The sequence below is a fragment of the Salegentibacter sp. UBA1130 genome, from assembly GCF_002311535.1.
In the GTDB taxonomy this organism is placed as follows: domain Bacteria; phylum Bacteroidota; class Bacteroidia; order Flavobacteriales; family Flavobacteriaceae; genus Salegentibacter; species Salegentibacter agarivorans.
On record NZ_DCAP01000026.1, the window covers coordinates 1 to 42,544 of the forward strand.

Here is a 42,544-nt window from a genome sequence, read left to right on the forward strand (position 1 = left end):
CCATGCACGGCACACAATAAAAAAGGCTTCACATTTCTGTGAAGCCTTGTCTTTGCTAGTAGCGGGAACTGGACTCGAACCAGTGACCTTCGGGTTATGAGTTTTCAACCCTCACCCTTCAAAAGCGCCTAAAACACCTGTTTTTCAATGATTTATGATTGGTGTAATTTTTTTTAATATTAAAAAATAAGGCTTGAAACTAATAAATGTTGTACCTATGTTGTACCCATAATTTACTATATTTATAATTCAATGTATTTATTATGGCAACCATTAGAGCAGTTTTACGTAAAAAAAAGAACTCAGAAAATAAATTTCCGATAGCAATTAGGATCACAAAAGACAGAAAAAGTACGTTTCTGGGTACCGGTCAATATATTGAAGAAAAATACTGGGATAAAACAAATAGGTGTGTGAGGAAAAAACATCCTAATGCCAATTACATCAACAATTTTATTATATCGAAAATTGCCGAAGCAAATAAGAAAGTTCTCGAAGCTGAAAGCAGTGAAGAATACCAAAACGTTAGATCCATAAAAAGGAAAATCACACAGAATAAAAAAGTCGATTTTTTTGAAATTGCAGATAAGCATCTGGAAAATTTAAAAAACAGGAATCGACATCATCAATATGATACTGAGGTAGGTCGCTTAAAAAAGCTAAAAAAATTTATAGAGAAAAACGAATTAGGTTTTAATGAGATAACTGTTTCACTTCTTAAAAAATTTGAAGCCTATTTACTTCATAATAAAAAGCGTTCACCGCGTACGGTAGTGAACTATCTGATTTTAATACGAACTATTTACAATCTTGCCATATCTGAATCTTTAGTTGACAGAGGTATGTATCCCTTCGGAAAAGGAAAAATTCAGATCAAAATTCCAGAAACCCAGAAAATTGGTTTAAACCTTAAAGAGATACAACGCCTGGAAAATGCCGCCGATCTGACAGAACCTCAGCAAAAAGCCGTGCATGTATGGCTTATCAGTTTTTATTTTGCCGGGATCAGGGTAGGTGATGTATTAAAATTAAAATGGTCAGATTTTAATGATGGAAGGTTAATGTACCGAATGAACAAAAACAGTAAATTGGTAACCCTTAAAACACCAGAAAAGGCTGAGGCTATATTCAAACAGTATCGAAAGAAAGATTCCCTACAGGATTTAATTTTTGATTATCTCAAAGACACAGACCTATCAGATACCCATAGAGTTTCTATTAGAACCCAAAGTGTAAACAGAAACCTAAACCGGCTCCTAAAAAGGGTGGCATCAAAACTAAAGATCAAGAAAAAAATGAGCATGCACATTGCGCGGCACAGCTTTGGGAATATTTCTGGGGATAAAATCCCAATTCAAATGCTGCAAAAGCTTTACCGTCATTCATCGGTGACTACCACCATAAATTATCAAGCGAATTTTATTCATAAGGAAGCTGATGATGCATTGGATAGTGTAATCAATTTTTAAATTTAGGTGATGGCAATTACCTAAATTTTTTGAAAGGTGCCGGTGACCTCAGTAGTATCTTTCCATTTCCAAGAATATCTTCTGCAAATACAGATGCGGGAGAGATTAATTTCAGGGTTATTAAAGATATATTCAGTAATGGATTAACAGAAAATCTGCTAATTATGTCCGTCAATTTTTTTAAATATTTCTGGCATTGACTCTTCATCAATTGCTTTCATATCTATTAATTTCAGAGATTTTACCATTCTCTGGGTATTGGTTTTATAATATTGAAAATGCGGTGCTTCCAAATGAGACTCGTATGCTTTTTTATCAGCATAAATTTCTAAAATCCTTATTTGGTTAGGGTTTTCCGTTTGATACATGGGGAAAATTGAAACGACCCCGGGCTCCACCCTAACAGAGGCCTCAGCTTCTTCTTTCAAAATTTCCTTATATTCCTCTATGTACTCAGGATAAATTTCTAATTCTGCTATTCTGATGAGCATTTCCTTAGAGCTGAAGGCATCTTTACTTACATTATTTTCTTTGCAAGATGAAAAACATAGTATGATTGTTAAGAAAGCAAGCTGGATTTTTAATGACTTCATAACTCCCATTTTTATTTATTATATCTCCCTTAGATTTCTATATTCTCACTGGTTAAAAACCAATTTAGAAAAAATTAAGTTTCCCAGCTTGTAATATACAGTTATTTAAAAGTCCTTTATATTTGAATTCAAGTTGAAGATAGCGGTTAAGGAGTGGCCAACACCTTGCAGATGATGGGGGCGACTTGCGGCTGATAAAGACGGCGTTATCTAATATTAATCTGCAAATAAGTCCCGTATGAGGCGGGGCTTATTTTATCCAGCGCTGAGGCGAGAGTTTCTAGCATATTATATATCTTACCAAGGTACATAAGTGAACCACCCGGAAAAGGAAATTCAGTAATTAAAACTTTACACGATTCTTTATGGTTTTTCAAGTGTTAGGCAAGATTTTATTGCTCTGGTTCTCTCGGCCTTTTTAGTGAAGACTATAATGTATATCTCCCTTCATAATTTTTGGTATGTTTGTGACCTCTGAGCTGCTATAAATAATTGATACTAAAAATTTGCATATACATTCGTCCGTACCACCAACAGGAAGGCTTACTTCCTAGTATCATTCTTTTTCATTCGCAAGTCAGTTATTTTCCACAATTGATAGTCCATTTTATACATAGATTTAAATGCTAAACATATTTCCGAAATCATTTTACTGAAATCCTCGTCAGGCTTCCATTTAACTTTGAAGTTTCCAATATCTATGTCATTATGTTTTTCTGTATGCGATAAAAAGAATTTTCTAAACATTAAGAACAATGTATCTTTGTAAGTATGAAATAATTCAGGATATTTTCTTTGCACATCGATTGAGAAAAATGAATTTTCCTCATACTCAAATCCACTGAATTTTTTTAGCTTAAAAAGTTCTAGCCAAAAAGAATCGCTCATATTTTTCAGGTTATCAGCATGAAGAAATGATGTTGTTAAGTAAATCCCTTCTAAATCAGTTGCTAAATAATAAGTGCCGCCAGTCTTTTTTGATTCAATTATTAATGATGGTCCATATAAATTCACGTACATTTTACTTGTATCAAAGTCATCTTTAAAATTTCCATATTCTATAGCCAAATCAGCAATTTCCCCAAGTATGCCAGAAGTTTCGTAAGTCAAATTTGTTAACTCTTCCTCACTTTGGTTCTCCATATCAAATAAAGAGTTCCTTTGCCGGTTCAAAACTTCAATCCAGCGGTCGAAATTCTTAAAATCACCTTTAATTATATTATTTAATCGATTATTCATTGAATATTAAATTGGTTAGGAGTAATTAATATTAGTGCGTTAATAAACTTAACATCCTGTCATTTACTGACTCAAGTTGGTTGGATTGAATGCGAATACCAAATATGCTCCGTTTACCGTTATTATAATTCCTAATAATATGGGACATTAAGTTCATCTTTTAGAGAAAGAATTTCATCTTCTATTTCTCGAATTTCTTTTCTAAGAATATTGATATTTTCCTTACGTTTATCGCATTCTTCTTCTAAGGTTGCAATTTTTTCAAGTTTAGAATTGTGATTATCAATTAAAAATTTATTCCTCTCAATTTCCTCAAATAAATATTGCTGATAACCCTCTACATAGCTACCATATTCATCCTCGGACAAATATTCCCACTTTTTACTTTTTTTTGAAATAAGATATTTCTTCAATGTCTCAAATGAAAAATTGAAATAAAAATTATCAAGGAAATCTACGAGGTCTATAGACAAAGTAGGCTTTTTGATTCGTGATAATTTTTTCTTCTTATCATCATCTATAGAGTTCGAAAAGAATGGTTCAATAAAATACTCTTTATCACCAACGGTCGCTACAATGTCAATTCTAACCTTCCCCAGCTCGGTATTATACTCCTTTTCGGTTTCTATTCCTTCTATTGCTAAATTTTTACTATCAGTTAGATTTGCTGTATCCGTCCGAGCCAGTGTTTTTAGAAGTTATGGATTCTGGTCATTTCTAGTAGAGATATATTCCCCATCATTCCCTTCCTTATCTATCCCTGCCATCTATAAAACTCTACTGGGTTTCAAAGCTCTGAATAAAGCTAAGAATACCTAAAAGGATTATTCCTTTGTTCTCCCGATCCATATTGATTAGTACTGGTCTGTTATTATATCTGAAGAGCACAGCTGTCCACAAGGATTTAGATTGGAGATTCTGCAATGTATCTGTATAAATCTTTTCTCTGGATTCTTCGGGTTCTCCTTCACTATAATCAAGCATATGCTTATTACCCCTTTGAAGCTTTTCGAACTGGGCCTGGGTCACTTTCCTTTTGGGAAGATTTTCGTTTGATCCAAAATACTCCCATATTAAAAAATAAATTTTCATTATTTCTTCCAACTCCTGCGGGGAAACATCTGCTCTGTAACCTAGAAGAACGGTTAGGAAGAAAGGTTGATGTTTAAATATTTCCTCACAAATCCTATTTACATACTGCGCATCTAAAGTGTCTATTTTTCTGATCAGACCGGCTAATTCAGAAGTTTCACTATTGTCCTTTTCATTATAAGTCACTTTCTTCATAATTATATTTTAGTATAGGATTCTTGTGGTATCTCTCAAGGGAAGCTTGCTAAGCTTTTTGATAGCCGGGCAATAACTCCTCCAGTTTTTGGATGCTATGATTAGGTATTCTTTGCAGAGTATCCTCTAACCACTGTTGGGGATTCACACCCTGCATTTTACAACTCCCAAAGAAGGAATATAACATAGCCGCATTTTGCGCAGCCTTGTGAGAGCCTGCAAACAAGAAATTTTTTCGGCCGAGAGCCAATGGACGAATAGCATTCTCAATAAGGTTGTTATCCAATTCGATCCTGCCATCTTCAAAGATCACCTCGAACTTAGGATATTGATTTATAAAATACGTCATGGCTTTCCCCATCGCACTTTTAGGTAACACCTTAAACTGTTCTTCCTGGATCCAGGTTTTGATCTGTTGCAGTAGCGGCAGCACCTTTTGTAATCTTAGTTCCTTTCGCATCTCTGCATCCCCGGCTGCTGCTTCTTTGATCGCTCGTTCCTCCCTATAAATTTCACTAAATATCGCTAGTGCTTTTTCTGCCCTTGCTTGATCCTGGTCCCGGGCATCCACAAATTTTCGCCTGGCATGCACCAGGCAACCGGCCATAGTAATATCCGGATCTAACCCGATTTTATCATATACCGTGTAACCATCGCATTGGACATACCCCTTATATCCATCAAGGAGTTCCTTGGGACCATGTTGCCCGCGTCCTTTGCGGTAATTAAAGAGCACCAGTTTTTGCAAGGGGTCGTGATAGACCCATTGATAGCCTTGATGTGTGCTGCCTTTTTTATCACTATCCAGCACCTTTATCGGGTCGAGTAGACAAGGGGAATTTCACCCCAAGTCTCTCACAGCACCGTACGTGATAGTCTCCCATCATACGGCGCTTCCAGATTAACGGTACAATTAGTAAGGTTTTATATCTAAGACAGGTTTCCAATGCTCAAACAATTGTGGGTTAGTCTTGTACACATTTTTTAGCCATTTTCGAGCTTGCACTCTACTGCGCTTTCTGTACCTCCTAATCCATCTAACTATTTTCCTGTTTAACCAATACCATAGTCCACGGGTTGTCCATTTCGAATACTTGCAAAAATATTGATACCAGCCCCTTATCATAGGGTTGATTATCTGTGCCAGTTCTTGGATGGATCCCCGAAACTTTCTATTGACAACCTTCTTAAGTCTTCGCCTTGCTTCTTTCTTTGAGGCGTGGCTCATTACTGGAAAGTAAGTCAGTTTCCAACCATTTTTGGTTGGTCGTCTGAGGGGGCGGAACGTGTAACCGAGAAAATCAAAACTTGTATTCTTGTGACTTTCGCTGTGCACGTGATTCTTGCAATACACAATGTGAGTTTTCTCACTATTGAGTTCCAACTTACAAGCTTTCATCCGTTTAGAAACAGCCTCTCTAATGAAATATGCTTGTTTCTCTGATGTGCAATGTATGATGGCATCGTCGCAATATCGTTCGAAAGGCATATTGGAGTGATGGATTTGCATCCATTTATCGAATGCAAAGTGAAGAAATATATTGGCAAGTAGCGGACTAATGACGCCGCCTTGAGGAGTACCTTTTATTCTATCGGTGATTTCACCTTCTCTGGATACTCCTGTTTTCAACCACCTTCCAATATACATCAACACCCATTTCTCTTTTGTATACCTTTCTACTGCCTTCATCAGTAGGGTATGGTCAATGTTATCAAAGAATCCACGAATATCAAGGTCTACCACCCAACTGTAATAACCACATCTGGACACTGTTTTCTCCAGTGCCTGATGCGCACTTTTCCTGGGTCTGTATCCATAACTATTCTGATGAAAACTGCTTTCCACCTTGGGTTCTAAGTAACTTTTAATCACCTGTTGCGCAATGCGATCCGATACCGTAGGAATTCCGAGACTGCGAAAGCCTCCTGTTTTCTTGGTTATACGAACTTCCTTTACAACAGGCGGAAAATAACTGCCTGAGGTCATACGGTTCCAGATTTTATACAAATTTCCAGAGAGGTTCTCCCTAAAATTCTGTAAACTCTGTCCATCGACTCCGGCACTGCCCTTTTTGGACTTTACTTTCTTGTACGCATCCAATACCATTTTCTTGGTTATTGGATGTTGTTTTGTTTCATAATAATCAATCATCCTTCTTTCAAAGTTGTGTCTTACATAAAACTAATCTGGCTAAGCCCTTCCCTCCATCTCCATTACAGAGACTTCTGCAGTACTACGGCTTAGTCCGCCTCTGTACAGTTCATTGGTTTTCTGCCTCACGGGGTTTCCGCTTGTGCATTTCCCTTACCATCCCTGTACAAATTCCCTTGTTCCGTTAGATCGCCTATTTCAGTGTCCTGCCACCTCTGTACCGCCTGTCACTTAGTCAACTTCAGGTTACTGCCACTAAGTTTTATTCTCGGAGAAGAAACACAATTCTCCGATTTCGACAGAATCTGGCGATATCGGTACTTTAACTTAACCAGTGATTCACTTTCGTTCAGCTCACTGAAATTCACCTGACGAGTATTCTCTCGCCTTTTCCTTGTCGCTCAGCACCTCATTCTTTCGAAATAAAGCACCACAAGGTGGTTTGTAGGGTCTGTCTGTCAACCCCTACGGTGGGTCTACCACCATCAATCTAACAGCCTGCGGCATTACTTTAGGCCGCTTCAAGGCACACACTTTCATCCGCCTGGATGTACCCGTCTTCAAGGATTTTTTGCTTCAAGGTATTATAAAGAGGTTCCAACAGCTGGCAACAACTCGCCATCCAGTCACTTAAAGTACTGGAGGCCGGTTCCCACCCAAACTCTCGTTTAAAGCGCTGGATCTGACGATAGAATGGCAGGTGATCAATATATTTACTCACCAGGATATAGGCCAGTAAGCAGGCCTCGGCAATAGATTTTTCGATAGGACGCGTGGGTAGTGGTGCGATTAGTACCCCTTGCTGGTCTTTCCTGGCATATTTAGGACGAATGGTACGTCTTTTAACCAGGCTGGCCGGGGTATATTCCAGGGTTTCACTAACTTCCTCGCCAATTTTTTTCAGCGTGCTTACATCTTCTTCTGGTTCAAGAATGACTTCCCGCACCGGAAGGTGTTCCGGCAAACTACCACGTCCCGGGTGTTTTTGTTTTTCCCGGGTATAGGTGATCGTTTCTTTAGGTGCAGCTATTTGCCCCGGTTCATCTTGTTTTTCAGAAAAAAGCGATAGTTGCTGTTCCAGGATTTCTGGGATAAAACGTTCCGATTTAAAACCCTGGATCAGTTTATAGAGCTGCCCGAGTTGCACTTCCAAAGCGGAAATTTTCTCCTTAAAGAATTCATTGGACTCTCGAAGTTGCTCGTTTTCTTTTTGTAGCTCCTGGTAGGTCATCGGGTAGCTAAAATACAACCCTTGTTAAAAATATACCAGCATTTATTGGGCTTTTTTATAGCGTTTTCTCCGGGTAATATTAGTGATGGCTACCCCGTCTATGAGCATTACCAGTTGGGTGTAATCCAGCTGGAGTCCTCCCACGGATGCATCGTAATCGGGCAACTCAAAAGTACCACGCTCCAGGCGTTTATAATATAACACAAAGCCCCCGGACTGCCAGTGCAGCAACTTGACTTTATTGCGCGCTTTATTGATAAAGATATAGACCGAACCATCCTGGGGACTATGACCTAATTCTCCAAGCACCAAACCACATAGCCCGTCAAAACTCTTACGCATATCGGTACCAGGAAGATATAACTGGTAATTCAGGGAACTGCTTAAGGCAAACATTACAGGGGAATTTCAATTTCTACGCCATTACCTAAACGGATGTGCATACTCCTGGAGGATGTCGGTGTGGTAGAAGGGTCGGCCGATAAGGAAACAAAATTGCTTTTAGCGGGTTTTGTAACTTGCTCCCTGGGAAATTTCTGGATCCAATAGGATAGCTTGCCTTTGCTGATTCCATGGGCACGGGCAAAAGCGGATTGATTTTGATCTGATTCATAAAAGCTGGTGACCAGCTTACGCATTTCTGAGGTAGAAGATCGAGTCATTTTTAAGTATATTTAGACTGCTAAATTATAACCTACACGGTTCTCAGAAAAGATGCACTTAGACGGACGCATACGATTTGCTTTTAATCCTTTTTTAAATTCTCCCTGAAATGAGTAAGGTATATTTGTATCTAGTATCGCATTAAAATCGAGTTGAAATTTTTGCCTATGTTTTTCGGGAAGGTCATCAATTAAGAGTTCAGGTATATCCAATTCTCCAATTTGTTTAAAAACCTCTTTTGTTAACCAGTGTATATAAGACTCTAAATTGCCGGAGCACTCAGTATTGGGTTTATGTCTGAAATGTGGATTTCGGTGATTAATAATAGCTATAAAATTATCCTTACACACAGGACAAATTAATTTCAACCTATTATCCTTCGTAACCTTCTCTATTGGAACATTTTTTTTGTTGGCTTGGTTAAATGCAACGGGATATTTTATGCTGTATTTATACAAGTAGTACTTTTATTCTTAGAACTTATTTATTTTTCTTATAAACGGCAAGGACTACTTTTCCTAAAGGGGTGGTATAATATTTTTGTAGCTTGCTTGTTGGCTTGTCCTTAATTGTTCTTCCTAGAAGTTTATTTTCAAACAATGATTCAATATGGGTTTTAAAATTTTTTGTTTGGTTTGAAATATTCAAATTATCCTCCAAAATTTCTTCAGTTGGGTTTACATTTTCCGGAAAAAAGCCCTCCAAATTATGTTTGTTAATTAATTCCACCAATTTATTATAATCTACATCTTGGTTACCATCATAGTTACTGTCTTGGTTACCTGCAAAAACATTAAAACACGGCAAATTCAAACTTAACTAACTATTAAATATTCGAGGGGTATACATACTCCTGAATAAATTTTTTAGCAACCTATATTTATAAATTCAAAAAATACTTATCTACCCAAAGCGGCACTTCTTCAGTTTGAAAAGTAACTTTCTTGCCCTGATAAACATCGAGTATTAATTTCGAGGTATTTTCACTATTATCAAAAATAAATGACCGGTAAGAATTTTCTATTGCTTCCGGCAGTAGCTCAAGACTTCTGTAATATCGTTGTTCTGTTTTCTCGGGAGGCACATTATGACCACCGCTCTTCACACGCTCTTCAACCCTCGCTTTATTAATTTCTACATTCTCTGTACATATAAAATATAAGTAGTTCTTATAACCTAATTCCTTGGCTTTCTTAAGTGTTTCTATTTTAGAAGGATGTGACATTACCGTTTCAAATGTAATTTTTTGACCAGCCTGAATTAATTCGGTTCTTAAAAAATCCGTAAGAATTGAAGCCTCATAAGAATGTGTGGCATTATTAGGGTTAGATATTATACCATTTTGGCAATTAAGGTCTATGTTATAACCCTGGGAAGAAGCTTTCTGGAAAAGAGAATGATTTTGAAGAAATTTATTAAATTTTAGTCCGTGGGATTCACTAAGATTAAATGCCTTTAAGGACAACTGGTTCCGGTTGCGCAAGAGATACTCAATCTCATCGGCATTAAGATAAATACCCAGACTAAATTGCGAACGTATTTTATTAAAAATGGTACTTTTTCCGGAGCCATTAGGGCCTGCAAACATTCGCAATCTTTTGCTGGCCATAATAAATTAAGGTATGGTAATTGTCTTTCCTTTTTGTACTGACTTTCGAGGTGCTAAGGTTTGAATAACTTCAAAACTTCCATCCTTTTGTTTGCGAATCACTTTACCATCTTCTACTTCGATAATACTCTCTGAAATCGCTACAGCCTTATGATAAGCCTCATTTGTAGCACTAGCAGCAATCGCTCCTATAAAGGAAAGATCTCTATCATCTTCCAACACTTTAAATCTCCTATTTTTTACGCCAGGTTTTAAAGCTGCCTTTCTTAATTTGTATTTTCTATTATTTTCCATTTGCACTAAGAAACTAAGTTATAAACTTACTATTTTTCGGGGATTTATGCAAACAAACTACTTTTGTAAGCTAAAAATTCTAGTGATTTAGATTAGAAGGGATTTACTAGCTTAAGCACTTTTTCTCTGGTTTCTAAAAATTACACTTTTTACACAATACCCGTTTTTTCCGATGAACCGACTTAAGTTGGCAGTAGTTTTTTATCTCATAATTGATGGTGTGTAATCAACCTTTTCAAGGTCAAATTCCCAGTATTTTCCAAAATTTTCTTTTTTTTCGGTCAAATTTCTTAGTAAATCTCTAAATAACTTTTTTTCTTCTTTATTTCTTTCTAATTCACTTGGTAAATCCGTCATTACGAATTGTTGATATCCCTTTTTAGTGATTTTTATTTCATCTAAATGAAATGTATTTAGCATAGCTTATAAGAATCTATATCTTCCATTTCGAGTATCATAGTCATCTGAACTTACTATTACTTGTCCATTCTGTTTTCGAAAAAAGTTAAGTTTCATCGGTTTCCCATATGATAATCTAGAATTCCAAATGTTGAAGGTTTTTCTGAAGAATGATTAAATTCGCTTAATAAATAATCACATTCTTGATCCGATATTCCATCAACGATTTCTCGATGAGATTTTCGAGTATTATATTCTGCCTTCCCCAATCCAATTGGTTCAGAGTGTGCTAATAATGTCCTTATAAGTAGTTTTTTATCAATATCTGTTATGTCAAATTCCATATATTTTTTGCTATTTATTTTCTTGTGAAAAATATAATCCAGATTCTACAATTTTATTAATATCTGATGATGAATTAGCATTATTTACTTCTATGGATAAATCACTTAACGCTTTCTCGTTAATCTTATCCAAATGATTATTTTTTATAATTAATTCAATAGCTTTTATTAATCTACCTTTTATCTCAGATAATTGTTTCTCTCTATTTGGTAGGAATGTATGTTTGATTCCATTTTCACAATTTATCAAATTAATCAATTCACTCTTACTTGCTCTACTTACTCTTCTATTGAATCGAAAACCTCTCTTGAGAAAATTTTCGTATTTCATAGCATTAACTTCATTCTGAGGTCTGCCAATTTTTCCCATTAATTATTTGATTTTAAAATTCAACTATTTAATAATAAAGAATGACAAAAATTACCGCCAATGGTCTCGGTTATCGCATGTTGGCGGAGTAACTGATTTGTCGGCTTAGTATAGGTTTGTTTGTCAAGTTAATTATTTTCTTTCTAACGGTACCGGATATTTGCGATGAACCGCTCTGTTGTAAGTATTTATTGTAGTAAAATAATTGTTCCGGGCATCAAAGCATTTAATTTTTCTGCATTTTCTAGAGTTACATTTGTTCCCTTAGCAGCAACCTCTTGTAAATTATGGTTTTCTTTTAATGGTAATAGATCGTTAATCGAAGTATTATTAATATTAATTTTTACAAGGCTCTTTAATTCGGCTAACTTATTTAAATCCCTAATATTAGTTGAATACGCGTAAATAGTACGAAGATTTTCAAGTTTTCTTATTGCATCTAAATTTTTAATTTCAGTCCGAAATATTGATAGATATTTTAGATTTTTAAGATTTTCTAATCCATTTAGTGAATCAATATCAGTATTACTTGCATTTAAAAAATTCAATTTTTTAAGTTCTTCAATTCCGTTTAAATTAGATATATGTGTATTATGAATATCCAGATGTTCCAAATTTTTGAATTTTGAAATATTTAAAAGAGAATTTAACGCTGAGTTTTTAGCATCTAAAAACTTTACACTTTCTAAAGTTGGCATAGTTTCTAAATTACAGCACCTCATACCATTTAAAAATAACCTTTCAATTCTCAAAAAGTTTTCCAATGGTTTAAAATCAGTTATCAAAAGGCTCGTATCAAAATTAAAAAAACAATCTTTGATTTCTTTTAGTTCATCAATGAACTTTTTTAGTTCAAATTTGTTGTATTGTTTAATTTCATCTAGTACTGAATTGAAGTCTTTTATTCTCCCACTGGTAAAAAACCTATATTCATAATTGTGATTATAAAGCATAATAATTTTCCAATCGTAGCTTAGTTTTTTCCACCATATTATGTCTGAATCTAGATTCAATAATTCTTCGAAATTAAAATCAAGTCCATTTTGGCTAAATATCTCATTTATTTCCTTCCGGGAATAAGATTTTTCTTCTTTCATCTAAAATGAATTCTTTATGGAAATTTAAATATAAAATTTTTTATTGAAGGATAATCTGCTCGTTTTTAATACTCGCACGGTTGTGAGAGTTAAGACAAAAATACAAAATCTCGCACATCACTATTCAATCGGCTCCACCTTCACAACCTCTACCGACTTATTCCTAACCTTTCCGCTATCTTGAATAACGCGGGTAACTTTTAATGTCAATTTTATCATATCATAATCTGGAGCTGGAAAGTCAAATAGATTTGCTACCGATTTATAGCGAAATGCTTTTGCTAAAAGACCTAGATGTCTAATACTATATTTATGGCGTTGGATAAATGATTCAACATTACCTACAAAACTTTTTGAGACTCCCATCTTTTTGCTTAAGTCTTGTTGAGTCCAATTATTCCTTTCTCGAAGTTGTTTTATGTATAGGATAAAAAGATAATCTAAGTGAGATATTTCACTGTAGACAGTTGTAATTAAAACCTTTTTATTAGACATAAATCATAAGTTTTTTAAACCAACATATTGGTTTATTAAAAAATGTTTCTTATATTTGTTTCGATAACAATTCAAATCATTATTAATGAGACTTGTACGGATTTAATTAATCCATAAAATACTGTCACTCCCATATTGGGAGAGAACTAACGATGTTGCTCGTTCGAAAAAAAGACCAAGCATTTCCATACGAGTTGACCGTGAGTTCGTCCAAAATTGCCAGAAATAGGTATCTTTACAGAGCCTTTCTGGCGGACGCCTCTCGCGTTAAACTTCTGTATGGACGTCAAAGCTTTTCGAAGCTAAGGCGGGGTTAAAGCTTGGTCGTTTTACCCTTTCGGACAGAAGTGTGAGGGGCGTTTTTTTGTATCTCATCTATCAGCAAATCGTTTACATAATTTTGAAAACTATGAAAACGAGAAGAACAGACCCATTAAAGCACTTCTACGGTAGTAAACCGGCAAAAGGTTTTGTCTCGTACCATAGCCTTAAGGTACAACCCCGATCGTTACAACCTATATCAAAAAACATCAAATGCGCCCCAGAATAATGAGGGCGTAACCGGTCCGCTACCTGTGCAAAATAAACAGGCATTGCCAGAAGGGTTAAGACACTACATTATATGGTTATTCGCAATGCTATAAATGTAATAGGTTTTCCTTATTCGTGCAAATCCAAAATTTGCGTTCTTAGGTGAGCAGGGCCGGTTTTGGTATTTAATAAATTAACCTACACTATAATTTATTTCAGGCCAAAGCGGTCACCGGTTGCAAAATCGCAGCTGTATTCACTAATTCCTAGCTTGCGGGAGCAGGAAAAATCACTTAAACAATCCCGTGGGTCGCCGTTGTGAGCCCTATAATTTTCAGCGGCTTTTGGGTGGGGCTCCGCTGGAGCCTTGGGTAAAATTATTGGTGAATAGGTTTAAGTGAAACCGGTATTTGGGCACCGGTTTAGAAAAAAAAGAAATTGCTATTGAAGAAAAGTTTGAATTAGCCTATAAGCAAAAAGACCTTCCTCCTAAAGATTGGCGTCTGTGTGGGGAAGGCCTAAGCTTAAATAAAACAATGTTTCATTCAAAACACACGTAAAATTATGAAAAATAATTACTCGCGCCTTAAATGGGTGGCGCTAATTATTATAGGCGGGGTACTCTTCTTCCTGTCCAAGGCTGCTAATGCAGCAACCACTACTCCCCTGCCCTTGCAGCAGCAAGAAGTTTCAGGTGTAGTAGAAGATCAAAACGGCCTTCCTATTCCAGGTGTTACCGTTACAGTAAAAAATACCAATAGAGGAACAGTAACTAATTTGGATGGAGCATATAACATCATTGCTCCTGCCAATGGGACTTTGGTTTTTTCCTATATAGGTTTTAAAACAGTAGAAATCCCGGTAGATAACAACGAAGAAATTAGCATTCAATTAGAGGAAGATGTTTCTGCCCTTGGCGAAGTAAAAATTAATGCTGGCTATTACAATACTACTGAACGAGAACGAACTGGGAATATTTCAAGAGTTACCGCAGAGGAAATAGAACTACAACCGGTGGTAAGTCCTATACAGGCCCTGGCCGGTAGAATGGCGGGGGTAGAAGTTACTTCCGGTGGCAGCCATCCTGGAATGGCTCCTACTATAAAAATTAGGGGAACCAATAGTTTACGGGAAGAAGGAAACTATCCTTTATATATTATAGATGGTGTTCCTATCAATTCAACCCCGGTAGAAAGTAATTCCCTTATGTCAAGTGCGGGGATAGATCCGTTAAATAACCTGGATGTCTCTAATATTGAAAGTATAGAAGTTTTAAAAGATGCCGATGCTACCGCTATTTATGGCTCCAGGGGAGCCAACGGAGTTATTCTAATTACCACAAAAAAAGGACGTGAGATTGGGACCAGCGTGAAAGCAAGATTTTATACTGGCATGGCAACAGTTCCTAATCGATGGGATTTATTAAATACCGAAGAATACCTTGAGATTCGAAGAGCAGCTTTTGAAAACGACGGAGTTGAGCCCACAGAAAGAAATGCTTATGATCTTTTATTGTGGGATCAGGATCGTTATACCGACTGGCAGGAATTTCTTTATGGAGGGACTTCTGAAACAACTAATGCAAATATTACTTTTTCAGGTGGAAATGAAACTACTTCATTTAGATTTGGTAGCTCCTATTATACCCAGGGCACAGTTTATCCCGGGGATTATGATTACCGAAAAGTAACCGGGAATCTAAATCTTAATCATCGCTCTGGAGACAATAAATTCAACCTAAGTCTTTCCCTAAATTACGGAGTTGACACCAACAATTTAGTGGGAAATGTAGGATTCAATGCCACCACAGCATTTTTGCCACCCAATGCACCTGAAATTTTCAACAATGATGGATCCCTGGCCTGGGAAGAATGGGGGGTGGCCGGACTTGATAATCCGCTGGAGGGCTATTTTAATACCAGCAATACGCAAACCAACAATTTCATTTCAAACCTTACTTTATCCTACGAAATCTTTCCTGCATTAAGGTTTAAAACCAGTATGGGATATTCCTATTATGATTCAAAGGAAATGAGAAAACAACCTTCCCAATCGTATAACCCTGCTGATGAAACACCGAATAACTCTTCACACTTAAGCGCTGGCCGAAAATCCTGGATTTTGGAACCACAAATTTTATTTGAAAAGTCTTTCAATAATTTAAAAATTGATGCAATAGTAGGAGCTACTTTTCAAGAAAACATCCAAAACCAGGAAGGTTTCCGGGCAACCGGATATGCTTCGGAAGCATTAATCGGCAATATCGCCGCAGCTGAATCAATTATAAATGCCAGAAGAGAAAGTGCAGAATATAAATATGCAGCCCTATTTTCAAGAATTGGCATTAACTGGGATAGAAAATATTATATTAATCTTACCGGAAGACGGGATGGCTCGTCTCGGTTTGGCCCTAATAATAGGTTTGCCAATTTTGGTGCTGTAGGAACTGCCTGGATTTTTACCGAAGAAAATTTCATTAAAGAAAAACTCCCATTTTTAAGCTTCGGGAAGTTAAGAGGAAGTTACGGTACCACAGGCAATGATCAAATAGGAGATTATGGTTATTTAAATGCCTATGAAGCAACCGATGGCCCCGGGGGATTATACCCCACTGGCCTGGCCAACCCTAATTATTCCTGGGAAGTTAATAAAAAACTTGAAGTAGGTCTTGAAATAGGTCTTTTTGAAGAACGTATTCGTGCAGGATTTAGTCGTTACCGAAACCGTTCTTCCAATCAATTGGTAGGTTATCCACTTCCAGAGATTACCGGTTTCACCTCAGTACAAGCCAATTTACCTGCAACAGTTGAAAACTCCGGTTGGGAATTTGAATTTTCAAGCCTCAATATAGACAGCAAAGAATTTAGATGGCAAACTTCTTTAAATGTTAGTCTCCCAAAGAATGAATTGGTTAACTATCCCGATATTGACCAGTCTTCATATGCCAATACCTATCGGGTAGGTTACCCGTTAAATATTTCCCTTTTGTTTGATTATACCGGCTTAGATCCTGAAACGGGTTTTTATACGGTAAGAGATGTAAATGAAGATGGAAGCTTTGATTACCAAGACCGTATAATTATCCAGGATTTAAACCGTGAACTGTTTGGTGGCATAAACAACAGCTTTTCATTTAAAAATTTTAACCTACAATTTTTATGGGAGTTTGTAATGCAAGAAGGTTTACAAACTAGCTTTGATGGTGGGACAGTAGGTAATTCAAGATCGGTTGCACTGGCTACACTTGCAGGAGAATCCGTTTATCAAAAAATTTCACAATCTGCACAGGCAAGAACTGCTTATGGCTATGCTATCAATACTTCAATTCCTGTTGAAGATGCATCTTTTGTACGCCTGAAAACTATAACACTTAACTATAACCTGCCAAAAGCATTCACGCGGAAATTTGGAATGGAAAATTGGAGACTTTTTCTTCATGGCCAGAATCTATTGACCTTCTCGGAATATTCCGGAATGGATCCCGAACGCACTTCTTCAGGGATTGGAAATCTGAGAACGATAACTGCGGGTCTTGAAATAAACTTTTAAAACTTTTTAATTATGAAATCACGACTTTCTATAAATAACACATTTGTAATTGCTATAGCGCTTCTATTCCTCTCGTGCGAAGATTTCGTGGAAGTAAGCTCTCCAAATAATAAGCTAATACAACAGGATGTTTTCAGCACTGATGCAACAGCGAGAAGTGCAATGAATGGAATTTACAATCAATTATTCAAGGCAGCATTTTCAAATGGCTCCAGAAGCAGTGTAACTGTCCTGTCCGGATTATCAGCCGATAATATTCGGAATATTAATCCGAGTAATTATACCCGGATGGAATTTGAGGAAAATGAATTGATCCCCGATAACCCAAATAACCTTTATTTGTGGTCCAGTGCCTATAATATTATTTATATGGCCAATTCCTTATTGGAGGGAGTATACAACTCCGAAAATTTAAGCGAAGGTGTCAAATTACAATTAGAAGGTGAAGCCAGATTTATTAGAGCCTTTAGCTATTTTTATCTTGTAAATCTCTATGGTGAAATACCCCTTTTAACAACCACTGAATATAACAATAATCAATTAGCTTCGAGATCTCTTATTGAGGAGGTATATGATCAAATAATAAATGATCTGGAAATTGCTGCTGATGTATTAGGTACGGATTATTTAAATGGAGAACGTACCAATGTTAACAAATATGCAGCTACAGCATTGTTAAGTCGCGTAAACTTACACCTGCAGAATTGGGAAGATGCTGAGAGTCTAAGTAGCCAGGTTATAGCGGAAACTGGCACCTATCAACTTTTGGATAATCTCAACGATGTGTTTTTGGTTAATAGCAAAGAAGCTATTTGGCAAATTTCCCCAATAGGAGATGGAGGCTTTATTAGTAATACCAACGAAGCAAGTATGTTTCTTATCCATCCTGTGTTTTCATTTGTGGCCAGTATACAACTTCGAGAAACTTTTGTGGAGATTTTTGAAGAAGATGATTTAAGATTTAATAATTGGATAAGCTATCACAATGAGGAAGAGGCCTTTTTCGCCTATAAATACAAAGTTTGGAATACGAGTGAATTCCCTATTGAGGAATATTCTATGGTATTACGCCTAGCAGAACAATATTTAATTCGGGCTGAAGCGCGGGCAAGACAGGGAAACATTTCAGGTGCTGTTGAGGATCTAGATATTATAAGAAGTAGGGCCGGACTGTCCTTAATAGCGGATACCAGACCTGATATCTCTCAGGAAGAGTTACTTGATGTAATCATAGAAGAGCGAAGAAAAGAATTATTTGCTGAATGGGGTCATAGGTGGTTGGACTTAAAACGTATAAATAAAGCAGGAGAAGTCTTAGGACAATCTAAACCAATGTGGGAAGAAACGGATGTTTATTATCCTATTCCTGCAGAAGAGCGAAGAAAAAACCCAAACCTAGATCAAAATGACGGCTATTAATTTCCGAACTATAAATAAAACTTACAAATCATACTTTTTCTTAGCAGCATTTCTATTCCTGTGCATTGGAAGTGGCCGAACGCAGGAAAATAGGAAGGGACTCAAAGAAGAAAGTTTACAATTGGATAGTTTGGTAAGGTATGGGAGCCTTGACAATGGTTTCACCTATTATCTTCGAAAGAATGATGTTCCATCCAATCGTATCGAGCTAAATATGGTTGTAAAAGCAGGAATGTATCATGAGGATAAAGATCAATTGGGATATGCCCACCTTTTAGAGCACGTTTTAGCAAAAGGGACAAAGAATTTTCCAAGCCTGGATGCCAAATTTAGTGGACCCGCACAAAATAAAAGTGCCAAAACGGGATATACATTTACCTGGTACTATGCTACTATTCCATCTCAAAATAAGCCATTATATCAAGATGGGCTACAAGTGCTTAGGGATTGGGCACGTGGCATACGTATAAACCAAAAGTCTATAGCTGTTGAACAGGCTGCGGTATTAGGTGAGATGAGAACGATTAATCCTTATAGGGACTGGAAAAGCAGGGTCATTCATAAAAAAATTTTAGAACCTACTGATTTTAAAACTTTCAATTTCAAAAAGGAAAAAACAAGTATCCAAAATTTTAACCCGGATTCTTTTCTTCGGTTTTACCAAGACTGGTATCGACCGGATTTACAAGCTGCAATCATCGTTGGAGATATTAATCTGGATAATACGGAATTAGAAATAAAGCGCTTATTTTCGGATTTGAAAGTACCAGAAAACCCAAAAAATGCTGAAGCCTATGTAAATGCTCAGAAGTTTGAATTGGATGGGGAAATTTGGTTTACAAGTGTGCTTGATAGTGTACGTTCCAATCTTCGATCAACAATATTGCGAAAGCAACCTAATTATTCTTACAATCCAAGTTCTAAATCTGATTATAGGTCTTTCTTAATTCAGGAACTTTATTGGCTATTAATTGAAGAAAAACAAAACCAATTTGAACAGCAACGTCACCCCCCATATTCCAATTTGAATCTTAATTATAGGCGAAATCTGTTAGGAGGAGGACAAATTTTGGCTTCAAAAATGGAAATTGATTTTGAAACAAATGATACCACACATATGAAAAAGCGTCTGGAAAAAACAATGCTAGCCTGGAGACAAATGCATTTGGGAATAACTAGTTCTGATTTAGAAAAAGGCAAGAAATCGCTAATGCAAAAATATACAGAAAGAAACTCTTATCCTTCCTCGGAGTGGATTAGTAGGTTAAAAGATCATTTTGTAAAAGGTAGCGCAGCCCCTCATCCAAGCGTAGAATCAAAATTGGTTTCTGAAATTCTTGAACAGATTAGCCTTAGGGAAATGACAGCTTTTATAGGTGAACAAGCAGCACTGAATAAAAATACAGATTTTATATTTTTTAGCGAAAAGATTGAAAGCATACCCTCAGATGAAAAATTAAGGAAATGGATCAGGGAAATTAGTGCCAAAGAAGTAACTCCTTTAAAGCCACTACCTCCTCCCATACATTCTTTAGCAAAAGCAGCCAATATCCCGAATAAAGTAAACAAGAATGATTTTGGACAAAAAGAAAATATTATTGGTGTAACTACAATAAAGCTTAAAAACGGAATTAAATTAGTCCTAAAACCAACCAAGCCACGTTCTGATAATTTCAAAAATAAAATTTCATTTCAAGCTTTTCGATCAAATCGAAACCCCTTAAAAAATCGCAAAAAATATCTGGCGACAAAGGTTTATCCTGAGGTAATAAGATATACCGGTGCCGGACCCTATAACAAATTTGAATTGGAGCGCTTTAAAAATGAAAAGCACTTAAATATTAATTTTAGGCAAACTAAGGATTTTCAATTGATAACTGGGAGTAGTACTCAAGAGTCCTGGAATGAACTATTTAACCTCTTGTATTTATATATGAACAATCCAAGGAAAGATTCGGTTGGCTTTGCTGGATGGAAGGCTCAAAAGAAAGAACAATTGAGCGGGTTTGGACTGAGGGGTTCAACCAGTTTTATAAAAAATGAAATTCTAACTAAATGGTATCCACAGCTTCCAAAAATGAGAATGAAGGACCTAGAAAACTTAACAGAGGAAGAAGTAATAAATGCCTCCAAAAAATGGTTTAATAATTTCCAAGACTATACATTTATAATTACTGGGGGTTTTAATAAAAGTCGTTTAATACCTCAAATAGTTCAAAAACTTTCAAATTTTCCGGCACGTAGGGAAGTGTTTTCAGGAAAAACGACCGGTTTTGATTTTCCTTTGAAAAAAATAGATGACACCCTTTATTTTAAAAATATAAACCAAGCTTTTGTTAATCTTTATTACCCGGTTAAGGTAACAAGAGATTTAAAAACTCAAGCTATATTAAGGCTGTTGTCTAGAGCATTGGGAGATCGCATCAGAAAAAGATTACGTGATGGTTGCTATGCACCTATTGGAAATGGAGAATGGCTTGATACTAAAAATGGAATTTTTACATTTTTCATCCAATTTAACAGTGAACTTGGTAATGAAGAGAAAATGATTCGATATGCCAGGGAAGAATTTTTGGCATTAAAAGAAAAAGGTGTAGAAAGGGAATGGCTGGAAAAAAACATTGCTAAGGAAGTAAAGGGGTTTGAAGGACGTTTTAATAATTTTGGTTATGGAAATTTCTGGCCTGAATACCTTCAGTCTAAATTGGTGGTTGGAGAAAATTATGTTCAGGATATTTTACAGTATGGCACTTTATTGGAATATTTTATATCCTTAGAAGAAATCAATAGGGCAGCCAAACGATATCTAACCGAAGAAAACATGCAAAAATTTCTTTCTCTTCCTGAAAGTAGGAAGCAGGTAAACTAAGTTAAAAGGCACATCACTTTACGCGATGTGCCTAACATTCAATTGAGCAATTAAAGTTCAATAACCATTGGATCCTCAGAAGAGCTTCCTTTTGGCTCTTCATCGTTCCTTTCATCGTAGACTTCATATATTGGTCCGTTTTCCCCGTCTTGTACGCGGCAGGTAAATTCCCCGGTTTCACATGGTTGCTCATCAATACTCACCCAAGTAGTTCCATTGAGTAAAATATAGTCCTGTGCTTGCTCCACTGGTTCCGGCTTCGGCTCCGGATCTACCGTAGCAAAGGTCAATCCTATGGCAAATATCATTGCCAACATCGGTAATAAAAATTTTAAATTTTTCATCGTATTAAATTTATAGATTAATAAATAATGCCGTTGTAAAACAGGTAATCGGCTTCCACCTGCATCATCGCGCAATAAAATCTTTAGGAGTGTTACTGAAAACGAAGTAGGGCTTATAGTTTTTGCTTCTTAACTTCATTCTTCAAAAACTCCATTTAAAAGCTTTTAATTCATTGATCATCAACAGTGTAAATATCAGTAAAAATACTTAGTCAAAGTGGAGGTAAACTTGTCAGATCAGTATAAATTCATCCAAATTTTATGAATTTCGGGTGATTTTTTTGTAAAATCTAGGAGTTACATGAGTTTCCTTTTTAAAACTCTTCGAAAAATGGGGGTAAGAACTAAAGCCCATCTTAATTGAAATTTCCGTTAGGGAGAGACTCGTATTTTCAATGAGTATTTTACATTCCCGAATGCGCTGCTTATTATAATATTGGTTTGGGGTACAACCAAAAATCTCTTTGAACCCAGTCTTTATTTTATATTCATTGGTATTGAAGAGCATAGCTAATTGATCTAAAGTTTTAGGAGGTTCATCCAAATGGTGAATAATATAGATATGGATTTCGTGAAATAATTTTTGGTCCCATTTTGAAAACGTTTTGATTTCAGAATTTTCTGGTAATTCTGAGAAAAAATCTTTAGAGCCATCCATAAGATAAGAAGTCACTATATATTTTTCCTCTACTACACCTGTTAACCTAGAGACAACAGTATGCAAATTTATTTTTAGCAGTTCATCAAAATGATATTCCAAACGGATATCAAAAGATTGTTCTTTGCCTGCTATGAACTTCAGGATTTTTTTCTCCCAAGTTTCCTGAAATTTTCTAACAAGTAGTTCAGAAAATGCTTTGCCTAAAATATTATTTTGGGCAACTTCAATATTATCAGGATGCTTATAGCTATAATCCATCACCCTTAAATTTTTGTCCAACAGAAAGTTCGCTGTTCGGATCACCATAGCTTCGGTATTTCTATTAAGCCATAAAAATTGATGCCGCTTTCTATAAAGTTCTTCTGAAGTTTGATTTGCATAAGCATTGAGCCCTTCGAGCTCATCCCTGTGGTGGGTGCGTTTGATTTGAAAGGCAAAATTGCCTTTAGCTATTTCGGTAAGCATGCGGTATATACCACGTAAATTTGCCCTATTAAATTCACGTTCCATAATTGTAGGTTTAGATTAATATTTCATTGGGTGTAGGGTTTTAAATAATGCATAGCCTGGTTTTTATGTTTAAAAATCTGAGTCGGTATTTTATGATTGTGAATTTTGAGATAGAATTCGGTAAGCCGAATAGCAACCGGAGATGTGGAATGAAGTGCCAGGGCATTTATTAGCAATGTCCCTTCTTGAACAAGGTAGTGCCGGGCATCTGAATGTGCTCCAACAATACCGTCAAGATTACAAAAAACCGGATATTCCTTGTTCTGCTGAAATTCCATCCGGTCTCGAGCAATTCTTTTGGCAACTTTTAGAGAGACTACAAGATCTGGCTTATAATCTACGAATAGAATACCATCTTCAATCCAATATGTACCATACTTACCTTTAAACATAAGGGGCTGTTTATTTTTGTTAAGTAGGGTTTTTTAAGGGAGTATCTGGAAGAACCAGTTTTACATATCTCAAATATAAAAGATAAAATTCAATTAATACTTATACAATCTGGAAGTAAACTTGTGAATTTAATTAATATTTAGCAGTTTTTCTGCTTTTAACATCTCGAATCATATAATTTGAGCTAATTTATTGCCAATTAGGGTCCCCTGGTATAATATATCTAAACAAAACCAAACTTGAAAAGAGCCCAACAACGATTTTATATATTTTCATTTACTACCAGCATGTTCGAAAAGACTATGTCGACATTTAGCGAAAAGGTTGAAGGCATTATCAAGTCGGAGGATTCCGATTTGAAAAAGGCTGAATGCGGTATAAATCTTTGTATCAAAACCTTATCCCGATTGCAAAAGCTGGTGGACCGGGAAGATTTTGAGGATAGCCAATCGGAAATTGATTTTTTCAAAAACATCAAACCCTACCCGATGAGCTACCTTATCTATTTCACTGAGGTACGTTCTTGCGAGCTCTTATTGCCCAAAGCAGGGAACTCTCATAAAGTGCGATTTCTGAAAAAAGAAATCAAGAAAATCAATAAGTTCTTTTCAACGAATAACGGATTTGTTCATTATATGGAACAAAACCATAGTTATCTGGATCACCAGTTCTTTAGCCGTCAGAGTCAGGTGGACTTTTCCCTTACCCCTTCCATTAATTATTACGAAAATCCTGAGTTTTCTACCAGTCATGATATGCTTTGGGCCAAAGTACAGGCACTGTATCGTTACATCCATTATATCCGTGAACAATTAGAGCGGTTAGAGCCCGGCAGTAGTTCTGAATTTAGAGAACGACAACCCAGTCTTTTAGTCTGGTCAGGCGGAAAAACTGATTTAATTGAGCTTATATATGCCTTGTTTGCCAGCGGATATTTAAACCACGGAACATCAGACATTATTACCATTTGCAAGGCTTTTGAGGATATTTTTAATATCAAGCTGGCTAATCCCTATAAAACCTACTCCAATATTAAAGCTCGAAAAGGCGACCGCACTAAATTCTTAAACCTGTTAATAATGTTGCTTGAGACCAAAATGAATAAGGATGATGATTAATAGTACCAATTAACCATGTACCCCTGCCCCTGCTAGTAAATTATCTTTCTCCATCTCATTATCCAATACTTTTCAATTCTTGCAAAGGAGTGCAACCACTTTCAATTTTCTTTTATTTTTTATTCTAAAAACACGTAAGTAACCACGTAGTTACGTGTTTTCGGTTTTGTCTATTATTTCCAGCACAAAATTCATTTTTCAAGGCACTGAATTTACCAAATTATCTCAAATCGTATCAAAAACTATGAAACGTTAAAGTTTTACGTAGTTACCACATCCCTATATAAAAACTCTCAAAGGTTAATTACAATTTTGACAGGAGACTTTTTTAATAACCTGAAGGGGGCTATTTAAATTATTATAACCTATAGTCCCCTTTTTAAAATCCATTGTATTATGCCTACATCAATTATTACCACCGACGATTTAAGAGAATTTAAAATGGAACTGCTGGATGACATTAAAAAACTGCTTGCCCAGCAAAAGTCAGGAAGGATTAAAAAGTACCTGAAATCTGCTGAAGTTATGGATCTTCTCAAGGTAAGTCCTGGAACGCTTCAAAACTTAAGAATAAACGGTACGTTGCCTTATACCAAAATAGGTGGGCTCATTTATTACGAGATGGATGAAATCCAAAAAGTAATGGAAGAGAATCGTGTGCATCATTTAGAATACTAAGCGATGAATTATATAAAGCTTTTAAACGCCGCTTTTGAAAAATTTTATTTTGATGAGCGTCTAAATCCAACGCATATCAGCTTGTATATGGCTTTATTCCAGGAATGGAATAGTAGCAGATTCGCGCCGGATTTTTTCGTGAACCGAAGGGATTTGATGAATGCTGCAAAGATAGGATCTAAATCTACCTATCACAGATGTATAACCAATCTTGATACCTGGAGTTACCTGGAATACTTTCCTTCCAATAACCCTTATAAAGGCAGTAAAATCAAGATGTCTATTATAGGGACAAGTGATGAACCTGAGGAAGACCATTACGATCCCAAATTAGAACAACTTGCGGAACGCTACCATCCCATAAGGGAACAAGTAATAGACCAACACTGTCCCACCAGTGGACAAGCTTTGGTATCTACTATAAACAATACTAAACCAATAAAACATAATAAACATCCAAACAGTTTGAAGGTGGTACTGGATTTTTTTAGTAATAAAAATTTTAATCTTAATTATGGAAAAGAGTTCTACGAGTACTATGAAGACCGGCAGTGGCAGACAAGTGATGGTTCTGATGTGAGAGATTGGCGCGCTCTGGCTAAATATTGGGTCGAACAAAAATCGCTTATGAAAGAAAAAAATAAGTTAAATAAAAAGCAAGCATCCCATTTCAGGGACAACCTGCGAACCACAAAAAATAAAGATTATGGACAACCCCTCTAAAATAATTGAAGGTGGCATTGAATATTCCTTAGGCAGGTTTGACGGAAAATGTGTGCACTATGACTTTGAAAAAATTCTGGTCTACCTTGATGCCAAAGGAAAATTGCTCTTCGGGAAAAATTTCAAAATTTATAAGAAAGACAAAAAAATCCTATTAAAGTTATGTTCTTATTTCATCAGGGACAAGGCTACCTGCGATAAATATGAAATTGATATCGAAAAAGGGATACTACTTTCAGGTCCAGTAGGCTGCGGTAAAACTTCTTTGATGAAATTATTAAGGCACCTGGTGCCCGCACAACGCACTTACGAAATGATCCCTTGCCGAAATGTAACCTTTAGTTTTAATCATTTGGGATATAAAACTATAGAAGAATATGGAAGTTCCAGGTTTTTCTGTTTTGATGATATGGGCGTTGAACCGCCCGGTAGATTTTACGGTAAAGACCTGAATGTTATGGGAGAAGTACTACTCTCCCGATATGACCTTTTCCTGGAAACCAATAGAAAAGTAAAAACACATGCTACCACTAATTTAAATGCTGAAGAATTGGAAGAACGTTACGGTAACCGTGTTCGCAGCCGGATGCGGGAATTGTTTAATTTAGTAGCTTTTGATCAAAATGCTAGGGATAAGAGGAAATAATAAGCTAAGCTAATCCTCCCAGATTATGCTGAGCGTATGCGCCCCTTTCATTAGGCAATGTTCTTTAAAAGGAAGTTCTGCTTGACCGGAAAATTTTATATCAAACCAGTCCATAGCAAATACTGGTTCAGTGCGTGAGGATACCCTACCCATCGAAAAATATTCTCCCGCGACCGTATCTTCAGGAAGTCTATCCTTACCATATTTTAACCATCTAAATTTAAAATCAAATGATGACCAGAACCACTTAATTTTGCCTTTATAAGCATAAACAACCATTATAGGCTGATTGCCAATAGCGCAAAACCTAAGTGCAGTTGCTGTTTTACTGGTTCCATATTTTTTTGACAGCTCTTCTATTATTCTAAATTCAAATTTTTTCCGATAACAATATTTTCTAAATCCAACTTCAGGCATCAATAAACAAGAAGAAAAATAATCTGCTTGTCTTTCCGCCCTATTTCTACTTTGAAATCCAGTAATTGAACAATGACTAGGTGAAAGTCCTTTGAGTAGTGAATTTCTATGATCGTCTATAAAATAGTGACCTAGTTCGTGTCCAAAAGTAAACCGGGCTCTTTCCGAGTAGGCTTGAGATAACCTGTCTAAGTTTATGAAAATATGGAAATTATTATGCTCACATTCAAGAAGACCATCAAATGAGTCTGAGTAATTGCCAAAACTGTAAGATATATTATTCTTTTCAGCGATTAATATGGGATCGACTTGCCCATTTGGAAAGTAGTAATCAGCAATACCACTAGCCAATTCATTAAGTTCTTCAACATCGCTACGTGAAAGGAATTCATTTTTTCTTGGCATTTCTCTTGTCCTTATTCATTTGCTGTCTATCTTTCTCAGATATTTTTTTACCATCTCTTGCCGCCATAGCTAAGTTTTTTGAAGCCTTGTTTTCAGATTTCTCAATGGATATAACCTTAGCAGAAGATTTATTTCCAGAAATAATATCTGCTATGTCAGGCCACCTTTTTGGAGTTACATACCCATCACTAAATTTTTTTTCAAATGCCTTAATTTCATCTGAATTTTTAGGTGTAGAATATCCGTGCTTTCTCAAGAGCTTTCCAATGTCTTTTTTATTAGATGTCATTTTCTATAAGTTTAGAGTTTATCCTTCAACATACTCTCGATTTTCTTTTTTGACCTTGATATGATTTGTCTGATGTTTTGCCAAGTAGTTTCAAAAGTCTTTTCCATTAGGATTATTTTTTCCTTTGTCATTCTTTTTTCATCATCATAAAGCAAAAAGTACATACGTACAATATCTGCTTTTTTACCAGAAAATTCGGCTAAACAATCATCTATCAAGTTACGTTTTTCTTCCAGCTCTTTATCCAACTGATTGAATTCCTCTTCACTTACAAACCATTTCCACTCACTGTCTTCATCATCAATAATTGTTGATTCAGTCTCTCGAACAGATTTAATTTTCTTTAATTCCTCCATCAACTTATAATGAGCAATAGTGGCTAAATACGCTTTAAAACCATCTTCTTGGGTGGAGTGTTTCTTTTTGTCATACTCCCAATCTAAAGGAGAATCCCATATCTTAATAAATACTTCTGAGGTTACTGTTAATGCAAGTTCTTCTCTTTGCAGTGTGAATCCAATATGCTGGTACGTTACATTGTAAACAAATTTTCTGAAATGCTCATATAATATTGATATTGATTTTTTGGCTTCAGAAGGAGAGTCTTCCTTCACAGCAATTTCTAATAATTGGGTTTCTATGTCCATAAACACCTTCAATATTATATGATAAGAGTGTGACAAAATTTTACGTGTCACACATTGTTCATATAACTATATAAATCAAATTATTAATACGTTCATTAGGAGATCAAATATATAGAAAACTCCAAAGGACATAAAATTAAAATTATGGCAACTAATCCACCAAAAGACAATTCCAGAAAAGGTGCTGTGAGAGACCGTTCACAGACCTACAACCCAAAAACTGATTCTTGGGTAAAACGTGATTCAAACACGGGTAGGTTTATGGATGGAAAAACCTCAAGCAACAAACCTTTTAAAGGAGTAAGAAAAGAAAAGTAAGCTTATTCCCCAGAGCTTGATGTTGGGGTAGTGTTCAATTAAACAATTCTTTTATGAATTCTATAAATTTTGCAGAAGGTAGGCTAAGTGTTTGCCATAAGAACAATTGTGTTAATGTTCGAGGCGATGTAGCTAAAGCTATAACCTTTGGACTTGCTACATTAATTGTCATTGGTAGTATAGCTAAAGTTCTTGAACAGCCCAACTAAGTAATTATGGTGGCTCTCATTAAAGTCAGCCACCATAATTATAGCATCGCCATAGTCCACAAAGCAAATTGTCGTTGACAACATCCCAAAGAAGACCATTTAAAATATAAAAACATGACTGAATCCTACAAAAAAGAAATTAATGAAATACTCGAAATTCTGGGTGAGAACTTGGATATTACAGAGAATCAATACAATGCAGCAGTAGAAAGCTACGAAGCGGTTGGTGATTGGCTATCTAAGGAAGGTTCCTTCCTTTTTCCTTACTCGCCAAGAATAATCCCTCAAGGATCTTTTATGCTCGGAACTATTATTAAGCCAATATGTGAAGATGACGACATTGATATCGACCTTGTGTGTAAACTAAACGGAAAGCCTGCCCATTGGACCCAAAAGCATTTAAAAGAAGCTGTTGGTGATAGGCTTAAAGAGCATTCTGTGTATAAAAATATGCTGGAAAGTCAAGATGGTGGCCAAAGGTGCTGGACACTTGAATATTCAGACCAAGCAAATTATCATATGGATATTCTTCCATCCATTGCCGATAAGAATTTTACAGTCTTACTTAACGAAGCTTTCAATAATCATCAACAATTGGATACAAACAAATTGGCCATCCGAATAACAGATAAAGAGAACATTTTCTACTCAATAATGACCGAGACTGAATGGTGGCTAAAAAGCAATCCTTTTGGGTATGCAAAATGGTTTTTTCAAAGAGCAATATACAGTTCAAAACGAATGTTTGCCCTGAGCGAATCCGTCGACCCAGTTCGTCCGTTTCAAAAGGAAAAAATGCCGTTACAGCGTGTAGTTCAACTTTTAAAAAGACACAGAGATATAATGTTTTCCTCAGATGAGTATGACAGTGAAAACAAACCTATTTCTATTATCATAACTACTCTTGCGAGTAGAGCTTATGATAAAGGTGAAAATATTGCCGATGCTTACATAAACATTGTTAGTAGATTGCGGAGTTATATTGAAACAAAACTAAATCCTAAAACAGGTCAACAAGAAAGATGGGTAAGCAACCCAGTTAATGAAGCAGAAAATTTTGCTGATAAATGGGCATTAGTTGCTCAAAAAGAAGAATACTTTTATGCCTGGCTTGATAAATTGGAAGAGGATTTATCTGCGATTAAGTATGGTGAAAATAAGGGACTACATATTTTAAATGAATCATTTTCGGCGCAGTACGGAAATCAGGTAGTAAAGAGAACTTTTGCTGAGTATGGCGAAAAAAATAGGATTCTACGTGAGAAAGGAAATAGAAAAATGGCAATAGGTACTGGTCTTTTAGGCAGTGTTGGTAAGCCAATTCCTAATCATAATTTTGAAGGGAATATTTAAAGATGAGAAGTCAATATTTTAAAACCAATAGCAAGAGAAAGCTTAAAGGGATACTTTCTTCAGAACAGCTAAAAAAGATTAAAATAGATTTCCCAGATTCACAATTGGTCAAAAATTCTTGGGACAGCTTTCAAATCATAATAGAGATTCAACCTACGGCTATTAGCGAAAAGTACCAAATTCTCGTTAACTACGAAAAGAATAGGTCTATTAGAGTGTTTGTGATTGAGAAGGATTTAAAAATTGCTTCAAACAGAACCAAGCTACCTCACGTCTATAATAGTAAACAACAACAGTTGTGTTTGTTTTCCCCCAGTAAAAAAGAGTGGAATGGATTTACTTATATTGTGGATACGGTAATTCCTTGGGCAAGTGAATGGCTTTATTATTACGAATTATGGCTACCAGAAGGGCAATGGTATGGTGGTGGTCATAATGAATACCCTAATGAAGATTATACAAACATTATAAGAGATGAAAAATAAAAAGTTTAAAATACTTTCCATAGATGGTGGTGGAGTAAAGGGTGTATTTCCAGCAATGTTCTTAATGCTACTTGAGGATGAACTAAAAAATCGCTCGGATGGTAAATTCCAGATTTATCAGCATTTTGATTTGATTACAGGGACTTCGACTGGTGGAATTATAGCAATTGCGTTAGCACTTGGCATTCCCGCTAAGGAAATTTATAATCTTTATTTAGATAATGCCAAAGGGATATTTGGCAAAAAGAAGTCTTTCTGGTTTGGACAAATTCGTAATTCTGCACACGAAAGAGAATTTTTAGAAAAGTTGGTGCGCAATAAATTTAAGGAAATAAATGATGGCGTAGAACCAAGGCTTGATGATTGTAAAACAGATGTTTGCATCCCCATATACGATTTGATCCAGGGCAATCCAAGTGTTCTCAAAACAAAATACCATCCCGCATTTGAGCGAGACTACCATATTCCTGCATACCAGGCTGCAATGGCAACATCTGCCGCACCCACCTATTTTAATCCTTACACATCCGAATATGTAGATTTGAAAGGGACAAAGAGAATTTTCTCAAACAAAGTAGATGGCGGTGTGATGGCAAATAATCCAACTTTGGTAGCTTTCTTAGAAGCAATTAAAGCTTTTAAAGTTGAAATGTCTCAATTGGAAATACTGTCGTTAGGTACTGGTCATAAAAAATTTACTGATGGTAATTCTCGGAAAAGATGGGGGCTTTACTACTGGATGAGAAAAGACAAACGTCAACGGCTAATAGATTTATTTATGCAAAGTCAATCACAACTCGTTGCAAATTATATCAGTCTTTTATATCAAGGAATCGATAAGTCGGAAAAGGATAATCCTAATTTTATTTACGATCGAATAGATGTTTTGCTCAACGAAGATAATTTTATTGATATGGATGAGAGTGACCCAACAAAAATTAAAAATTTTGCCGAATTAGCTTCAATTGCATTTCAGCATAATAGAAGTTCAATCTTGCAAAAACATTTTTACTAATAATAAACCTCACAACTAATCACTTTTTGCGGTAAATCAAGAATTCTGCAATAAGCTGTTTAAATATCTTTTTAGTTGTTTTAAAAACTTCTTTAAATAATTTCTTCATTGTACATTTTTTAGAGTAGTTAATAAGATTAGACTAATATGCTTCGGATGTGCTTGGATAAAAGAATTTTCATCCCGATTGCTCATAAGGCCCAATTCCAAGGAGCACCAACTGTTTCCTGAAACACTTGAAAATTAAAAAACTTCACACCCCTACTTTCAAAGCCTAAATGCTTTCTAATTTGGTTTTGTAATTGATAGACAAACCAAGTAGACTCATTTGAATTTCTAGATTCGTATTTTTCAACATACACCTAAATCCCTCTTGCAGTGGGATTATGAGAATGATTGCAGTGCAAAGAAATAAACAAATCAGCATTCAGTGCCTTTGCCAGTTTAGTACAATCGGATAAGGAAATAAGCGTATCGCTATACCGGATCAAATAAATATCCACTGGTTTTTATGACTTTTCGTTGAGCCTTAAAGCTCCAAGGTTATATCCAGTACCACATCTGTTTATTTAATGCGATTTATTCCGATGGCACCAGATTCTTTTCCCCTGTGTCCAACATCAATAACAATTCGTTTTCTGGTTGCCGGTTCTTGTCAAAATTGATGCACATATTCAGGAACAAAATCACAAAATTGATGTTTTTGTCCCCTCCTCCCCTTTCCACATTTCAAGTTATCAACACCCCATTTTCAAAATTTCATAGCATTTAGTGCTAAATGAAACCATTGAAAATCAACTAACTACAAATAATATTTTATCCACAATTTATTGATTTTCAATAATTTAAGTCATTAAATTTCTAATTTTCTCATAACGAAATCGAATCAAAAATTTAAAATTTTCCGTTATGAAAAAATCAATCTTCCTGGCAACTTTTTTATCGTTGCTTTCCACTTCACTTTTTGCGCAAATCGGCGGGATCGAAGATTCTGTGGCTGATATTTCCGATACTATAAGGAATATATTTCCAATTATACTTGGAATCATCTTTTTGGTCGGCTTTCTTTTTAATGCCGGCCACTTCTTTGGGGAAAACTCCGATCTCAAAAAGGGAATTACCCGCGTCCTGGTCTTTGTACTTATAGCAGGAGCCGTGGTAGGCATCTTCACTTATTTGATCAGCATTGTAGTTTAATTCTTAAAAGGTAAAATCATGAAGAAGTATGAACCTTATAGGAACATTCGGAAGGGTGCCGTCATCTTTGGGCTTTCCCTTCCCCTATTTGCACTAATGATGCTTTCAATTATCGCTTCCCTGTTGGTCATCATTTTTTCCTTCAGCCTGGGTATGATTATCAGCGCTATGCTCTTTAATGCATTCTTGTATATCGGGTTAAACCGTACCAGCAGGCTCCTAGAATTTATGCAGATGACAGGGGCATTTCCGAAAATGATTAGTAACAAAAAAGATTCTGGTATCGATTATGAAAAAAATTAAGCTTTCCTCCCACTGGCCAATTGCCGATATCCGAGACAATATCGTTTTTTCCGGTAATGGTAACGTTGTGATATGTTATCAGCTGGACCTCCCTGAAATCTATTCCCTCTCAGAGAAAGATTTTGAAGACCTGCACGCCACCTGGTTCCAGGCGCTTAAATCCCTACCGGTGGGTACAGTAGTGCACAAGCAGGATATTTATGAGAAAAAAGCATTCACTGCAACTGCACTTCCAAACAAAACCTTTTTGGAAAAGGCCACCCGGGATCATTTTAAAGATAGAGAGTTTATGGAACACCGCTCCTTATTATTCTTCACCCTGACCAGGAACAAAGCGTTAAACAACTCCAAATACGTAAACCCTTTTCGAAAAGTCTCCAGAGGCATCATCAGGGAACTTGATGCGAACCTGCAAAGTTTTATCAGCTCGGTAAGTGATTGTGTTTCCTTTATAGCAAACAGCCGAAAGATTTACATACAAGCATTAAAACCAGAAGAAATCACCAATCTCACTACCGAATATTTTAATGGTTTCAATGAGGGTTTCGATACCGATATCCTACTCGAAAAACAACATATTCAAACTGGGGATAATTATTTTGATGCCTTAGCTATCAATAGCGAGCTGTGCTTTGGCGAAAGGGTACAGTCGAGCAAGACCAATGAGAAATTCACATCCGATGATTTTGTATTTCACCAGGGGTTTATTGATGGGCTGGGGCTTCATTTAAAGGAAAACCATATAGTCAACCAGATCCTCTACCTAGATGATAAACACAAGTGGCGCAAGCTACTGGATAAAAAAGTAGAAGAACTTAGCAAAAGTTCCAACTTTGGATCACAAAACAAAGTCGTTCTAGGAAAGATTCAGGAAATCCTGGAAAAAATTAATAGCGATGATAACGCACGGATTATCCGGGGCCATCTTAATGTCATCTTTTGGGATCGGAATCCTCGTAATTTGGAAGGCATTGCCTCTAAAATTAAGGCGGAGTTTAAGGAACTGGATATTACCCCTTACGCTCCGCGGGGCGAAGAACGAAAGAATTACCTGCTGAACAGCTACTGCTGCTTCTCTTCCAATTTTTCCGATGAAGATCTTTATGTGACCGATTTAAAACATGCCTTGTGCCTATTTATCAATAACACCAATTACAAATCGGACCCTACCGGTATCATTTTTAATGACCGCGAGCATAACATTCCTGTGCTAAAAGATGTTTGGGATGAGGGAAAGAAACGCATTAAGGCGCGGAACTTTGCCATCTTCGCCCCTACCGGGGAAGGGAAATCCTTTTTGGCCAATAACATCCTGCGCCAGTATTTTGAAAACGGAGTACGGCTGGTGATTATCGATCTTGGAGGTTCTTATACCAAGTTCGCTAAACTCTATCCTGATAAGTACACTGTATTGCGCTACGAGAGCGGAAAGAGTTTAGGGATCAATCCTTTCTACATATCCAATCCCAATGATGTAAACCCGGAGCGGTTGGAGGATCTTTTAGTGTTCCTATTAGAACTCATTGCTGCAGATGATAAAGTTACCAAAGCACAATCCGTAGCCATTAAAAAGATCCTCCGTTACTATTACAAAAACACCACGGAAAACCATTCCCTAGATAGTTTTTACCGTTTTATCGAGCAGCGAAAAGATGAGCTGCTGGAATCCCTTAAAATCCATCCCGACTACTTCAATGTTATTAACTTTTTGCATGTGCTCTCGGAGTATGTCGGCGATGGTCTATACAGCTTCTTATTTGAAGTTAGCGAAGATCAAACTTACAAGATCGAAGATAAGCGGCTGATTGTTTTTGAACTCGATGAAGTTAAGGACAATAAAGAGATCCTCTCGGTGATGCTCAAACTAATCAAGTCGGCGATCCAGCGTACGATCTGGAAAAACAGGGCAGAAAAGGGAATCATCCTTTTTGATGAATTCGCCAAGCAACTCAAGTTTGACAATGTCCTTGAAAGCGTTGAATTCTACTACCAGGCCATCCGTAAACAGAACGGTGCCATTGGAATTATTTTACAATCCATAAATCAGCTTCCTAATAATGCGACTTCCTCAAGCATCCTGGAAAACACCCAGGTGATCTACAGCCTGAATAATGAAAAAGGTTATGAAGAACTGGCCAGGCGCTTGAGCCTGTCCAGCCACGATCTCAACCAGTTGAAATCGATCAGGAATAATTTGACCGGCAAGTGCAAGTACACCGAGATCTTCATTAAGATAGGCAAGGAAAGCAACATTTTCCGCCTGGAAGTACCACCCGAAGTCTATGCCGCCTATCTCACCGACGGCACCGAAAACGAGGTCATAATGGCCATTTATAATGAGACCAAAAATATGGAAAAGGCTATAGAGGAATTCATCAGGAAGGCCTAAATGCTCATTAACAATTAAAACAATTCGATATGAAAAATAAACACAAAACCTGGATACTCACACTTGCCCTAGCTTTATTTTCATCTGGCCACATTGTGGCCCAGGGGATGCCGGTGTATGATAACACGAACTTTGTCAGCCTGGTTAAATCTCTTGTGGAATCAGCCAAGCAAACCGCTAATCTTGTCAAGACCGTCAACTTTTTAAAGGCACAGAAAGAGAATATAGAGAAGGTCAATAGCGTGGTACAGGATTTAAAAGCCGTTCGTGAGATCGGTCGTAACAATCAGCGGCTTATTGCGGTGATGCAGGATGATCTTCGGGATATTTTGAATTCCCCTTATATCAAACCCGACGAAATAAGCAGGGTGACCGAATCCTTCAGTGCCGTGGTAGATAACTCCCTGGAGACCGCAAGCTTTATCGATGAGATTTTATCAAGTGATCATTTAAAAATGAGTGATGCCGAGCGGGCGGATGTTCTAAAGCGAAAAGAACTCGAGTCTAAAGAAATGGTGACCGATGTGCGGCTAAAAACCAAGCGTTACCGCGAGATCATTTCTTTTCGGGAAATGCAGGACAGGATCAATAATCGGGAAACAGGCTTTTGATGATGGAAGGGGTAATCATATTGGCTGTAGGTGTCGAATATATCGATGGTGTTTTCCAAACCATCCAGGAGAGCGAGTTTTCCCGCTATACTATTGTTAGCATGAAAACTTTGGCTGTACTTTTCTTTTTGGTAAACATCCTTAAAAAGTATAATGAAGGGATAGCCGATAGGCAGGGCTATACCTGGGGGCTTTCCCCCGGTGATTTGGCAAAAAACTTTGCGGTGGTTTTACTAGTTATTTTTTCAACGCAAATCCTGGGTTTTTTTGACAATATTCTTGTAGCTATTGAAAATCAATACCGCGATACAGCTCCTGCCCTATTGCCACTTCAGATGCAGGAGATCCCCATCGAAGAAGATGTCTCCCCTATGGGGGCGATGCGTAAAGCTATGGCTTTACTTTATGAGGCTCTAGTTACGCCGCTATATGGGTTTAAAACCTTTGCTTTTCTTATCAGCCTGTTTTTATGGATTTTGGATTTATTCATTTATCCCTTATTCCTTGCGGAGCGCTACTTCCTGCTTGGGATTATGCAGGCCTTTTTTCCGCTGGTACTTAGCCTGGCGGTATTTGAAAAGTTTCGCTCGATGGCCTATGGTTTTTTCCGGTTGTATGCAGCGGTATATATGCTGGTGCCTGCATTCTTCCTGGTTAATGTATTTATCAATGCTCTTTATACGGAAATCAACACCAATTTTTGGGAAAACCTATTCGGTACGGATTACGGGAGCGGTTTTTTTGCCCCTGTGGTAGAACTGGGTTCGATAGTATTTATCGTTTTTTTAAAATTCAAGCTCTACCGGCGTGCCATTTCATTTACCCTGAGACTGTTCACCACTTAATCAATAGCAACCGATATAACCACTTTAAATCATTGAAAAAAATATTCTAAAAATGAAAACACCTTATAAAAATATCTATTCGGTATTAAAGGTAAACCGCTTTATCGTGCTGGCCGTAGTGCTTTGCTCGATGTTTTGCAGTGTGTTTGCAATTTGGATGGCCATCTCCACCAGGAATAAGGCCTTGAACAGTGCCTTCGCCATCAATACCGACGGCAGTATTATTCCTTTAAAACTGGTTACCCAAAAAGAAAACTTCCGGGTAGAGGCCCTGGCCCATTTGGAGCTGTTTCACACCTACTTCTATAATATTGATGCCAGCAGCTATGAGAAAAACCTGGAAAAAGCATTATGGCTTGGCAATAGTTCGGTAGATAACCTATACAGGCAGAAAAAGGCCGAAGGGGTTTACAACCGCTTATTGCAGTACTCACTGGTTCAAAAGGTATTAACGATCGATTCGCAGCTCGAAGAAAAGGAGGAATCGTTTCATTTTAAAACCACTGTTATTTTTGAAATCAACCGCGGCAATATAGTAGACACCTATGAATTAGTAAGCTCAGGAAAACTGCTCATCGTAGATCGACACTTTCCCCATAACCCTCACGGACTTCTCATAACGGATTATTTCGAAAACAGTTTAAGAAAAGTACCCTCACAAAATTAAAATTAGAACGGATGAAAATTGAAAAGAACAAAATTGTATTCATTAGCGTCCTGGTGGTCATTGTGATTTTTCTTGTCACCTATACCTTAATGATCACTGGGGAGGAGGAAGAGCAACAGGAAAACCTCAGGCAAACGGAAATCCCAGCCCTTGAAGAAGAAAGCCAGCAAACCTATGATTCCAAACTGGAGGCTATTGATAACCTCAAAGAAGTTCGGGATAGGAATGCGCCAAGTATTTATGATGAAACGTTTTTGGATTCTTTAGGTTATTACGACACCGAGCTTTTGGAAAAAGAAAAAGAGCGCAAGATCGATAGTATTTATGAGCTGGGAAAAGCCCGGCAGGCGCAAATTGTAAACCTTACACAAACTCGGCCAACCAGACCACCGGAGAATAACGGCTCATACTCAATTAAAACAATAGCGAAGGCTGATACTGCAGAGATTCAGGAAGCGCAAAAAATAGCGGCCAAAGAAATGGAATTGGAACATCAATTATTCTTTGCTTCTGCATCTATGAAACCCGAGGTTTCTTCCAAAGAAGCTACCGATAAGGAAATTAAGGTGGTCGTCGATGGCACCCAGGTAGTCAAAGCCAACTCCAGGCTTCGGATGCGACTTTCGCAGCCTGCCAGGATTGGTGATAAACTTATTCCCAAAAGCACCCCGGTTTTTGGTTTTGTTAGTTTTCAGCCTAATCGTGTCCTGATTGAGATTGAAAATATCAATAAGCATCAAACTAGCCTAAAAGCTTTTGACCTTGAAGATGGTAGCGAAGGTATCTACATCGAGAATAATTTCCGGGCGGAAGTAACCACGGAAGTCTTGGATGATGTAATCGGTGATATTAATATCCCAAGTGTACCCCAGGTCACTGGAATAAGCAAAGTATTTCGCCGAAATAACCGCAATGTAAAAGTGACCATTCTAAATAATTACAGATTAATTCTCAAAGCCAGCAGACCTGAATCAAATTGGGGATTGGCTAACCAATAAAACAATCATTATGAAAAAGTATATTTTAACCAAGGCCGCTCTACTTGTTTTTATTATGACCAGTGCACAAACCCAGGAAAAACTGGACACTATTTACGCTAATGAGTACAAGAATGTTGCGCTATTTTTTCCAGAGGAAATTAGCCAGGGTATTACCGGTGCTGAGCATTTTGTCTTTACCTACAACCGGGAAAAGCAGCAACACTTCGGACTGCTGCAGGCCAAGCCCGGCAGAGAAAGTAATTTACTTGTTATCGGAACAAATGGTTCGGTATTCTCCTATATCCTGAAGTATAAGAAACAGCTTTCCCGGCTGAACTATTTTATCCCTGAAGCGGAAAGGATTGGAAAAGAAAAGCCAGTTGTCAAGGATTCAGTTAAGGACAAAAAACCGCAAAAGAACTTAAACAAGAAGGAAGATCATTACCGCAGATTCTGCAGCTACCTGCTGAGTAAAAAGCAACACATAGGCCGCATAAAAAAACGCAAGAACGGTATTATTTTAAGTGTTGAGAATATCGTTTATAATAAGGAGCAGCTCTATTTTGTGATCGAAATTGAGAATAGATCCAGCCTGGATTATGATCTTAATTTCTTAAACCTGGCGATTGAAACCCGCAAAAAGGGAAAGAAGAAATCCTTACAACGCTTATACCAGGATCCGGTTTTCAAGTACAACTTGCCGGCTAAGATTGGAAAAAAACAAACGGTAAGATTGGTTTATGTGATGCCAAAATTTTCCTTGTCTAAAGAAAGGAGGGCGATATTGGAACTTAATGAAAAGGATGGGGAACGTAATTTAAAACTAAAGATCTCCCATCGGTTTATTAATAATCCTAATTGATAATTTTGAAAAATTCCGACTTTAAAAGTTTAAATTTTTCTGGCTTTTGCACCCCTGCCAGTCAGTCTATAACGCTGTTTACTACTTTGTGGTTTCTCGGGAATGGTCATTTCAATCAAGCCTTCGGCAAGTGCAGGTTGCAAATAATTTTTTCTAAAATTTTCTCTATCGGAAAGTCCTAAATGATATTGCAACTCACTTCTGCTATCTTCACCATTAATCACATTTAAGAGATCCTGAACTTGCGGGGTTACTTGCGGGGTCTCTTGCAGGGTTACTTGCGGGGTTTCATTAGTAGTTTTATCAAAAACTTCTTCTGAAGCTGGAAAAACCATTCGTAAAAAGTTCTCGGAGAAACGGAAGGAATCTTTACTATAGGATTCTAATATTCTGGGGATCCCCGATCCAAGTTGTTCTACCAAATCTAGGTCTTTATAAATGCGCATTAATTCTTTGTTGCGGGGAATCGAAAAACCTTCAAAAAATTCATTTTTACTTAAGCCATCCGGTAAAGAACCTGCAGAAGTGATTTCTATCCGATCACTAAAAATTTCAAACTTTGGAGCTATTTCACGAGTGTAATCATTATGGACAAAGGCATTTATAATGGCTTCCCGCAGTGCAATGGCATTCCAAAGACGATGTTCTTTTCGTTCACTGTGGGTGATTTTGGTAATCGTTCGATTTTCCAAGTTCATTTTATCCAATACGCTCTTAGTGGCTTTTATTAAAGAGCAGTAACCATATTCATTACTTTCAACTAAATCGACCCGTGTATTCCCTTTATACTTAGCTAATTTAACAGAAACATTATTTTCATCTGCTAATAAATATGCTGCATAATTCAAGTCTCCTCCTGTCGTAGTTAGCTCTAAATTTTTTCTGAATTGTTTGTTGAGGGGCTTTTGTTTTTCCTGGTAATATATATGAAGTTGCTCAAACCTTAAATCCTGTCGGTGTGCTTTTATTTTTCCGATAGAATTTCGGGTACGTGTGGCAAAAAGTTCTTCAATGAGTTTTTGTGACATAGGCTCTGCCGCAGAACCAAGCCGTATAAAACAACCTTTTTCACTCATTCCAAATTTTTTGAGATGGTAAGGTTTTTCTGAACCGCTTGCTACGATGATTTTCAGAATATCATTCCCATCCCGTTCCTCAGTTACAATATCAAATAACCCAAGTGCAGAAGGCCGTATATTGTTCCTTACCCTATCCTTAATTTTCAATTGCACACTATCAGGATCTTTCACCCCAAAAGTTCTTCCTTCCTTATCAATCCCTATATAGATAATACCGCCTTCACGATAATTTAAAAAAGCAACAACTTCTTTCTCCAAACCATCGGAAAGCTCCCTTTTATATTCTATACGGTTGGTCTCACTCATAAAAAAGATTTTAACGCCACAAATATACTTATAATTACTGGTCAAATATAGACTTGGCCTCCTTATACACCCGCTCAAAATTAGATTCCAAATCAGCTTTGGAATAAGGTTTTTGATCTTTAGCCGAAGGCAGATCGCGCCTAATATTCTGCAATCTAAACTGTACCTTTTTATCCTTTCCATCTGCATAGGTTATAAATTCTCCCTGGTTCAGGCGAAAGAAAACATCGGCACGGATTTTTGGGATTTCCTTCTCCCCGGTTGTTACTCGGGTATCAAAATCAAGGCTATACCCGCGGTTGACACTGGTGGTAGGTTTCTTTACAATTTCAAAAAAGCGCTCGTAGTATTTGGCGGTGTCGGGGTCATTTACCTTTCCAAAGAACTGGTAGGACAGGTTGCTTAAAATAGCCTTACTAGCTTTATCCCCATACATCATATCATTTTGGATCTTATCCTGCATTACATAAATAGTAGCGATATCATAACTCCTCAGGGTTGCCGGGATCCGGTGCATATTCAACAAACGAAGGGTGGGGGCTTCTTCCATCAGTAGGAAGGAAGCTTTGGAGTTTCGCACACTCATTTGTTTAGTTATGGTATGGATAATAGTGGCTATTACCGGAGAGTAGGAAGCTTCGTATTTTGGATTGTTCACTACGGAAATAACTGCAGGGTTTTCTTCACTATTAATATTAAGCGGAACCTCATCTTTAGAAAGCACCATAAAAATCTGCTGGGTACTGATCCTTTTAAGCGCATTGGCCAGGGTACTTTTTACACCGGCCGTTTGCCGCTCAGAATCTTTCCCACTGATAAAGGCATCGGCCATTGCTCGGGAGGTGGTATTGGTTTCCAAAAACTGGATCAGGCTATCGGTATCCAGGTACTGGTAGGTAGCGATAAGGTGCGGGAGCGTACAAAACTTCGGGTAATCCGTTTTTAATTTCCAGATCAGTCCCCCGATTAGCCCTTCTGCGGCATCATTAAAAAATTTTGTAGTCCCCGAGGTACCTGACTCTCGTTGTTCAAGTAGGTTTTCCACTAGGACCCGGGAGACTTCATTGACGCTTTCCTCATTTTCCAGGTATCGTGGAGCTATGGGATTCACCCGATGGATGATTTTATCAAAGGAAATAATCTTAAAGGGAATTTCCCGGTCCTTAAAAAGGGGATAGGCCATTTCGGTAAGCTCAAAGTCCTTATAGTCGTGAATCACCCCACAAAAATTTTCCTTTTGAAAATGCTTTAAAAAGCCATACACCACGCTTTCGGTCTTCCCGCTTCCGGCAGAGCCAATAACGGAAACACCGCGTTTAATATTCTCCAGTTTAAATTTTCCGTTGGTGGTCGTAAAACCGACTTGGTATTTTCTATCGATCTTTTTATTATTCTCACCCTTATGTAAAAATACATACATCAGGGTATTGATTAGGAGCAACGGACACCCCAGGAATAATAAAGCCGGAATCCACTGGTTATCC

Annotated in this window: 47 protein-coding genes; 20 read left to right on the forward strand and 27 right to left on the reverse strand. The window is 37.0% G+C overall.

The features are described from left to right. Positions 1 to 263: 263 nt before the first annotated feature. The gene (locus B4F31_RS09930; RefSeq protein WP_013073363.1) at positions 264 to 1,469 is read left to right on the forward strand and encodes a site-specific integrase; all 1,206 of its coding nucleotides are present in this window, start codon (positions 264 to 266) and stop codon (positions 1,467 to 1,469) included. A 158-nt stretch (positions 1,470 to 1,627) separates the two neighbouring features. Here B4F31_RS09930 and B4F31_RS09935 read toward each other — a convergent pair whose 3' ends face one another. The 18 genes from B4F31_RS09935 to B4F31_RS10020 form a co-directional block, all read right to left on the reverse strand. After that, a complete protein-coding gene (locus B4F31_RS09935) occupies positions 1,628 to 2,062 on the reverse strand; it encodes a putative quinol monooxygenase (protein ID WP_041580114.1) in 435 nt (144 codons plus the stop codon). A 543-nt stretch (positions 2,063 to 2,605) separates the two neighbouring features. Beyond that, positions 2,606 to 3,301 carry a hypothetical protein gene (locus B4F31_RS09940; RefSeq protein ID WP_013073366.1) on the reverse strand — a complete coding sequence of 232 codons (696 nt, stop codon included), beginning with the start codon at positions 3,299 to 3,301 and terminating at the stop codon, positions 2,606 to 2,608. 131 nt (positions 3,302 to 3,432) lie between these two features. After that, positions 3,433 to 3,774 (reverse strand): hypothetical protein, encoded by a 342-nt coding sequence (locus B4F31_RS09945; protein ID WP_103294480.1) that lies wholly within the window; start codon positions 3,772 to 3,774, stop codon positions 3,433 to 3,435. 304 nt (positions 3,775 to 4,078) lie between these two features. Next, positions 4,079 to 4,588, reverse strand: coding sequence for a hypothetical protein (locus B4F31_RS09950; RefSeq protein WP_013073368.1), 510 nt, complete (start codon positions 4,586 to 4,588; stop codon positions 4,079 to 4,081). 49 nt (positions 4,589 to 4,637) lie between these two features. Beyond that, on the reverse strand, positions 4,638 to 5,399 hold the full coding sequence (tnpC, locus tag B4F31_RS09955) for an IS66 family transposase (protein WP_013073369.1): 762 nt from the start codon (positions 5,397 to 5,399) through the stop codon (positions 4,638 to 4,640). Positions 5,400 to 5,501: 102 nt separating this feature from the next. Beyond that, the gene (ltrA, locus tag B4F31_RS09960) at positions 5,502 to 6,740 is read right to left on the reverse strand and encodes a group II intron reverse transcriptase/maturase (protein WP_013073370.1); all 1,239 of its coding nucleotides are present in this window, start codon (positions 6,738 to 6,740) and stop codon (positions 5,502 to 5,504) included. Positions 6,741 to 7,251: 511 nt separating this feature from the next. Continuing rightward, a complete protein-coding gene (locus B4F31_RS09965; RefSeq protein ID WP_013073371.1) occupies positions 7,252 to 7,971 on the reverse strand; it encodes an IS66 family transposase in 720 nt (239 codons plus the stop codon). A gap of 42 nt (positions 7,972 to 8,013) precedes the next feature. Further along, positions 8,014 to 8,367: an IS66 family insertion sequence element accessory protein TnpB gene (tnpB, locus tag B4F31_RS09970; protein ID WP_013073372.1), complete on the reverse strand. Its 354-nt coding sequence runs from the start codon at positions 8,365 to 8,367 to the stop codon at positions 8,014 to 8,016. Continuing rightward, a complete protein-coding gene (tnpA, locus tag B4F31_RS09975; RefSeq protein ID WP_013073373.1) occupies positions 8,367 to 8,633 on the reverse strand; it encodes an IS66 family insertion sequence element accessory protein TnpA in 267 nt (88 codons plus the stop codon). The genes tnpB and tnpA overlap by 1 nt, the downstream gene beginning before the upstream one ends. Positions 8,634 to 8,645: 12 nt before the next feature. Then, positions 8,646 to 9,092 carry a competence protein CoiA family protein gene (locus B4F31_RS09980; RefSeq protein WP_041579123.1) on the reverse strand — a complete coding sequence of 149 codons (447 nt, stop codon included), beginning with the start codon at positions 9,090 to 9,092 and terminating at the stop codon, positions 8,646 to 8,648. 22 nt (positions 9,093 to 9,114) lie between these two features. Beyond that, positions 9,115 to 9,447 (reverse strand): hypothetical protein, encoded by a 333-nt coding sequence (locus B4F31_RS09985; protein ID WP_103294481.1) that lies wholly within the window; start codon positions 9,445 to 9,447, stop codon positions 9,115 to 9,117. Between the two features lie 67 nt (positions 9,448 to 9,514). Next, positions 9,515 to 10,243 carry a zeta toxin family protein gene (locus tag B4F31_RS09990; RefSeq protein WP_013073376.1) on the reverse strand — a complete coding sequence of 243 codons (729 nt, stop codon included), beginning with the start codon at positions 10,241 to 10,243 and terminating at the stop codon, positions 9,515 to 9,517. A 6-nt stretch (positions 10,244 to 10,249) separates the two neighbouring features. Continuing rightward, entirely contained in the window at positions 10,250 to 10,537 is a 288-nt protein-coding gene (locus B4F31_RS09995; protein ID WP_013073377.1) for a hypothetical protein, read from the reverse strand. Between the two features lie 201 nt (positions 10,538 to 10,738). Then, positions 10,739 to 10,957, reverse strand: a complete 219-nt coding sequence (locus B4F31_RS10000) for a hypothetical protein (protein ID WP_013073378.1) — start codon at positions 10,955 to 10,957, stop codon at positions 10,739 to 10,741. A gap of 92 nt (positions 10,958 to 11,049) precedes the next feature. Then, entirely contained in the window at positions 11,050 to 11,280 is a 231-nt protein-coding gene (locus B4F31_RS10005; RefSeq protein ID WP_057482307.1) for a hypothetical protein, read from the reverse strand. 10 nt (positions 11,281 to 11,290) lie between these two features. After that, positions 11,291 to 11,650: a hypothetical protein gene (locus B4F31_RS10010; RefSeq protein ID WP_057482308.1), complete on the reverse strand. Its 360-nt coding sequence runs from the start codon at positions 11,648 to 11,650 to the stop codon at positions 11,291 to 11,293. A gap of 188 nt (positions 11,651 to 11,838) precedes the next feature. Next, positions 11,839 to 12,747 carry a leucine-rich repeat domain-containing protein gene (locus tag B4F31_RS10015; RefSeq protein WP_057482309.1) on the reverse strand — a complete coding sequence of 303 codons (909 nt, stop codon included), beginning with the start codon at positions 12,745 to 12,747 and terminating at the stop codon, positions 11,839 to 11,841. 120 nt (positions 12,748 to 12,867) lie between these two features. Further along, positions 12,868 to 13,242: a helix-turn-helix domain-containing protein gene (locus tag B4F31_RS10020; RefSeq protein ID WP_057482310.1), complete on the reverse strand. Its 375-nt coding sequence runs from the start codon at positions 13,240 to 13,242 to the stop codon at positions 12,868 to 12,870. Positions 13,243 to 14,337: 1,095 nt separating this feature from the next. Here B4F31_RS10020 and B4F31_RS10025 point away from each other — a divergent pair. Genes B4F31_RS10025 through B4F31_RS10035 form a run of 3 tightly spaced genes read left to right on the forward strand, consistent with a single transcriptional unit; the run spans position 14,338 to position 21,610 of the window. Further along, positions 14,338 to 17,322, forward strand: coding sequence for a SusC/RagA family TonB-linked outer membrane protein (locus B4F31_RS10025; RefSeq protein WP_075325757.1), 2,985 nt, complete (start codon positions 14,338 to 14,340; stop codon positions 17,320 to 17,322). Positions 17,323 to 17,334: 12 nt separating this feature from the next. Then, positions 17,335 to 18,741, forward strand: coding sequence for a RagB/SusD family nutrient uptake outer membrane protein (locus tag B4F31_RS10030; protein WP_057482312.1), 1,407 nt, complete (start codon positions 17,335 to 17,337; stop codon positions 18,739 to 18,741). After that, entirely contained in the window at positions 18,728 to 21,610 is a 2,883-nt protein-coding gene (locus B4F31_RS10035) for a M16 family metallopeptidase (protein ID WP_057482313.1), read from the forward strand. Before B4F31_RS10030 ends, B4F31_RS10035 begins: the two co-directional genes overlap by 14 nt. A 50-nt stretch (positions 21,611 to 21,660) precedes the next feature. Here the strand turns inward: B4F31_RS10035 and B4F31_RS10040 are convergent, their stop codons facing one another. The 3 genes from B4F31_RS10040 to B4F31_RS10050 all read right to left on the reverse strand — a co-directional run bounded on the left by B4F31_RS10040 (position 21,661) and on the right by B4F31_RS10050 (position 23,517). After that, positions 21,661 to 21,954 carry a DUF6520 family protein gene (locus B4F31_RS10040; RefSeq protein WP_057482314.1) on the reverse strand — a complete coding sequence of 98 codons (294 nt, stop codon included), beginning with the start codon at positions 21,952 to 21,954 and terminating at the stop codon, positions 21,661 to 21,663. Between the two features lie 259 nt (positions 21,955 to 22,213). Continuing rightward, positions 22,214 to 23,125 (reverse strand): helix-turn-helix domain-containing protein, encoded by a 912-nt coding sequence (locus tag B4F31_RS10045; protein ID WP_075325756.1) that lies wholly within the window; start codon positions 23,123 to 23,125, stop codon positions 22,214 to 22,216. 23 nt (positions 23,126 to 23,148) lie between these two features. After that, positions 23,149 to 23,517, reverse strand: a complete 369-nt coding sequence (locus B4F31_RS10050) for a hypothetical protein (protein ID WP_057482316.1) — start codon at positions 23,515 to 23,517, stop codon at positions 23,149 to 23,151. Positions 23,518 to 23,820: 303 nt separating this feature from the next. Here B4F31_RS10050 and B4F31_RS10055 point away from each other — a divergent pair, with 303 nt between their 5' ends. From B4F31_RS10055 to B4F31_RS10070, 4 genes are all read left to right on the forward strand, one after another. Further along, entirely contained in the window at positions 23,821 to 24,636 is an 816-nt protein-coding gene (locus B4F31_RS10055; protein ID WP_236698864.1) for an RteC domain-containing protein, read from the forward strand. 396 nt (positions 24,637 to 25,032) lie between these two features. Beyond that, on the forward strand, positions 25,033 to 25,314 hold the full coding sequence (locus B4F31_RS10060; RefSeq protein ID WP_037317115.1) for a helix-turn-helix domain-containing protein: 282 nt from the start codon (positions 25,033 to 25,035) through the stop codon (positions 25,312 to 25,314). A gap of 3 nt (positions 25,315 to 25,317) precedes the next feature. Then, positions 25,318 to 26,037, forward strand: a complete 720-nt coding sequence (locus tag B4F31_RS10065) for a hypothetical protein (RefSeq protein ID WP_057482318.1) — start codon at positions 25,318 to 25,320, stop codon at positions 26,035 to 26,037. Next, on the forward strand, positions 26,021 to 26,683 hold the full coding sequence (locus B4F31_RS10070) for a hypothetical protein (protein WP_057482319.1): 663 nt from the start codon (positions 26,021 to 26,023) through the stop codon (positions 26,681 to 26,683). Before B4F31_RS10065 ends, B4F31_RS10070 begins: the two co-directional genes overlap by 17 nt. A 9-nt stretch (positions 26,684 to 26,692) precedes the next feature. Here the strand turns inward: B4F31_RS10070 and B4F31_RS10075 are convergent, their stop codons facing one another. From B4F31_RS10075 to B4F31_RS10085, 3 genes are read right to left on the reverse strand one after another with little or no spacing between them, the layout of a single operon-like run. Continuing rightward, positions 26,693 to 27,505, reverse strand: coding sequence for an ImmA/IrrE family metallo-endopeptidase (locus tag B4F31_RS10075; protein ID WP_057482320.1), 813 nt, complete (start codon positions 27,503 to 27,505; stop codon positions 26,693 to 26,695). Next, the gene (locus B4F31_RS10080) at positions 27,489 to 27,794 is read right to left on the reverse strand and encodes a hypothetical protein (protein ID WP_013073379.1); all 306 of its coding nucleotides are present in this window, start codon (positions 27,792 to 27,794) and stop codon (positions 27,489 to 27,491) included. The genes B4F31_RS10075 and B4F31_RS10080 overlap by 17 nt, the downstream gene beginning before the upstream one ends. An 11-nt stretch (positions 27,795 to 27,805) precedes the next feature. Then, positions 27,806 to 28,441, reverse strand: coding sequence for a sigma-70 family RNA polymerase sigma factor (locus B4F31_RS10085; protein WP_013073380.1), 636 nt, complete (start codon positions 28,439 to 28,441; stop codon positions 27,806 to 27,808). Positions 28,442 to 28,585: 144 nt separating this feature from the next. Between B4F31_RS10085 and B4F31_RS10090 the strand changes: the two genes are divergently transcribed. The 4 genes from B4F31_RS10090 (at position 28,586) to B4F31_RS10105 (ending at position 31,821) form a co-directional block, all read left to right on the forward strand. Next, positions 28,586 to 28,759 (forward strand): hypothetical protein, encoded by a 174-nt coding sequence (locus B4F31_RS10090; RefSeq protein WP_013073381.1) that lies wholly within the window; start codon positions 28,586 to 28,588, stop codon positions 28,757 to 28,759. Between the two features lie 323 nt (positions 28,760 to 29,082). Next, positions 29,083 to 30,321, forward strand: coding sequence for a nucleotidyltransferase domain-containing protein (locus tag B4F31_RS10095; protein WP_013073382.1), 1,239 nt, complete (start codon positions 29,083 to 29,085; stop codon positions 30,319 to 30,321). A 2-nt stretch (positions 30,322 to 30,323) separates the two neighbouring features. Continuing rightward, positions 30,324 to 30,806, forward strand: coding sequence for a hypothetical protein (locus B4F31_RS10100; protein WP_013073383.1), 483 nt, complete (start codon positions 30,324 to 30,326; stop codon positions 30,804 to 30,806). Beyond that, positions 30,796 to 31,821, forward strand: a complete 1,026-nt coding sequence (locus tag B4F31_RS10105; protein WP_013073384.1) for a CBASS cGAMP-activated phospholipase — start codon at positions 30,796 to 30,798, stop codon at positions 31,819 to 31,821. The genes B4F31_RS10100 and B4F31_RS10105 overlap by 11 nt, the downstream gene beginning before the upstream one ends. 362 nt (positions 31,822 to 32,183) lie before the next feature. Here B4F31_RS10105 and B4F31_RS10110 read toward each other — a convergent pair whose 3' ends face one another. Beyond that, a complete protein-coding gene (locus tag B4F31_RS10110) occupies positions 32,184 to 32,324 on the reverse strand; it encodes an N-acetylmuramoyl-L-alanine amidase family protein (RefSeq protein ID WP_229792169.1) in 141 nt (46 codons plus the stop codon). A 406-nt stretch (positions 32,325 to 32,730) separates the two neighbouring features. Here B4F31_RS10110 and B4F31_RS10115 point away from each other — a divergent pair, with 406 nt between their 5' ends. Genes B4F31_RS10115 through B4F31_RS10150 form a run of 8 tightly spaced genes read left to right on the forward strand, consistent with a single transcriptional unit; the run spans position 32,731 to position 39,675 of the window. Then, positions 32,731 to 33,018, forward strand: a complete 288-nt coding sequence (locus B4F31_RS10115) for a hypothetical protein (protein ID WP_013073387.1) — start codon at positions 32,731 to 32,733, stop codon at positions 33,016 to 33,018. Positions 33,019 to 33,036: 18 nt separating this feature from the next. Beyond that, positions 33,037 to 33,321: a hypothetical protein gene (locus tag B4F31_RS10120; RefSeq protein ID WP_041579128.1), complete on the forward strand. Its 285-nt coding sequence runs from the start codon at positions 33,037 to 33,039 to the stop codon at positions 33,319 to 33,321. After that, entirely contained in the window at positions 33,308 to 35,710 is a 2,403-nt protein-coding gene (locus B4F31_RS10125) for a TraG family conjugative transposon ATPase (protein ID WP_013073388.1), read from the forward strand. The genes B4F31_RS10120 and B4F31_RS10125 overlap by 14 nt, the downstream gene beginning before the upstream one ends. A 29-nt stretch (positions 35,711 to 35,739) precedes the next feature. Next, on the forward strand, positions 35,740 to 36,321 hold the full coding sequence (locus tag B4F31_RS10130; protein WP_041579130.1) for a conjugal transfer protein: 582 nt from the start codon (positions 35,740 to 35,742) through the stop codon (positions 36,319 to 36,321). Between the two features lie 2 nt (positions 36,322 to 36,323). Next, positions 36,324 to 37,166 carry a hypothetical protein gene (locus tag B4F31_RS10135; protein ID WP_041579132.1) on the forward strand — a complete coding sequence of 281 codons (843 nt, stop codon included), beginning with the start codon at positions 36,324 to 36,326 and terminating at the stop codon, positions 37,164 to 37,166. Between the two features lie 52 nt (positions 37,167 to 37,218). Further along, positions 37,219 to 37,833, forward strand: coding sequence for a conjugal transfer protein TraK (locus B4F31_RS10140; protein ID WP_013073391.1), 615 nt, complete (start codon positions 37,219 to 37,221; stop codon positions 37,831 to 37,833). A gap of 11 nt (positions 37,834 to 37,844) precedes the next feature. Then, positions 37,845 to 38,831, forward strand: a complete 987-nt coding sequence (gene traM, locus B4F31_RS10145) for a conjugative transposon protein TraM (RefSeq protein ID WP_013073392.1) — start codon at positions 37,845 to 37,847, stop codon at positions 38,829 to 38,831. A 10-nt stretch (positions 38,832 to 38,841) separates the two neighbouring features. Next, on the forward strand, positions 38,842 to 39,675 hold the full coding sequence (locus tag B4F31_RS10150) for a DUF4138 domain-containing protein (protein WP_013073393.1): 834 nt from the start codon (positions 38,842 to 38,844) through the stop codon (positions 39,673 to 39,675). 29 nt (positions 39,676 to 39,704) lie between these two features. On the opposite strand, the gene B4F31_RS10155 is transcribed toward B4F31_RS10150, so the two are convergent. Then, positions 39,705 to 41,060, reverse strand: a complete 1,356-nt coding sequence (locus B4F31_RS10155; protein ID WP_013073394.1) for a Fic family protein — start codon at positions 41,058 to 41,060, stop codon at positions 39,705 to 39,707. Positions 41,061 to 41,094: 34 nt separating this feature from the next. Further along, complete coding sequence (locus tag B4F31_RS10160; RefSeq protein ID WP_286761249.1) at positions 41,095 to 42,531, reverse strand: type IV secretory system conjugative DNA transfer family protein; 1,437 nt, start codon at positions 42,529 to 42,531, stop codon at positions 41,095 to 41,097. Positions 42,532 to 42,544 lie beyond the last annotated feature (13 nt).

Excerpts from the sequence above, each read along its gene's own strand:
- B4F31_RS10155 (WP_013073394.1), bottom strand. The coding sequence starts at position 41,060 with ATGAGTGAGACCAACCGTATAGAATATAAAAGGGAGCTTTCCGATGGT.
- B4F31_RS10075 (WP_057482320.1), bottom strand. The coding sequence starts at position 27,505 with ATGCCAAGAAAAAATGAATTCCTTTCACGTAGCGATGTTGAAGAACTT.
- B4F31_RS10130 (WP_041579130.1), top strand. The coding sequence starts at position 35,740 with ATGAAAAATAAACACAAAACCTGGATACTCACACTTGCCCTAGCTTTA.
- B4F31_RS10100 (WP_013073383.1), top strand. The coding sequence starts at position 30,324 with ATGAGAAGTCAATATTTTAAAACCAATAGCAAGAGAAAGCTTAAAGGG.
- B4F31_RS09935 (WP_041580114.1), bottom strand. The coding sequence starts at position 2,062 with ATGAAGTCATTAAAAATCCAGCTTGCTTTCTTAACAATCATACTATGT.
- B4F31_RS10080 (WP_013073379.1), bottom strand. The coding sequence starts at position 27,794 with ATGACATCTAATAAAAAAGACATTGGAAAGCTCTTGAGAAAGCACGGA.
- B4F31_RS10025 (WP_075325757.1), top strand. The coding sequence starts at position 14,338 with ATGAAAAATAATTACTCGCGCCTTAAATGGGTGGCGCTAATTATTATA.
- B4F31_RS09995 (WP_013073377.1), bottom strand. The coding sequence starts at position 10,537 with ATGGAAAATAATAGAAAATACAAATTAAGAAAGGCAGCTTTAAAACCT.
- B4F31_RS10085 (WP_013073380.1), bottom strand. The coding sequence starts at position 28,441 with ATGGACATAGAAACCCAATTATTAGAAATTGCTGTGAAGGAAGACTCT.
- B4F31_RS10035 (WP_057482313.1), top strand. The coding sequence starts at position 18,728 with ATGACGGCTATTAATTTCCGAACTATAAATAAAACTTACAAATCATAC.
- B4F31_RS09990 (WP_013073376.1), bottom strand. The coding sequence starts at position 10,243 with ATGGCCAGCAAAAGATTGCGAATGTTTGCAGGCCCTAATGGCTCCGGA.
- B4F31_RS10115 (WP_013073387.1), top strand. The coding sequence starts at position 32,731 with ATGAAAAAATCAATCTTCCTGGCAACTTTTTTATCGTTGCTTTCCACT.
- B4F31_RS10140 (WP_013073391.1), top strand. The coding sequence starts at position 37,219 with ATGAAAACACCTTATAAAAATATCTATTCGGTATTAAAGGTAAACCGC.
- B4F31_RS10015 (WP_057482309.1), bottom strand. The coding sequence starts at position 12,747 with ATGAAAGAAGAAAAATCTTATTCCCGGAAGGAAATAAATGAGATATTT.
- B4F31_RS10010 (WP_057482308.1), bottom strand. The coding sequence starts at position 11,650 with ATGGGAAAAATTGGCAGACCTCAGAATGAAGTTAATGCTATGAAATAC.
- B4F31_RS10005 (WP_057482307.1), bottom strand. The coding sequence starts at position 11,280 with ATGGAATTTGACATAACAGATATTGATAAAAAACTACTTATAAGGACA.
- B4F31_RS10055 (WP_236698864.1), top strand. The coding sequence starts at position 23,821 with ATGTCGACATTTAGCGAAAAGGTTGAAGGCATTATCAAGTCGGAGGAT.
- B4F31_RS10120 (WP_041579128.1), top strand. The coding sequence starts at position 33,037 with ATGAAGAAGTATGAACCTTATAGGAACATTCGGAAGGGTGCCGTCATC.
- B4F31_RS10050 (WP_057482316.1), bottom strand. The coding sequence starts at position 23,517 with ATGTTTAAAGGTAAGTATGGTACATATTGGATTGAAGATGGTATTCTA.
- B4F31_RS10105 (WP_013073384.1), top strand. The coding sequence starts at position 30,796 with ATGAAAAATAAAAAGTTTAAAATACTTTCCATAGATGGTGGTGGAGTA.
- tnpA (WP_013073373.1), bottom strand. The coding sequence starts at position 8,633 with ATGACTCGATCTTCTACCTCAGAAATGCGTAAGCTGGTCACCAGCTTT.
- B4F31_RS10060 (WP_037317115.1), top strand. The coding sequence starts at position 25,033 with ATGCCTACATCAATTATTACCACCGACGATTTAAGAGAATTTAAAATG.
- traM (WP_013073392.1), top strand. The coding sequence starts at position 37,845 with ATGAAAATTGAAAAGAACAAAATTGTATTCATTAGCGTCCTGGTGGTC.
- B4F31_RS09950 (WP_013073368.1), bottom strand. The coding sequence starts at position 4,588 with ATGAAGAAAGTGACTTATAATGAAAAGGACAATAGTGAAACTTCTGAA.
- B4F31_RS10125 (WP_013073388.1), top strand. The coding sequence starts at position 33,308 with ATGAAAAAAATTAAGCTTTCCTCCCACTGGCCAATTGCCGATATCCGA.
- tnpB (WP_013073372.1), bottom strand. The coding sequence starts at position 8,367 with ATGTTTGCCTTAAGCAGTTCCCTGAATTACCAGTTATATCTTCCTGGT.
- B4F31_RS09940 (WP_013073366.1), bottom strand. The coding sequence starts at position 3,301 with ATGAATAATCGATTAAATAATATAATTAAAGGTGATTTTAAGAATTTC.
- B4F31_RS10095 (WP_013073382.1), top strand. The coding sequence starts at position 29,083 with ATGACTGAATCCTACAAAAAAGAAATTAATGAAATACTCGAAATTCTG.
- B4F31_RS10135 (WP_041579132.1), top strand. The coding sequence starts at position 36,324 with ATGGAAGGGGTAATCATATTGGCTGTAGGTGTCGAATATATCGATGGT.
- B4F31_RS10065 (WP_057482318.1), top strand. The coding sequence starts at position 25,318 with ATGAATTATATAAAGCTTTTAAACGCCGCTTTTGAAAAATTTTATTTT.
- B4F31_RS10045 (WP_075325756.1), bottom strand. The coding sequence starts at position 23,125 with ATGGAACGTGAATTTAATAGGGCAAATTTACGTGGTATATACCGCATG.
- B4F31_RS10150 (WP_013073393.1), top strand. The coding sequence starts at position 38,842 with ATGAAAAAGTATATTTTAACCAAGGCCGCTCTACTTGTTTTTATTATG.
- B4F31_RS09965 (WP_013073371.1), bottom strand. The coding sequence starts at position 7,971 with ATGACCTACCAGGAGCTACAAAAAGAAAACGAGCAACTTCGAGAGTCC.
- B4F31_RS10040 (WP_057482314.1), bottom strand. The coding sequence starts at position 21,954 with ATGAAAAATTTAAAATTTTTATTACCGATGTTGGCAATGATATTTGCC.
- B4F31_RS10000 (WP_013073378.1), bottom strand. The coding sequence starts at position 10,957 with ATGCTAAATACATTTCATTTAGATGAAATAAAAATCACTAAAAAGGGA.
- B4F31_RS10090 (WP_013073381.1), top strand. The coding sequence starts at position 28,586 with ATGGCAACTAATCCACCAAAAGACAATTCCAGAAAAGGTGCTGTGAGA.
- B4F31_RS10020 (WP_057482310.1), bottom strand. The coding sequence starts at position 13,242 with ATGTCTAATAAAAAGGTTTTAATTACAACTGTCTACAGTGAAATATCT.
- B4F31_RS10030 (WP_057482312.1), top strand. The coding sequence starts at position 17,335 with ATGAAATCACGACTTTCTATAAATAACACATTTGTAATTGCTATAGCG.
- B4F31_RS10070 (WP_057482319.1), top strand. The coding sequence starts at position 26,021 with ATGGACAACCCCTCTAAAATAATTGAAGGTGGCATTGAATATTCCTTA.
- B4F31_RS09930 (WP_013073363.1), top strand. The coding sequence starts at position 264 with ATGGCAACCATTAGAGCAGTTTTACGTAAAAAAAAGAACTCAGAAAAT.
- ltrA (WP_013073370.1), bottom strand. The coding sequence starts at position 6,740 with ATGATTGATTATTATGAAACAAAACAACATCCAATAACCAAGAAAATG.